This window comes from Rhizobium sp. UGM030330-04 (genome assembly GCF_003208455.1).
Taxonomy (GTDB): domain Bacteria; phylum Pseudomonadota; class Alphaproteobacteria; order Rhizobiales; family Rhizobiaceae; genus Agrobacterium; species Agrobacterium rhizogenes_A.
Map to the genome: position 1 here is coordinate 115,344 of NZ_QKML01000015.1, position 55,247 is coordinate 170,590.

Genomic DNA, 55,247 nt, shown 5'->3' on the forward strand with positions numbered 1-55,247 from the left:
AACGCGGTGGGGCTGCCGCAGCTCGGCGGCGGCATGGCCGTGAAGGCCAATGCGAAAGTGGCCGTCGATGGGCAGAAGATCGCTTTTTCCTCCGTTGGCGGGCAGGCCGGTGGCAATCCGTTCTCGGGCAATCTCGTCATTCAGCGTGCCGCGCCTTATCCTGTCAGTGGCGATCTTGCGCTCAGGACCGTCGATCTCGCCTGGCTGGGCGATGCGATCTACGGCCCGGTGATCGATCCGGAAACCGGTGCGCTCAATGCCAAGCCGCTGGCCATGGCTGCTTTCCCGCAGCTCAAGGCCGCGCTGTCGCTGAAGGCGGAGAATTTCGAAGCCGGGCCTTTCGGCACGATCACGGGTCTTGCGGCCAAGGTCACGCATGATTCGGGCAGTCTTGCGCTGGACGATGTCACGGGTGGCTTCATGGGCGGTAAATTGACCGGCCGGCTGGCCATGTCCACGGGCGAAGGGGCGGGAATTTTCCGCACCAAGATCGCGGTGGCCGATGCCAATCCGGAGCCGATCCTGTGGGCGAATGCCAATGGGCCGGTTGCGACCGGCCGGGTGGCGATCGACCTGACAGCCGAATCGACCGGCAAAAGCGTCGGCGAGATTCTGAAGTCTGCCGGCGGCTCAGGTGAAATCCGTGCCGGCGGGCTCGTGCTGAAGGGGCTCAATCCCGGTGCCCTGCCGCCGATCCTGCAGGCGGCCGATGGTTTGCAGCAGCCGATCGATGCGCCCAAGGTTCGGCCGCTGGTGGATCAGAGCCTGTGGCAGGGTGAAATCGGGCTTGGCGATGTGGGCCTGCCGTTCTCGCTGAATGGCGGTGCGCTTCATTTCCAGAATTTGCGTGCCGGTATCGATCCGGTGACGCTTGCCGGCGATGCGACCGTCGACCTTGCCGCATCGACCGTGAACGGCGATCTCGATCTTCTCTTCAATCCGGGTACGGAAGCCGTTGCCGGGGCCGAACCGTCGCTGCGTCTCAACTATAACGGCCCGCTGGCCGCGCCGGCATTGACGACTGATGTTTCGGCGCTCAGCAACTACCTGTCGCTGCGGGCTTTCGAAAAGGAGCGCCGTCGGGTGGAGGCCATGCAGGCCAGCGTTCTTGAAAAGCAGCGCCTGCGCCGCGAAGTGGCGCTCTACCGTTCTCAGGCGGCCGAGCGGCAGGCTGAAAAGCAACGGGTGGAGGCGGAAGCCAAGGCCAAGGCGGAAGAGGAAGCCCGCCAGAAGGCTGCGGCTGAAGAGCGTCTTCGTCAGGAGAAGGAACAGCAGGAGCGGTTGCAGCAACAACAGCAGCAGCAACAGCAACCCGTGCCGGAGCCGCAATCGGCACCGATGCTGGTAGTGCCGCCGACCGAAAATGCGATCCGGGAGCTGGCGCCGGAAAACGCGCCGGCCAATCGATAGGCTGTTTGAAAAGCTGGAGCACACCGGTCTAAACGAAATCGCCGGAGGTGCTCGAGCCTTTTGTTTTCCCGCGTTTTCCGGACGTAGAATCGCCAGGCACTTTTACTGGACATGCTCTGAGGCGGACCACTCGCCAGATTGCGCTATCTGGATACATCCCTGAAGCGGCGTCATCTTCCGGTTCGCACCGGGAATGCCTGCCATTGCCGCGCCAATTGCGAATCCTCAGTCCAACCCGGAGACGATTGTTTGACTAAGATTCGCGATATTGTCTGGGGACGAATCTGATGCGGTCCTCGGCCTGCCTTTTCTGCCGCCTGTGACCTGCCCGGCAGCCGGCTAGATCCAGCTTTCGCGTTCGCCAAAGGGCGTGCTGACGTCGAAGTTCTTCGTGCCGATCCTGCTGCTCTCGCCGGACAGGCTGGGTTTATCCGCACTGTCGGTCGAAGATGTGGACTTATCGGTGCTGTTTTCGAGGGCTTCGAGCTGCGCCTTGAGCGATGCGATGGCGCTCTTCAGCTCCTCCTGTGCTTTCGCTTCGGTGGTCTGGGCCAGTTCCGACTGCTTTTCGGCAATCTGGGCTTTCAGTTCGGAAACGCTTGAAGAGGAGGTGGATGAAGAAGAGAGAACGGAAACAGCGATGCTTGTTCCGGAAACGGCAGAAACCATGGTCGCCTCGTGGCGGATGTGTGGATTGGAAAGGTATGGAATAAAGACCGAAAACAAGGCTACGCAATACGGGAATGCCTTGCAGCACAAATTAGGCCGCGAATGTTTAATGAATGCTTTCACGGCGTTACGAGTTTTTGGCAGGAATATTTGTAGTTGCCCGGAGAAAGAGCGGAAGCGGCGAGCCCGTATCGCCGGACGGCCGGAAACGTTTACCGGGTCTTGAGCCAGTTCAGCACATAGACGCGCAGGGACGAGGACAGATTGCTGTCGGCGGGCCTGTTGTCATCTATTTCCGCCAGCAGGGCGGCGAAGCTGATCTTGCGCTTTTCGGCAATCATCTTCAGCTCTTCCCAGAAGGCGTCTTCAAGTGAAATGCTGGTGCGGTGGCCGTGCAATGTTGCTGAATGCTTGCGGATCATCAGATCGGCCTCCGGCTGGAAATCTGAATCATGTTTCGCCGGCAGGCCTCTGTCTTGCGGTTGGTTTCTATACTGCGGCGCGCTGGTTGCGGCAGCCCTGATACGTCAGTCCCTGTCGGTCCCGCCATCGTCCTTTTCGAGCCGGCCCTGGTCAAGGCGCTTTTCGGCTTTCTCGTTAAGGGCGGCGGTGAGGTCTTTTTCAGCCTTGGTGCGGCCGAAGGACAGGCGGTTCTGTTCCGCCTGCTTTTCCTTTTCGTTACGGGCTTTCTGCTTGCGAAACTGACGCAGATTGACGATATCGGCGGCCATGCGGATATGTCTCCCCGTGTTTCCTAATGTTGGGACAAAAGGCCGTTATTGCTTCTTGCGGAAAGCGTCGAGCGAAACGACGGAGCCTTCCTTCTTTTCTTCACCGGTTTTGGGCGTCTCGGAAGAAGCTGCCGGCTTTGCTTCGCCGGATACGGGGTAGGCGGTGATTTCGGCGTCTTCCATCTCTTCCTCGTCGGCCAGCGGCACGTCGAACTCAAGCTCGAAATTGACGGAAGGATCGTAAAAACCGCGAATGGCGTTGTAAGGGATAACCAGCTTTTCCGGCGTATCGGAGAAGGACAGGCCGATTTCGAAGCCGGTTTCCGTAACCTTCATGTCCCAGAACTGGTGCTGGATGACGATGGTCATTTGCTCGGCATATTTGGCCTTGAGGTGCTGGGAAATCCGCACGCCCGGTGCGCCGGTCAGGAATGTGATGAAGAAATGGTGGTCGCCGGGAAGGCGGCCGGTGGCGGCCACTTCACCCAGAACCTTGCGAATAACGCCGCGAAGGGCATCCTGTGCGAGAATGTCGTAACGGATATGATCCTGCCCCATGCGGTCCTGTCTTTCCCTTATTCGAACGTCTTTTAATGCGCTGCGCGCCTTGCGCGCCAAGGACGCTGTAACAGTCTGAATCTTCGCACAATCCTTAACCGGATATTGAACTCGATCCAAGCGGCTGCGCGTTGCCCAAGTATACGCAATGTCCTGAACGGCAGCAACGGAAAAGCCGATGCCGTCCGCAAGTCAGCTATCATATAACCAATTCAGGCAAAATGGAGAAGGTGGAGGTTTCTGTTGCCAGGTACCTCCGAACCCCGCCTCACGGGGCTAACCGTGAGGGCTTTAGAGCGGAATTCCCGCACCGCCATTAGGCAGCGAGAGCATATTCCTTAGCGTTGTTGTCGTTTGCAACTACACTTGTGACCCGATAACGGCGGTATCATGCCGAGCAAAAGTTCGATCTTTACGCCCTTGTCGATCCTGTTTCGCCCCCATCAAAAGCCGGCCTTCTTCCAGAGAGGGCCGCCGGTTTTTGGTGGAGGCGCCGGGTACCGCCCCCGGGTCCAATAGGTTTATTACACCGACCGTTTATCGCCATAGCCGGGTTGCCCCGGCAAGGCTCATATAGGCGTTTCGCCCGGCGGAGAAAAGGGGGGGCATGACAATTCCATGAAAAGGTTTCGTGATTGCGTCTGGCAGTTTAGACAATTCTTGACGACGAGGGATTGCTGTCACATTCTCCATGCAACCGGTCATTAGAAGCAACACCGGGCCGGGGATACACGAAGGAGTGGACATGACTGACTATCTCGCAGATGTGAAGAAATACGACGCAGCAGCCGACGAAGCCGTGGTCGGCAAGATCGTCAAACATCTCGGCATTGCCTTGCGCAACCGGGATTCCTCGCTGGTGTCCGCTTCCGATCCGGAAGAACTTGCGCGCGTCAAGGCGAGCTGGTGCGGCAAGAAGCTCGGTATCACCGACGATAGCGCCGACAAGGCGATCGACGCCGTCTGCAAGATCATGGCAGGTGACCGCTCCAAGTCGCGCGTGACCTTCTATTATCTTGTGGCCAAGGAACTGGGTAAGCTCCAGTCGCTGTGATTTGAGCCGGGGATAAGCCCGCATTAGGTGATTGGTTCTGCCGCCATGTGCTATTATATTCCCTGATATCAGGGAATCGGCGGCAGAACGTATGAAACAATATCTCGATCTTCTCCGGCATGTCATGGAAACCGGCTCCGACCGCGGAGACCGCACCGGCACGGGTACGCGCTCGGTCTTCGGTTACCAGATGCGCTTCGACCTTTCCGAAGGTTTTCCGGTTCTCACCACCAAGAAGCTGCATCTGCGCTCCATCATCCATGAATTGCTGTGGTTCCTGAAGGGCGATACCAATATCGCCTATCTCAAGGAAAACGGCGTTTCCATCTGGGACGAATGGGCCGACGAGAACGGCGATCTCGGTCCGGTCTACGGCGCGCAGTGGCGTTCCTGGCCGGCGCCGGACGGCCGCCATATCGACCAGATCGCGCTTCTGATCGAGGGTCTGAAGACCAACCCGAATTCCCGTCGCCACATCGTTTCGGCGTGGAACCCGGCGCTGGTGGACGAAATGGCGCTGCCGCCCTGTCACTGCCTGTTCCAGTTCTATGTTTCCGATGGAAAGCTGTCCTGTCAGCTCTATCAGCGCTCTGCCGATATCTTCCTCGGCGTGCCGTTCAACATCGCCTCCTATGCGCTGCTGACGCTGATGGTGGCGCAGGTCACGGGCCTGAAGCCGGGTGATTTCGTTCATACGCTGGGTGACGCGCATATCTATGCCAATCATTTCGAGCAGGCGCGGCTGCAGATGACCCGCACGCCGAAAACCCTGCCGACGATGCGCATCAACCCTGACGTAAAGGACCTTTTCGCCTTTAAGTTCGAAGACTTTACGCTTGAGAACTACGAAGCCGATTCAAGCATCAAGGCGCCGATCGCGGTATGAGCGGGCCGCGTGTCACCCTCATCGTCGCGGTTTCGGAAAACGGTGTCATCGGCCGCGACCTCGACATGCCGTGGAAGCTTTCCACCGATCTGAAGCGCTTCAAGGCGATGACGATGGGCAAGCCGCTCATCATGGGTCGCAAGACGTTCCTGTCGGTCGGTGAACGTCCTTTGCCGGGGCGGCCGCATATCATCATCAGCCGCAATGCGGATTATCGGCCTGACGGCGTGGATGTCGTTTCGTCGCTGGATGAGGCGTTCAAGCTTGCAAAGACGAAGGCTGCGGAGCTGGGTGTGGACGAGGTTTTTGTTGCCGGCGGCGGCGAAATTTACCGTCAGGCCATGCCCTTCGCCGATCAACTTTCCGTCACCCATGTCGCCGTAAAACTCGATGGCGATACTTTTTTCCCGGAAATCGATCCCGCCGTCTTTGAAAAAATCGAGGAAAGTGCCGTTCCCGCAGGGGAAAAGGACAATTATCCGGTTCTGTTCACCACTTATGTGAGAAGAGCCGCGTCAAAGTGAACTATTTACCGCGATTGGGTATTTAGTTACCACCTCTGCGTTGAAACGGACGCTTCTCCTTCCTATAACGGGTCGATATTCCCGCCGCACGCGAGCAATCGCTTTCGAACGGAACCGGGAGAGGCTTTTATAAAGAGGTATTGATGCCCTGGAGCAATCAGAATGGCGGCGGCGGCCCTTGGGGCGGCGGCGGTGGAGGAAACAACCAGGGCGGCGGTGGCGGCCCGTGGGGGCAGGGGCCTAACCGGCCTCGCGGCGGCGGTGGCGGCAATAATGGCGGCCCGCCCGATCTCGAAGAGATCATCCGCCGCAGCCAGGACCGTTTCAAGAATGTCCTGCCTGGCGGCTTCAATGGCGGCGCGGTTGCGATCCTCGTGCTTGTCGTTCTCGTTTTTCTCGGCATCCAGTCCGTCTATACCGTTCAGCCGGACGAGCGTGGCGTGGAGCTGCGTTTCGGCCGTCCCAAGGACGAAATCTCGATGCCGGGCCTGCATTTCCATCTGTGGCCGATCGAGACGGTGGAAATCGTCAAGGTCACCGAGCAGCAGCAGAATATCGGCTCGCGCGCCTCGTCTTCCTCGTCCAGCGGCGTGATGCTGACGGGCGACCAGAACATCGTCAACGTCCAGTTCTCGGTACTCTATACGGTCTCCGATCCGAAATCCTATCTCTTCAACGTCGACAGCCCGGCGGAAACCCTGCAGCAGGTTTCCGAAAGCGCCATGCGTGAAGTCGTCGGTCGTCGTCCGGCACAGGATATTTTCCGCGATAACCGTCAGGCGATCGCGGCGGATGTGCGCACCATCATCCAGTCCACCATGGACGGTTATGGCGCCGGTATCTCCATCAATGCCGTGGCCATCGAAGATGCGGCGCCGCCGCGTGAAGTGGCCGATGCCTTCGATGAGGTGCAGCGCGCCGAACAGGACGAAGACCGCTTCGTTCAGGAAGCCAACCAGTACGCCAACCAGAAGCTCGGTGCCGCACGCGGTCAGGCCGCGCAGATCCTCGAAGAGGCGAACGCGTACAAGTCGCGCGTCGTCAACGAGGCACAGGGTGAGGCACAGCGTTTCGTCTCCATCTATGACCAGTATCGCACGGCGCCTGATGTGACCCGTCAGCGCATGTTCCTGGAAACCATGGAGCAGGTGCTCAAGGGTTCCAACAAGATCATCATCGACGAGAAACAGGGCGTAGTGCCTTATCTGCCTCTGAACGAGATCATGCGCAACAATCCGGGCGCAGCACAGCAGGGAGGCAACTGATATGAGCAACCGTCTTACGGCCGTTCTCGTCGGTCTCGCCGTTCTGCTTTTTCTCGGCTATTCGTCGATCTTCGTGGTCAACGAGCGTCAGCAGGCCATCGTCGTCCGCTTCGGTCAGATCCAGGATGTGAAAACGGCGCCGGGCCTCTATTTCAAGCTGCCCTTCGCCTTCATGGATGCCGACCGGGTACAATATATCGAGAACCGGGCGCTGCGCTTCGATCACGACAACATCCGTGTTCAGGTGTCCGGCGGCAAGTTCTACGAGGTCGATGCCTTCGTGGTCTATCGCATCACGGATGCACGCCGCTTCCGGCAGACGGTCTCGGGTGACCAGATGTCGGCGGAATCGCGCCTGCGCACCCGTCTCGACGCCTCGCTGCGCCGGGTCTACGGTCTGCGCGGCTTCGAATCGGCGCTTTCGGACGCACGTGCATCGATGATGCAGGAAGTGCGTGACGATCTGCGTCCCGACGCGGAATCGCTCGGCATCAGCATCGTGGATGTCCGCATCCGCCGTACCGACCTGACGCAGGAAGTCTCGCAGCAGACCTTCGAGCGCATGAAGTCGGAACGTCTGGCCGAGGCCGAATTGATCCGCGCCCGTGGTAACGAAGAGGCGCAGCGCCGCCGCGCCATCGCCGACCGTCAGGTCGTCGAGCTGGAATCCGACGCCCGCCGTCAGTCCGAAGTGCTGCGCGGTGAAGGCGATGCGGAGCGCAACAAGGTGTTCGGCGAGGCTTTCCAGCGCGATCCGAACTTCTTCGAGTTCTATCGCTCCATGTCTGCCTATGCCAACTCGCTGAACGGCAACGGCACGACGCTGGTCCTGTCTCCGGATTCGACCTTCTTCCGCTATTTCAACAATATCGACGGCGCGGCGCCTGCTGCTCCGGCCGCACCTGCGCCAGCACCGGCGAACTGATAGCGGATCAAATGATTTTGGAGGGGCCGGTTTTTACCGGCCCTTTCTTTTTACTCCGTTTTCGTGCCAATGCTGTCGACAGGGGCAAGCATCATCCGCCTGTTCACGAAAAGGTATTTTTACACTTCATCATTCCGCCTTATGCTTTGTCGATATATGCAGGGCAGGACTATTTGAAACGCGAGGACGCTTATGGCCGTGACCCTTCTTTCGCCTTTTCGCAGCAGCATTGCCGCAGTCGCGGGCATCGCACTTGTGGCGGGTAGCCTTTCGGCGCCGGTTGCAGCGAGAGCGCAGAGCCATGGGCCGGAATCGGTGGCCGATCTTGCCGAACCGCTTCTTGATGCGGTGGTGAATATTTCGACGTCGCAGAACGTCAAGACCGAGGGCAAGGGCCCCGTTCCGCCGCGTCTGCCGGAAGGGTCGCCCTTCCAGGAATTCTTCAAGGATTATTTCGACAGCCAGAAGCCGGAAGGTGGCGAAAAGGTCAATTCGCTGGGCTCGGGTTTCGTCATCGATCCGGCCGGTTATGTCGTCACCAACAACCACGTCATCGAGGGTGCTGATGCCATCGAGGTGATTTTCCCGAACGGCTCGAAACTCAAGGCGACGCTGGTTGGCACCGATACCAAGACCGACCTTTCGGTCCTGAAGGTGGAGCCGAAAGCGCCGCTGAAGGCGGTCAAGTTCGGCGATTCGCGCAGCATGCGCATTGGTGACTGGGTGATGGCCATCGGCAATCCCTTCGGGCTTGGCGGATCGCTGACCGTCGGTGTCATTTCCGCGCGCGGCCGCAATATCAATGCCGGTCCCTATGACAATTTCATCCAGACGGATGCGGCGATCAACAAGGGCAATTCCGGCGGTCCGCTCTTCAACATGAAGGGCGAGGTGATCGGCATCAATACGGCGATCATTTCGCCGAGCGGTGGTTCGATCGGCATCGGTTTTGCCGTGCCGACGGAACTCGCCCAGAATATCGTGCAGCAGCTGATCGAATTTGGCGAGACGCGTCGCGGCTGGCTCGGTGTTCGCGTCCAGCCTGTTACTGACGATGTGGCCGCGAGCCTCGGCATGGACAGCGCCAGGGGGGCGCTGATTTCCGGCGTGGCCAAGGGCGGGCCGGTGGAAAACGGCCCGATCCAGGCCGGCGATGTCGTGCTGAAATTCGACGGCAAGGATATTCATGAAATGCGGGATCTCTTGCGGATCGTGGCGGAAAGTCCGGTCGGCAAGGAAGTCGATGTTGTGATCCTGCGCGACGGCAAGGAAGAGACCGTCAAGGTCAAGCTTGGCCAACTGCAGGATACCACCGACGAAAAAGCCGCGACCGAAGACCCGCAGGCCGAGGATGGTGATGGTGGGATGGTGGCGCCTGATGATGATGGCGGCACCGACGATCAGGCGCAGGACCAGACGCCGGAAGTGCGCGAGGCGCCGCAGAGCGTTCTCGGCATGAATCTGGTCGTGCTCAGCAATGAGTTGCGCACCGAAAAGGGCATTGCCGAAAGCGTCGAAGGTGTGCTGGTCGCAAGTGTCGATCCCGGTTCGACTGCCGAACAGAAGGGCATGAAGGCCGGCGATATCATCGTCGAGGTCGGTCAGGACTTCATGGAAGTTCCCGGCGACGTCCTGGTCCGCGTCAACGGTCTGAAATCCGAAGGCCGCAAGAATGCACATATGATGGTTGCCGATGCCCAGGGCAATCTGCGCGTTGTGGCGTTGCCGCTGGAGTAAGCCGCTTTCCGCCCGGTCCGGCAGGAATCGGGTGGTTACGATCCCGACCTCTCTCTAATCCTTGGTCGCCATCAAAGGAGACCAAGGATATGAAATTGCTCGAAAACAAGGTTGCCATCATCACCGGCGCGTCATCCGGCATCGGCCGGGCGACGGCAAAGCTGTTCGCCGCTCAAGGGGCGGCTGTCGTTATCAATGCGCGGGGTGCTGCGGCTCTGGAAGAGGTCGCCGCTGAAATTCGCGAGGCTGGCGGCCGCGTCCATACGGTGGCGGGCGATGCCGGTGTTGCCGAAACCCATTACCGGCTTACGGATGCGGCCGAGAGCGTCTTCGGCGGTCTCGATATCGCCGTCAATAATGCCGGCGCGGTCGGGGTCATGAAGCCGCTGGCGGAGATTTCGCCCGAGGAATGGGAGCATGTGTTTAACGTCAATCTCACCTCTGCCTTTCTGGGCGCGCGTTGCCAGATTCCGCCGATGTTGACGCGGGGTGGCGGGTCCATCGTCTTCACCTCGAGCTTTGTCGGTACCAGCGTCGGCATACCGGGCATGACGGCGTATGGGGCTGCGAAGGCGGCGTTGATGGGGCTCGTAAAAGGCGTTACCGCCGACTATGCCGTCAGGGGTATTCGCGCCAACGCGTTGCTGCCCGGCGGGGTCGATACACCTGCCGCCGGAGATGCGGCCCAGAAGGAATGGGCCGCCGGCCTGCATGCGATGAAGCGCATCGCCGAGCCGGAAGAAATTGCGCAAGCCGCGCTTTTCCTCGCCAGCCCGATGGCGAGCTTCGTGGCCGGTTCGGCGCTGTTTGCCGATGGCGGCAACGCGGCGGTGAAATAAACTCCGGAACTGGTGGGCGGGGCGTTACCGCGTCCGCCATTCCTCCAGCGTCAGCGCATAGGTCACGTGTGGTCGCAGATGGGGGTGCGTTTCTTCCGGTACGCGCGGATGATCGAAATCGCGGGAGGGGTCGCGCTTCAGGCCGATGCGCTCCATTACCGCCGTCGAACGCTGGTTGTTATGGACGGCGAAGGAGACGATTTCCGGCGTTTCCTTTTCATCGAAGGCCATGACGAGCAGCGATTGCGCGGCTTCCGTCACATAGCCGTGCCCCCAGAAGCGGGTGGCGAGCCGCCAGCCGATCTCCATGGTTCCGAGCGGGAAGGGCGGGTCGAGGTTCATGACGGGCGATATGCCGCAAAAACCCATAACCTCGCCGGTCTCGCGCAATTCCATGGCGTAAAAGCCATAACCGCTGCCACGGATCATGCCGTTGATGGTTTCCAGCACGGCGTCCGCTTCCGCATGGCTGCGGCGGAAGGGAAAAAACTCCATGACCTTTTCGTCGGCGTTGATTTCGCGGAACAGGTCACGATCGCTCTCCTTCCACTCGCGCAGAATGAGTCTTGGTGTCTCGCGGATGATCATGGAGTGACAAAATCCGTCTTGCGATAGCCCTGAATGTAAAGAAGCGCGGTCAGATCACCGTGGTCGATGCGCATCTGTGCTTCGGCCGCCACGGCCGGCTTGGCGTGCAGGGCAACACCCGCGCCGGCCAGATGCAGCATACCGAGATCGTTGGCGCCATCGCCGACCGCCATGGCCTCTTCCGGCGAGATGCCGAGCTTTGAGGCGATATCGTTCAGCGCATCCACCTTGGCCTGCTTGCCGAGGATCGGCTCGGCCACCGTGCCGTCAAGCTCGCCATTGGCTTCACCGAGCAGATTGGCGCGGTTCTCGTCAAAACCCAGCATGGCTGCGACGCGGCCGGTGAAGACTGTGAAGCCGCCGGAAACGAGGGCGGTGTAATAGCCTTTCGCTTTCATGGTGGCGATAAGCTCCCTGCCACCGGGGGTGAGGGTGATGCGCTTTTCGATGACATCATCAATGACCGAAACCGGGAGGCCTTTCAGCAGCGCCACACGTTCGAGCAATGCCGGTTCGAAGGCGATCTCGCCATTCATGGCGCGGGCGGTAATAGCGGAGACCTTGTCCTTCAGACCCACTTCAGCGGCCAGCTCGTCGATGCATTCCTGGCCGATCATGGTCGAATCCATATCGGCGATCAGCAGCTTCTTGCGGCGCTGGTCCTGCTCCTGGATGACGATATCGATTTTCCGGTCGATGATTGCCAGGCGCAGGAGACGATCCGCCGTCGCCATATCCGTTCCTTCGGGCAAAGCGATATCGCAGGCGATGCCATCCGCCAGCCAGTAAAGGCCTGACGCATTGACGGCCTTCGCGGCCGCTTCGCCGAGGGCCGGTGTCAGAACAGGATTTGACGGATTGGCGATAAGCGTGGCAACGAGAGCCATGATGAAAAACCTTGATGAGAATTTTGATGCGATCCTGATAACCGGCCCGACGGCAAGCGGCAAGTCCGCGCTTGCGCTTCGTCTGGCGCGGGAGCGTAACGGTGTTGTCATCAATGCCGACAGCATGCAGGTTTACGATACGCTGCGGGTGCTGACCGCCCGGCCTTCGGAAGAGGAAATGGCGGGGGTGCCGCATCTTCTCTACGGCCATGTGCCGGCGCGCAACCTCTATTCGACGGGAGAATGGCTGCGGGATATCTCCGCCCTGCTTTCCGACCTGCGCGGGCAGGGGCGTTTTCCTGTCATCGTCGGTGGCACGGGGCTTTATTTCAAGGCACTGACGGGTGGCCTCTCCGACATGCCCGCAATTCCCGATGACATCCGCGAGGGTTTTCGCGCCCGACTGGTCGCGGAAGGGGCGGCGACACTTCACGCCGCATTATCCCGCCGTGACCCGGCCACGGCGGAAATGCTCCAGCCGGGAGACGGGCAGCGCATCGTCCGGGCGCTGGAAGTGCTCGAGACGACCGGAAAATCGATCCGGGATTTCCAGCAGGCCCGAGGCCCGGTGATTGTCGATCCCGACCGCGCACAAAAATTCGTCGTCCTGCCGGAAAGGCCGGTGCTTCATGAGCGCATCAACCGGCGTTTCGAGGCCATGATGGACAGCGGCGCGGTGGAGGAGGTGGAGGCGCTTCTCGCGCTCAGGCTTGCGCCCGACGCAACGGCGATGAAGGCGATTGGCGTTGCCCAGATCGCCGATATGCTGGCCGGACGCATGGGTGAGGCCGAGGTGATCGAAAAATCGGCCACCGCAACCCGCCAATATGCCAAACGGCAGATGACCTGGTTCCGCAACCAGATGGGAGAAGACTGGACCCGCATCCAGCCCTGAAAGCCGGCGTCAATCCTTGCGGTAAAGACTGCCGAGCGGTTTTTTCAGCAGGCTTTCGCGCAGCGAAGGGCGTGTATCGGCGGGCGGGCCGCTTTGCGCCTGCATCTGGAAGCCGGCCTTGCGCAATTCGTTGACGGCTCCCGAGGCGCTGTCCGTCCTCGCCGGATTTTGCGGTGCTGGCGGCGTGCGGCCGGGCAGCATGTCGGGGCGATAGGGTTCGTATCCCCCTTCCGTCGTCGGACCCAGTTCACGCTTCCAGCTGTCGATATCGTCGGCCTTCCCGTGGGGCGGCAGCGGCTCCTGCTGATCGGAGAAGGCCGCCTCGACGCTTTGCTGGAAGCCGGTGATGACCGGCCTGGCTGCGGCACGCATGCGGGTGACGATGTTGTTCAGGTCGACGGTATCCGGCGTCTCGTGGGGGGCGTGGCTGACCGTACCGCTCGCCTTCGGCAATTTGCTCATGGGCACCCGGTCGAAGCGCATGCGCATCGGCACACCGACAGCCTCGCCGAAGGCGATGGCCTCACCATTGCCGATGGACGACAAAAAGCTGGTGGTCGAAGCCGAGGCGTTCGGAACGGCAGACAGGATGATCTTCTGGTCGATCTCGTTCGAGAGCCGCATGGCAAAAACGGTCGAGCACTGCGACAGGATGGTCTGGTCCAGTTCGCTCGGCCGCTGGCTGATGACGCCGAGCGAAATGCCGTATTTGCGGCCTTCCTTGGCAATCTGGGCGATGGATTGCCGGGTGGGGAAAAAGCCGCGTTCGGGGTCGGCGGGAACATAGCGGTGGGCTTCTTCGCAGACGACCAGCATGTGCAGCGATCCGCGTGCGAGAACGGCAAGCTCGAAGGACATACGGCAGAGGACGGAGACCACCGAATTGACGACTTCGGAGGGAATGCCCGACAGCTGGAACACTGAAATCGGCCTGCCTTCGCCGGGAATACGGAAGATATGCGCCACCGTCTCCAGAATGGTGTCACTGATCGTATTGCTGGAGAACATGAAATTATAGCGGGGGTCGTTGATGGCCGAGAGGATGCGGCCTTTCAGCGAACGCAGCGCCGGCTTTTCGCCGCGCCCTTCCAGCCGCCCGATGCGCTCGTCGATGAAGGCCAGAAGATCGGCCATGCGGTAGGGGATCGGCGTGTCCGGCGTGATCGCGCTCTTGTCGGAGGTGCGGCGGACGGCGGAGCCTTCGGTACCGCGAAATGCCTTTTTCGCCTCCGGGATGACTTCGCGCAGAACATCCATCTCTTCCGGCACGGGTTTGCGGCCACGGAAGATCACCTCCGTAAATTCCTCAAGGCGCATCAGCCAGAAAGGAAGGTCGAGCGTGTCGGTATCGATGACGACAGAATGATCCGGAAAGGCGGCGGCGAATTCGTTATGCGGATCGAGAATGAGAACGCGCAGTTTCGGGTCTGTCTCGATCGCCTTGTGCAGCAGCAGGGACACCGCGGTGGTCTTGCCCACGCCTGTCGAACCCACGACCGCGAAGTGTTTCGAAAGCATCTGGGGAATGCTGATGGAGGCACCGATCGTCTCGTCCTGCGTCAGCTTGCCGATGATGCAGCTGTCGCGCTTGCCGCTGTCGTAAATCCTGGCGAGGTCACTGGTGCGGATGCGATGCGCTACCGCACCGAGATAGGGGTAACGGGAAATGCCGGAGGAGAAGCGTTCGCTGCCGTCTTCGGTACGGTAGACTTCTCCCACCAGTTCCACGTCGATCAACAGCCTGTTCGCCCTGTCCGACGACCAGTATCTTTCATCGGTGCGCATGGCGAAGACCAGTGCCGCAACACGGCTCGTTCCCATTTCGATGGAGATCAGGCGTCCGACGGACCAGAGCTGCGCAATATCGGTGGAACCCGGTTCCGTTTCAGCGGCGATTGTCGCATGGGCACCGTCGCAGGCGATGACACGGCCAAGCATGCGGTTTGCCGGTTGCTGATCGGATCGCCGTTCGTTTTCGTCCGCGCGGGACGCTTTATGAATCTCGCTATTGTTCACATCGTATCCCGGGACATGCGGATGATCGCGGTGGTTCGGGCAGTATCTGCGTCTTCGAGAATAAAAGATTATATTTAACAACAGGTGTATCAATCGCGTTCGAAAATTTCGTGGGCCTATGCTTTTTCGCAATAAAAGAAGCGGCCGCCGATTTTTTCCGCAATATGCGTTGACGACAGGCGCTTTTCTGGCTAACACTCCGGCCCATGAAAAATCTTAACGTACTTATCGTGGTGGGACGGCGCATGGGCAGGATGGTGTAACCATCCGGCGAAAGCACCCATGCGCTGAACGAGGCTCCTCTAGGGGCCTTTTTTTATGTCTTCAAACAGGCCCTCGGGCTCCTCGATATCCAAAGCCAAAGCGGGATGGAAACAGGCAATGACGGATAAGGACAATACGGAAAACAGCAATCGCATGACAGGGGCGGAGATCGTTCTGCAGGCGCTGAAGGACAATGGCGTCGAGCACATCTTCGGTTACCCTGGTGGTGCCGTGCTTCCGATCTATGACGAGATTTTCCAGCAGGAAGACATCCAGCACATTCTCGTGCGCCACGAGCAGGGCGCTGGCCACGCCGCCGAAGGTTATGCCCGTTCCACCGGCAAGGTTGGCGTCATGCTCGTCACGTCCGGCCCCGGCGCGACAAATGCGGTTACCCCGCTGCAGGATGCGCTGATGGATTCCATTCCGCTCGTCTGCCTGTCCGGCCAGGTTCCCACCACGCTGATCGGTTCCGACGCGTTTCAGGAATGCGATACCGTCGGCATCACGCGCCCCTGCACCAAGCACAACTGGCTGGTCAAGGACGTCAATGAACTGGCGGGCATCATTCACGAGGCTTTCCGCATCGCGCAGACGGGTCGTCCCGGTCCTGTCGTCGTTGATATTCCGAAGGACATCCAGTTCGCCACCGGCACCTATACGCCGCCTTCCGCCTCCGTTCAGCAGAAGAGCTACAAGCCGAAGGTTCAGGGCGATCTGAACGCCATTCATGCGGCCATCGAGCTGATGTCGAAGGCGAAGAAGCCGGTTTTCTATACCGGCGGCGGCGTCATCAATTCCGGCCCGGAAGCCACCCGTTTGCTGCGCGAACTGGTCGAGCTGACCGGCTTCCCGATCACCTCGACGCTGATGGGTCTCGGCGCTTATCCGGCTTCCGGCAAGAACTGGCTCGGCATGCTGGGCATGCACGGTTCCTACGAAGCCAATATGACGATGCATGATTGCGACGTTCTGGTCTGCGTCGGCGCGCGTTTCGACGACCGAATTACCGGCCGCATCAATGCCTTCTCGCCGAACTCCAAGAAGATCCACATCGACATCGACCCGTCCTCGATCAACAAGACGGTTCGCGTCGATGTTCCTGTTATCGGCGATGTCGGCCATGTTCTGGAAGATATGGTTCGCCTGTGGCGCGCTCTGCCGAAGAAGCCGGAAAAGGCGCAGACCGCCGACTGGTGGGCGCAGATCGAGCGCTGGCGCGCCCGCAATTCCTTCGCCTACAAGAATTCCAAAGATGTCATCATGCCGCAATATGCCTTGCAGCGGCTTTATGAGGCTTCGAAGGGACGCGACACCTACATCACTACCGAAGTCGGCCAGCATCAGATGTGGGCGGCGCAGTTCTTCGGTTTCGAGGAGCCCAATCACTGGATGACCTCGGGCGGTCTCGGCACCATGGGCTACGGCCTGCCGGCGGCCATCGGCGTTCAGGTCGCGCATCCGGACGCACTGGTCATCGACATTGCCGGTGACGCCTCGATCCAGATGTGCATTCAGGAAATGTCCTGCGCCATCCAGTACGGCCTGCCGGTGAAGATTTTCATTCTCAACAACCAGTATATGGGCATGGTGCGCCAATGGCAGCAGCTGCTGCACGGCAACCGCCTGTCCAATTCCTATACGGAAGCCATGCCTGATTTCGTCAAGCTGGCGGAAGCCTATGGCGCGGTCGGCATGTATTGCGACGATCCGAAGGAACTGGATGACAAGATTGCCGAGATGATCGCGGTCAAGAAGCCCGTCATCTTCGACTGCCGCGTCGCCAATCTTGCCAATTGCTTCCCGATGATCCCGTCTGGTAAAGCCCATAACGAGATGCTGTTGCCGGACGAGGCGACGGATGAAGCGGTTGCCAACGCCATTGACGCCAAGGGCCGTCAGCTAGTCTGAGCCGGGAGAGGAAAAGGACATGAACGCACACCTACAACCCACCGGCTCCGCCTATTTCATCCAGAAGGAAACGGCTGCCGTCGAAAATCACACGCTGTCGGTTCTGGTCAGCAACGAGCCGGGCGTTCTCGCCCGGGTCATCGGCCTGTTCTCCGGCCGCGGCTACAACATCGAAAGCCTGACGGTTTCGGAAACGGAACATGAAGCGCATCTGTCGCGCATCACCATCGTCACGCGCGGCACACCGATCGTGCTGGAGCAGATCAAGGCGCAGCTGGAGCGCATCGTGCCGGTGCACCGGGTTCTCGACCTCACCGTTCGCGCCCGCGAGCTGGGACAGGAGCGGCCGATCGAGCGCGAAGTGGCGCTTATCAAGGTGGCTGGTACGGGCGAAGTCCGTGCCGAAGCGCTGCGCCTTGCCGATGCGTTTCAGGCCAAGGTGGTGGATGCGACTGTCGAGCATTTCATCTTCGAAATCACCGGCAAGTCGTCAAAGATCGACCAGTTCGTGGCCATCATCAAGCCGCTCGGCCTGATCGAGATCTGCCGCACGGGCATTGCCGCGATGAACCGCGGTTCGCAGGGGATGTAATCTCCCTGTTCGGCGCAGATGCCGGAATATAAGCCCGCGGTTCGCCGCGGGTTTTTTTATGCGCTTCGTCTCCGTCAATCAATATTCAACCATATGGTTGACTTTTGTGGCTGGCAGTCTATATTCAACAACATGGTTGAATTATCTGTTCCACAACTCGACACTGTCTTTCATGCTCTTGGCGACGCGACGCGGCGCACGATGCTGCGTGACCTTTCCCTTGGCGAGCGGACGGTAAGCCAGTTGGCCGAGCCGTTCGACATATCGCTGGCTGCGGCTTCCAAGCACATCAAGGCGCTGGAAAATGCCGGGCTTATCCGCCGCGAGGTGAGGGGGCGCACCCATGTTTGCCGGCTGGCGCCGGAACCGCTGGCGCAGGCGCATGAATGGCTGGGCTTCTACCGGCAGTTCTGGAACAGCCGTCTCGATATTCTTGAGCAGATGCTCCGGGAGGACGATCAGGGAAAACCCCCTGCAGATGGAGGAAATGACAATGGCTGATATTGCAATGGCTGACACCTATGGTCAGCTCGTGGAGCCCGCAACCCTGAAGATCGAGCGGCTGTTGCCGGGACCGATCGAGCGGGTGTGGGCCTATCTGACGCAAAGCGATCTTCGCCGCCGCTGGCTGGCATCAGGCGAAATGCGGCTGGCACCCGATGCGCCATTCGAATTGGTCTGGCGCAACGACGAGCTTTCAAATCCGCCCGGTCGCCGGCCGGAGGGCTTTTCCGAAGAGGAAAAGATGGCATCCCGCATCATTACCGTCGTTCCGCCGCATCGCCTTGTCTTCAGCTGGGGCGAAGGCGGCGAGGTATCGATCGAGCTTCAGGCTCTGGGCAAGGATGTGCTGCTGACGCTGGTTCACCGCCGGCTGGTTGACAGGAAGACCAGGCTCGATGTCAGCTCCGGCTGGCACGCGCATCTCGATATTCTCGCGGCCCGCCTTCAGGAGAAGGAACCGGGACCTTTCTGGGATGCCTGGCTGGCGCTGCGGAAAGAATACGAGCAGCGCATACCCTCATAAGATACGCTCGGCCCTCGGGCCTGACGGCGCGGCTTGCCGCGCCGCTACTGGCGCTTCCGGTGGCGCGGCGGTGTCGTCCCGCTTCTCACGTTCCGATTCAACCGCTTCAGCACCCGATTCCGGAATGTCTCTTAACCCCATGTTCCGTCAGAGCATTTCCAATGCTGTCTTGCGCGTCGGTGGCGGGAATGCGGTGTCGAGGGCGGCCCAGTCTTCCTCGGTTATCTCAAGATCGGTCGCGCCGCGATTTTCCTCGACACGGGAGGCGCTGGCGGATTTCGGGATGGCGATGACGCCATCTCTCTCCAGCAGAAAGGCCAGCGCCAGCTGCGCCGGTGTCGCCTGATAGGCCTTGGCGATGCGGATGAGTTCGTGGTTCTTCAGGATGCGGCCCTGCTCTATGGGAGAATAGGCCATCAGCGGCACACCATGCTGCTGGCACCAGGGCAGCAGCGAAAATTCCGGCCCGCGCCGGGACAGATTGTAAAGCACCTGATTGGCGGCGCAGTTTTTGCCATCTGGCACGGCGAAAAGCTCCTCCATGTCGTCGGTATCGAAATTGGAGACGCCCCAGTCGCCGATCTTGCCATCCCTCTTCAGCCTTTCGAAAGCCGCCACGGTTTCTTCGAGCGGGTGCTCGCCGCGCCAGTGCAGCAGATAGAGGTCGATATGGTCGGTGCCGAGCCTTGCAAGGCTGCGCTCGCAGGCCTCTGCCGTGCCTTTGGCGCTGGCGTTCCAGGGATAGACCTTGCTGACCAGAAACACGTTGTCCCGGCGGCCGGCGATTGCCGTGCCGACCACCTCTTCCGATCGGCCGTCCGCATACATTTCAGCCGTGTCGATCAGCCTCATGCCGAGATCGATCGCCTTGCGGATGCTTTCGACTTCCTGTGGTGCGGATGATCTTGTCTCTCCCATGTTCCAGGTGCCGAGGCCAAGGGCTGGAACCTCTTTTCCGGATGGAAGGCTAACGGAAGGAATGTCGTCATACATCGTTTCGCTCCAGCGTTGTCGACTGAGAATAGCCCTTTGCTCCAACTTCTCAAACCCGGCATGGCGGGGATCGATCCATCAAAAAAATTGACCCCGTCCATCTGTCTGATGGGGTGGTCTGATGGTTGTCCCATGGCTAGGGTCCCCAGCACAGGAGAGACCATGACCGTTGAAACTTTCGTTGCCCTGGTGCTGTTTGCCTTCACCACCTCCATCACGCCCGGCCCGAACAATATGATGCTTTTTGCTTCCGGCGTGAATTTCGGGTTCCGCCGCACCATTCCGCATATGCTGGGTATCGGGGCGGGGTTCCTGTCGCTGTTGATCGGGGTCGGTTTCGGTCTCGGGGCGCTGCTGCATTCGGTGCCGCTGCTCTATACCGGGCTGAAATTCGCGGGCGGGCTCTATCTCGTCTGGATCGCGTGGAAGATCGGCACTTCCCGCAGCCTGAATGAAGATACGGCCGCTACGCAGCCGATGAGCTTTCTTGCCGCCGCCGCGTTTCAGTGGGTCAATCCCAAAGCCTGGGTGATGGCGGTGACGGCGATGGCGACCTATACCAACGAGGCGCAATATTTCGTCACCGTTCTGGTCGTCGGTGTGGCCTTCGCCGCCGTCAATCTGCCCAGCGTTTCCACCTGGGCCGGTTTCGGCTCTGCGCTGCGCGACTGGCTATCCGTGCCGGTGCGGCTCAAATGGTTCAACATCACCATGGCCGTGCTGCTCGTCATCAGCCTCTGGCCAATGCTGAAATAACAGTCTTTACGTCGGGAACTGCCGGTAACATTCCTCGGCGATCGCCTGCACCTCGTCGCGTGTCAGTTCGGCCGACACGGCGTAACCCAGTTCGTTGTCGATCCAGTAGAAGGTCTCGATGCCGTCGGCGCTCGCCATGCGGAAACTGGTGGTGCGGTTTTCCTCGTTGTGGCCGATCAGCACCGTCACCCGGCGGCCGGTCTTGTCCTGATACATCAGCATCGCGCCCGGCTTGCCGCTGACGGGGATGAGGCGTCCACCGACGAGGTCATAGCCGATCTTCGAGAGATCGGGGATGGCGAAGGGATAGCCGAGCCGCTTGCCGAGCCATGTCGCGAGATGCTGCTGCTCTCCGGCGCCGACTTCGACGGGATGGCGCACCTCGCTCGCATAGATGAGATAGGCGGATTTCGCCTGTGCCGGAATATCCGTCGTCAGCGATGCCAGCGTCACGTCCTGGGGGGTGGAAAAAGACGATGGCAGAAGCCTGCCGGCTGCGGCACCCGCGACGAAGATCATGAGGGCCGCCGCCGTTTTCAGGAGAGCCGGTTTCAGCCGCCATGGTCGGCCCGGTTCTTGCGGGCCAAGCAACGATGCATCATGCGGATGTGCGGCTGCATAGGAGGCGAAGGCGTTGCGAAGACTATCGGCCTGTTGTTTCCAATCCTGCACACGGGCCTGCTCTTCAGGTCTTTCTGCGAGCCACGCCTCGACAGCCGCGCGGTCGTCGTCGGAAAGAAGCCCGTCGACATAGGCGTGCAGGTCGTCTTCGGTTATGGCGTCGGGCCGTTTCATCGTGGTCTCCGCAGGGGAATGATATTGTCCGCCGCCAGCTGCTGACGAAGGGTTTCGCGGGCGCGGGACAGTCTGGACATGACGGTGCCGAGCGGGATCGACAGCATCTCGGCCGCCTCCTGGTAGCTGTAGCCTTCCACCGTCACCAGCATCAGCACAGCCCGCATATCCGGGGCAAGAAGGGCGAGCGCGCCGTGCAGCCGGTCATTCTCCAGCGTATCGGAAAGCGTGTCGGCGACGGCGATGGTTTCATGGCCCTCGAGGCTTTCTGACGGGTGACGTTTCTCGGCGCGATAGCGGTTGCGATAAAGATTCGTCATTATCGTGTAAGCCCATGATTTCAAACCTGTTCCGCGCCATTGCCTTTTATTGGCAAGGGCCTTTTCCACGCAGTCCTGCAGAAGGTCCTCGCCGTCGGCGTCGGAGCGGGAAAGGCTGCGGGAATAACGGCGCAGCATGGGTATCAGGGCCAGCATCTCCGCCTCGAAGCTGCCGGCTGCGGGGGAGAGGCTCCCCCGCGTTTTTCCAGTCATGCCGTCAGGGTTTTGCGGCATCCCATACACCGTTCATGCCATCGCCGGTGGCGTCGCCCTTCTTGGTATCCTTGATCCAGTAATAAAGCGGCATGCCGTCCTTTGCCCACTGCATCTTGCCATCCTTGCGTGTCACGAGGGAATAGGCGCCTTCCGCTTTGTCGCCGGTGGCCGCGAAAAACGGCGGCCAGTTCGTGGCGCATTTGTCATAACAATTGGATACGCCCTTCTTGTCGTTCTTGAAAGTGTAGAGCGTCATGCCTTTTTCGCCTGCCAGCACATTGCCTTTGGCGGTCTTGACCGTTTCGACCGCAGGGGCGGCATAGGCCGTTCCGGCAAAGGCCAGAATGAGGGCGGGAACGATAAAGCGGATCTTCATGGACATATCCTCCTTGGTTCGGGCGGGCTCAAGCCGCCAGCACACCAAGAGACACCGCAGGCGGCGGCTTTATTCCACGGGATCGCGAAATTTTCGCGATTTTTAAACTTATCCATTGAGCTAAGTGTTGCGTCGTGATAGTTAGCCTTATGGAAAACTATTCAGACGCGCTCGACGATATCTTCCAGTCTCTTGCCGATCCGACCCGCAGGGCGGTGATCCTGAGGCTGGGCGGCGGGGAGGCGAGCATCGGAACGCTGGCCGAACCCTTCGACATGGCCCTGCCTTCCTTCATGAAACACATTCGCCAGCTGGAAGAGGCCGGGCTGATCGTGACGCGCAAGCAGGGCCGTGTCCGGTTCTGCTCGCTGGAGAAACAGCGGTTTTCCATGCTTGACGGCTGGCTTTCGCAACAGCGCGCCATCTGGGAAGGCCGCACGGACCGGCTCGAACAATTCGTCATGGCGCAACAGGACAGGATGTCCGGCAAAGGGGAGAATGAGCAATGACCGAGACTTTCAATCCCGATCTCGACCTGAAGATTTCACGCATCATAAGGGCGCCGCGCCGGCTTGTGTGGAATGCATGGGTGGACAAGAACAGCCTTGAACAATGGTGGGTGCCACATCCCGGCCAGTGCCGGGTGGAAAAAATGGAGCTTTATCCCGGCGGCGCCTTCGAGACCCGCTACAGCGAGGATGGTACGGCATTCGGCGACCATATCAGCGGCTGTTTTCTGGCGGTGGATGATGGAGAGCGTCTGGTTTTCACCGATGCGCTGATTGCGGGTTTCCGCCCCTCCGCCCAACCGTTCCTCACCGCCGTCATGCAGTTTCGCGATCATCCCGAGGGCATGGAATATGTGGCCTATGCCATGCACAGAAACCCTGTGGATCGCGATAAGCACGCGGAGATGGGGTTCTTCGATGGCTGGAACACGGTTGCGGAGCAGCTGGCGCAGCTTGTCGAAAAGCAGGCGGCCCATTGAACGGCATCAGCCGAACAGGGCAATATCCGGCTTGTTGAGCATCAGCCAGATGATGCCGAGGACCGCAAAGAAAGCGGGGAAACCGCAGGCGAACCAGATGCGGTAAAGACGGAACCATTGCGCCGACAGGGCCTGTCCCGTAGCGGCGCAGTCTCTGGCGATATTGCGCAGTTGGATCTGTATCCACACCACCGGCAGCCAGAAAATGCCGGTGAAGACGTAAAGGCCAAGCGAAAGGGCGATCCAGCCTTCGGTCAGCGGCCAGCCGATGATGCGCGCGAGAAAATAGCCGGTCACCGGCTGGATGATCGCCGCCGTGGCGGTGAAGATCGTATCGGCAATGACGACCGTGCCCGCCACATGCGCGATCAGCGCCGGGTTTGCCGTTCGCCGTGCCATGACCATGAAAAATGCGATGCCCGCGCCGGTGCCGAACAGCACCGTTGCGCCGATGACATGGGCAAGCCGCAGCAGTTCCTCAAGCGTCATCAGCGTTCATCCAGCGTGGCGAGGGCAACAAGTGTCAGGGCGATGGAAGGCAGGACCTTGACCAAGGGGCCGAGCGGATCGAACCACAGGCCCGGTTCCAGCAGGCTGCCGCCGGCGAGGTAAGCAGCGCTGACCAGCAGCATGCCGATGAGCGCCTTTCTGGCGAGCGGCCGCAGCAGGACGGTGACGCCGAGGGCGATATCGATGAGGCAGGTGGCGAGTGTGAGGGTGACAGCCGATGCCTGCGGCATGAAGGGCAGAAAATGCGCCGCTGCTCCATTGATGTTCAGCAGCGGCACGAGGCCGGACAGCAGCCAGAATAAAGACAGGCAGAGGATGACCAGCGGTTTGAGCAGATAGGATCTGGCAAACCAAAGGTCCTGCACGCCGGAAGGGTGGGCGGCCAGCGTCTGTTTCAGGGTCTTGAGCGACGCCATCCTCGGTCCCGTTTCATTTTCCGTCACGATGCCTTCCGACATCACCGTCATGGCGGTTGAACGAAGCGGCGAGCGCCAGCCGAGCGCGCCTGCGGCGTCCGCCACAAGGCTGACAGGGTGCATGAGCGCCGACGGAAGATTTATGACGGGGGCAGGGGGCAGGCCGAGCCATTGCCGGTGCGTGGCGACCACATCCTGCAATGTCAGTGCTTCATCCGCGGCGAGTTCGAGATCGCTGCCAGGTGGAATTTCGCCGTCGATCGCCGCGTTGACGGCTGCCGCAACATCTTCGACCGCGACCGTTTGGACCGGCATCGTGCCATTGACGAGCGGCAACGTGAGGGGAAAGCTGGCGAGCGCGCGCACAAGTGCCGTGCCGCCATGGGCATTGCGCCCGACAACCAGCGCGGGGCGAAGAATGACGCAGGGCAGGCCGCTTGCGGCCAGTGCCGCGTCGGCGCGGCGTTTTGTGGCGAGAAAGGGCAGGTCGGCTGCGGCCCCCGCCGTGCGGGCCGATATCTGGATCAGCAGCCTGCCGCCCGCCTGTGCCGCCGCCTCGTAAAGCGCCAGCATCGCTTTTTCCTGTGTCGCGGCAAGATCGTCCGACAGACCGTCCTGAAGCGCGCCGGCGCAATTGACGATGGCGTCGTGATCCCCGACCAGCGCATCCCAGTCCGACACGCGTGTCATGCGGGCAAGGTCGGCGGAAATCCAGTTCGTGAAAGGCCATTTGTCGCGGGCGCGGGTAACCGAACGCGCAAGCCCCGTCACGGGGTGGCCACGGAGATGCAGGCTTCTGAGAACCTCCGAACCGATGAAACCTGTCGCGCCGAGAATCAATATCTTCATACCCGGCATGATAGCGACCATGGCTCAAAAACCAGCCGTGTTTTATTGCCGCATTCCGGCGGGATGATTCATCTTTCGTTCTTTTTCTGTTGCGCATGACGCTCGAATCCTGCGATGAGGACGCATGTTATTTTCACCGCAACAGGACGAAGCGCTCAAGGCTGTTTCCCGCTGGCTGAAGGAAGGCCGGACACCGGTTTTCCGGCTGTTCGGTTATGCCGGAACGGGCAAGACGACGCTTGCCAAGCATTTTGCGGAAAATGTCGATGGCGAGGTGCTGTTTGCGGCCTTCACCGGCAAGGCGGCGCAGGTGCTGCGTTCGCGTGGCGCGACCAATGCCCGCACCATCCATTCGCTGATCTATCGCCCGCGCGGTGAAGAAACGGTGGAAGACGAGGAAACCGGCAAAACCTCGATTGCGCCGATGTTCTCCATCAACCGCCAGAGCCCGCTCGCCAAGGCGGCGCTCATCATCATCGATGAATGTTCGATGGTGGACGAGCAGCTCGGCAAGGATCTGATGAGCTTCGGCACGCCCATCCTCGTGCTCGGCGATCCCGGACAGCTGCCGCCGGTTTCGGGCGGCGGCTTCTTCACGGAGCAGGAGCCGGATTACCTGCTGTCGGAAATCCATCGGCAGGCCAAGGACAATCCCATCATCCATCTCGCCATGGATGTGCGCGAAGGCCGTGAGATCATGCGTGGCGATTATGGTTCCGCGCAGGTGATTTCCAAGTCCGAGGTGACGCAGTCGCTCGTTCTGGAAGCCGATCAGGTGCTTGTGGGCACCAATCGCACGCGCCGCCGCTACAACCAGCGTCTCCGCGAGCTGAAGGGCTTCACGGCGGATTATCCGCAGTCGGGCGACAAGCTGGTCTGCCTCAGGAACGATCCGGCCAAGGGCCTGCTGAACGGCTCGCTCTGGCAGGTCATGAGTTCTTCGCGCGAGACGGTGAAGCCCGGCATCAACCTGATGATCCGGCCGGAAGACGACGATATGGACCGCGGCGCGGCCAAGATCAAATTGCTGAAGGCGGCGTTCGAGGATGTGGAGACCGAAATTCCGTGGTCGACCCGCAAGCGGTACGACGAATTCGATTTTGGCTATGCGCTGACCGTGCACAAGGCGCAGGGCTCGCAGTGGAACAACGTGGTTCTCTTCGATGAGAGCTACGCTTTCCGGGATTCTCGCGAAAGATGGCTTTATACCGCCATTACGCGTGCGGCAGAGACCCTGACGATCGTTCGTTGAGACAGGCTATTGGTTCTGTCTCCTTGTCCTGCGCATCGTCCGGACGGAAAGCCGCCATGCACCTTTTCAGGACATGCTTTCAAGCGCGGATGACGCCGAGCAGGACCGCCTTGGCGACCGCCTGAAAGCGGTTGCTGGCATTGAACTTGCCGATGATCTTCGCCTCCAGCGCGTTGAGATCACTGCCCGAAAGCCCGAGTGCGCGGGCAAGCCGCACCGGCGCGTAACCTTCCGCCATCAGTTCCAGGCATTTCCGTTCGGTATCGGTGAGCGCTATGTCCCTGGCCGAGCTTCGCTCCGCCGCATCGACACCGTCTCCATCGTCTTCGGCGACAAGCAGTTCCTCGATCTGGTGGGCCTGGCGCTGGAGGGTGGAAAGCTCGGCGGTCAATTCCCTCTTCCGTTGCCTCAGCGCTGCGCGGAATATGTCGTCCGCCTCGTCCTGGGAAAGCGTGCGCACGAGTTTTTCCATGATTTCGGTGATTGCTGCGACGGAAATGCCGACTTCGCGGCAGGCATTGATGACAGCCATGCGCTGGACGTTGCGGTGGGAATAGACCCGCATCTGGCCGATGCGTTTCGAGGTCAGCAGGGCCTTTTCCTCGTAAAAATGCAAGGTCCGGTGGGTTACCCCGAAGATATTGGCCATGTCGGCGATGGGGACGGGTTCCGCGGGCAGGGAGGAGGGCAGGCTTATATCCGGTAAAAAGCTGCTGATCCTTAGATTGGGTTTGTCCTCGTCGCCGTGACTTTCGAACGGCATCCGGCCATCCTGCATTGTCTCCCCCTTCGCGCTCTCTGGCAGCGTGCCTGCCTTTTAAGGCGTCCGTTGCTTGTTCCCCCGCGACGGACATGTTTTCCGATCAAGACATTGTGCCAAACGCTACATCAGAACCGTAACGTGTATCGTGTGTTTTCGTTCCCGCCATAATAAAAAATTTATCGGCCTCCTTGCGATTGGCGTCAACCTGCGTGAAACAGGGTGTCAATTCCGAACCGGAGCCGATGTCATGCCCGCAAAACTTTCTGTCAATCTGAACGCAATTGCCATGTTACGCAACCGTCGCGATCTTCCATGGCCGGATGTCGCGCATTTCGGGCATATTGCACTGGCGGCGGGGGCAAGCGGCCTGACTGTACACCCGCGACCCGACCAGCGCCATATCCGCTTTTCCGATCTGCCGGTGCTGCGCGCCCTGATCGACGACAGCTTCCCCGGCGCGGAATTCAACATCGAGGGTTATCCGACCGAGGATTTCCTCGTTCTCTGCGAGAAGACCCAGCCGGAACAGGTGACGCTGGTGCCCGACGACCCGTCGCAGGCGACGTCCGACCATGGCTGGGATTTCCGCAAACATGCGGTTTTCCTCAAGGACGTCGTGGGACGGCTGAAGGCTGGCGGCATGCGCGTCTCGCTGTTTGCGGATGGCGATGGTGAGCGCGAGCCGGTGGAGCTGGCGGCAGAGACGGGGGCTGCGCGTATCGAACTTTACACCGGCCCCTATGGCGGCTGTTTTGACGATCCGCAAAAGGCTGACGCGCTTGTCGAGAAGCTTGGGCAAACGGCAGACCATGCCAAAGCGCTCGGACTTGCGGTTAATGCCGGCCACGATCTTACGGTGGCAAACCTGCCCAAGCTGATGAAACGTATTCCTGATCTCGCCGAGGTTTCGATCGGTCACGGGCTGACGGCGGATGCGCTGGAATATGGCATGGCTGAAACAGTCCGGCGTTTTTGTCAGGCCTGCGGTCAGCCTATTTCATAACCAAAGTCAATTTTTTCGCCTATGCTTTGGCTGCGCATGCTCCGTGCGCGAGCTTTTGAAGGCAGAGACATATGCAAGAACATCATGTTGTCGTCGTGGGTGGAGGCTTCGGCGGTTTACAACTGGTACATGGGCTGGAGGGGGCCCCTGTCCGCATTACACTGATCGACCGCCGCAATCATCACCTGTTCCAGCCATTGCTTTATCAGGTGGCGACAACGGCGCTGGCGACATCCGAAATCGCCTGGCCGATCCGCCATCTTTACCGCGACCGCAAGGAGGTAACGACCCTGCTTGCGGAGGTGACCGGCATAGACCGGGCGGCGCGGACCGTGCATTTAAGTTCCGGTCAGGTGATCGGTTTCGATACGCTGGTGCTGGCCACGGGTGCGCGCCATGCCTATTTCGGCCGTGACGAGTGGGAGCGTTCCGCCCCCGGCCTCAAGACGCTGGAAGATGCAACGACGATCCGCCGCCGCCTGCTTCTGGCTTTCGAAAGGGCCGAACTTGCCACCAGCGAAGAGGAGCGGCAGGCGCAGCTGACCTTCGTCATCATCGGGGCGGGCCCGACGGGCGTGGAAATGGCGGGCATGATCGCCGAGCTGGCCCACAAGGCGCTGCCGGTGGAATTCCGCAATGTCGACACCCGGCAGACCCGCGTGCTGCTTGTCGAGGCCGGCCCGCGCGTCCTGCCGGTTTTCACCGAGGATCTTTCTGCCTATGCCAAGGAAGCGCTCGAAAAGCTCGGTGTCGAGGTTCTGCTCGGTACGCCGGTGACAGCCTGCAGCGATGAAGGTGTGACGGTGGGCGACACTTATTATCCCTGCCGCACGGTCGTCTGGGCCGCCGGTGTGCAGGCGTCTCCCGCCGCGAAGTGGCTAGGGGCGGCGGCCGACAGGGCGGGGCGCGCCATCGTCGGACCTCATCTCAATCTGCAAGACGATGCCGATATCTTCGTCATCGGCGATACGGCCGCCGTCAATCAGGAAAACGGCAAGCCGGTGCCGGGGATTGCGCCCGCGGCGAAGCAGCAGGGCGCTTATGTTGCAAAGGTCATCAGGGCGCGGCTGGACGGCAAACCATCGCTGGCTCCCTTCCGCTACAGCCATCAGGGCAATCTCGCCACCATCGGCAAACGCGCGGCGGTGATCGATTTCGGCAGGTTCAAGCTGAAGGGCGTGCTGGCATGGTGGATCTGGGGCCTTGCCCATATCTACTTCCTGATCGGAACGCGTTCGCGGCTTGCCGTGGCGTGGAGCTGGCTGTGGATTTATCTGAGCGGCCAGCACAGTGCGCGGCTGATTACCCAGAAAGAGACGCTGAAGGATGAGGCCTGAGGGCCGGACGGGCAAAGGACAAGGGCGGGAAGCATGGCTTCCCGCCCTTATGTTATGACAGCTGCGCCAGACTACTCCTCCGTCATGCCGGACTTGATCCGGCATCCAGACGCCGCGCGTCTGCGCGGCGAGAAGAGTTTTTCAGCCCAAGGATCTGGGCTGGCTGGACCCCGGATCTAGTCCGGGGTGACGGCGCGCGGATGGGGCGGGTTTGCCCAATCCAAGACTCACGCGTCGAGCGACGCCATGTCGATGACGAAGCGATACCGCACGTCGCTCTTCAGCACGCGCTCATAGGCTTCGTTGACGTCCTGGATGTTGATCGTCTCGATTTCGGAGACGATATTGTGCTCGCCGCAGAAATCCAGCATTTCCTGGGTTTCCTTGATCGAACCGATCATCGAGCCCGACAGGTTCCTCGCGCCGACGATCAGCGCGAAAGCGTGAACCGGAATCGGGTGCTCCGGTGCGCCGACCACGACCATGCTGCCCTTGGGTTTCAGGAGGCCGAGATAGGCATTCCAGTCGATGGCGACGCCGGCCGTGCAGATGATCAGGTCGAAGGTGCCGGCCAGCTTCTCGAAGGTCGAGGCGTCGCTGGTGGCGTAATATTCCTTCGCGCCGAGCTTCAGGCCGTCTTCCTTTTTCGACAGCGTCTGCGAGAGAACGGTGATATCCGCCCCCATGGCCGCGCCGAGCTTGACGCCCATATGGCCAAGGCCGCCCATACCGACAATCGCGACCTTCTGGCCGGGACCGGCGTTCCAGCGGCGCAGTGGCGAATAAAGCGTGATGCCGGCGCAGAGAAGCGGTGCGGATGCATCGAGCGGCAGGTTGTCCGGGATCGACAGGACATAACCTTCCTTGACGACGATCGAGTCCGAATAACCGCCATGGGTTGCGGTCTTGGTGTGCGGATCGACGTCGTTATAGGTCTGGACGAGGCCCGGCATATAATGCTCGTTGTCGAGATCGCGGGTGGCGCAGCCGACGCAGGAATCGACGAAGCAGCCGACGCCGACATGGTCGCCGACCTTGAATTTCGTGACCTTGGAGCCGACAGCCTTGACGACACCGGCAATCTCATGGCCGGGAACGATCGGGAAGACGGCATTCTTCCATTCGTTGCGGACGGTGTGGATGTCCGAGTGGCAGATGCCGGCATATTTGATATCGATGACGACGTCGTCATCGTTCGGCTCGCGGCGTTCGAAGGTGAACGGGGTAAGCGGCTTCGACGCGTCGGTCGCAGCGTAACCTCTAGCAATAGCCATCTGAATATCCTTTCGGGAGTTGGGGACGACGGAATATGCGATGAAAGAGGGACGCGGCGTTAGAGCGATCCTCCGAGCTTTTTGCACGATCCTGCAAAAATATGGTGGTGCACTCTTTGCGCGGGCCGCGCGGCTTTCTAGATAAAAGGCATCAGACGCATCTCTTCCTTCAGTTAAGGGATTTCCCCTATGTCCTTGCCGTTCAATGTCTATCAGGAGATTGCCTCCATTGCCGCGCGGCATGCTACCCAGGATGGCGAGGTGCAGACGGCAATCGACTCCCTCGGCATCAGCCGGCGCACGACGCCTAGCGCCCCGTGCCACGGCAGCTATCGCCCCTGTCTCGCCATGGTGATCCAGGGGTCGAAAAGCGTTCAGCTGGGAACGGACACCATCAATTACGGCGCGGGGGATTATCTCCTGACGTCGCTTGATCTGCCGGTTGCGTGGCGGGTGGTGGAGGCGAGCAGGGAGGTGCCGCATTTCTGCATCGCGCTTGCCATCGACAGTGAAAAGCTGCTCGACCTCATGCGGCGTGTGCCGATCGATCCGCCTTCGGAGCCGGCCAATGCGCAGCGTGGCATCGTCGTCAATGCCGCCACGCCGGAACTGCTCGATGCGGCCATCCGGCTGTTGCGCTTGCTCGATCGTCCAACAGAGATTGCCGCCATGGCGCCGCTGATCGAGCAGGAAATCCTCTATCGCATCCTGACAGGACCAGCCGGCGGGCAGCTGATGAACATCATTGCGGCCGGCAGTCAGGGCAACCGCATCGCCCGCGCCATTGCCTGGCTGCGTGAGAATTTCGCGCGCCAGCTGCGCATCGAAGACCTTGCCGAGCATATCGGCATGAGCGTGTCGTCCTTCCATCACCATTTCAAGACGATCACGGCCATGACGCCGGTGCAGTACCAGAAGCAGCTGCGGCTGCATGAGGCGCGCCGGCTGATGCTTGCGGAACGGCTGGATGCGGGCACGGCCGGCCATCGTGTCGGTTACCAGAGCCCGTCGCAGTTCAGCCGCGAATATAGCCGTTTTTACGGATTGTCGCCGTCACGCGATATCGATGCTTCGCGTGAGATTATCGCGGCGGAACAGGCTGTTTCGCCTTCGACCCTTCGGGCTTGAGCAAAGGTCGCTGTTTTAAGGCCCGTTCCGTCCGGGCGCGGGATGGAACGGGCCGGCATTTCAGCCGAGCAGTGCGGATTTATGCGCGCTGAAGAAATCCGCTGCGGATTGCGGCGTCGCACCTGTCAGCGTTTCGAAGTCTCGGGTCACGATGTCGAAGTTTCCGGCGGCGATATTGGCGTCGGCGGAAGCGATCATGCCGGCAATGATCTCAGGCAATCCCGTCGCTGTTATGGCCTGCTTGAGCTGCTCGGGTGTGACCTGCGCCACGGCAAGCGGCTTGCCCGTCACCTCGCTTATCAGGGAAGCCAGACCGTCGGCCGTCGATGTTTCCGCCCCGGTCAGCGTATAGGTCCGGTTTTCCGCCGGTTTCAGCAGTGCGGCTGCGGCGGCATGGGCGCAGTCTTCCCGGGAAATATCGGCGACCCTGCCGTTGCCCCGGGCCGTGAACCACTGGCCGTTTTTCAGATTTTGCGGCATGCCGTGCAGGTGGTTGTCGAAATACCAGGCATTGCGAAGAATGGTGTAGGGCAGGCCGCTTGCCTTGATCGCTGTTTCCGTTCCCAGATGATCGGGTGCGAAGCTGACGAGCGATTTGTCGGGGCTTGGCATCGACGTATAGGCGATATGCCGGATACCGGCTCTTGTGGCTGCCTCCACCGCCGTTTGGTGCTGTCTGAGGCGAAGGCCGGGGACCATGAGCGCATCGGTGGAGATGACCAGCAGCGTGTCGATGCCGGAAAAGGCCGCGTCAAGCGATGCGGGATCGTCGAAATCCGCGCGTCGCACTTCGACGCCTTTTGCTGCAAGCGCGGAGAGCCGGGATACGTCGCGGGTGGCGGCGACGATGTTGGCGGCCGGGACATGGTAGGTCTCCAGGAGGTGGCGGATGACGGCCTGTCCAAGCTGTCCGGCGGCGCCGGTCACCAGAATTCTGCTCATGATTTTTATCCTTTCGGTGGTCTCAAAAAGAGAGCAGCACTAAAATAGGAATTGCCTATAGGCTGTAAAGAAGGCAGGTTCTGCGCGGATCGTTACCAAAAGGGAACCATGCTTATGGATGTTGTCGGGCCCGCGAGGCAGGAAAACAGGCTGGACGAGGCCTTCGGGCTGGTGTTTTCCGCCACCAGTGTTGCCGATTGCCCCGTGCGGGACGTCATGAGCCAGATCGGCGGCAAATGGTCCACTTTGCTGCTGGGCGCGATAGCATCGAAGCCCTACCGTTTCGGCGAGCTGCGGCGCATGGTGCCGGATATTTCCCAGCGCATGCTGACCCAGACGCTGCGGGATTTGCAGCGCGAAGGCTATATTCACCGGCAGGTCTTTCCGACGAAGCCGCCAAGCGTGGAATACAGCATCACCCCGCTCGGCGCATCGCTCTACGCGCCGCTTAAAGTCGTCATTCAATGGGCGCTCGACAATCACGATGCGATACGCAAGGCAAGAAGCCGGTTCGACATCGAGAACTGAATGCCGGCGCCTGCCACGCTTCATGCTGCGGCGCGTGGCCATGCCGCAGCGCGTCAATTCTCGTCCTCCTCTGAAGAATCCGCTTGACCGGGAAGCAGCCTCCGCTTAAATGGCGCTCGAACCGTACCGTACGGTACATTAATCGAGCCCCTGGAGTGGAAAAGACTTGGCTTCCGACCCGATCACAGCGCAGGAATTTTCGCCGCGCCAGAACGCCGTTCTGGATCAGGCATTGCGTCTATTGGTCGAGGGCGGCGAAAAAGCGCTCACCACATCCGGGCTGGCGCGTGCCGCCAACTGTTCCAAGGAAAGCCTCTACAAGTGGTTCGGCGACCGGGACGGCCTGCTGGCGGCGATGATCACCTTTCAGCAGAGCAAGGTCCGCACCTTCGAGAAGGCGGGCGACCGTGTCTCCGCACCGCAGCTTGCCGATCACCTTGAGGTTTTCGCGCATGATCTGCTGGATGTACTGGCGGGTGACGTGTCGCTGGCGCTCAACCGTCTGGCCATCGGGCAGGCGAGCCGCGACGGTTCGAAGCTTGGCGATCTGCTGCTGGAACGCGGCCGTCGCCAGATCGACCGCCGCGCCCGTGGACTGATCGAAGCGGGTCGCCGATCCGGCTACCTGCGCTTCGATGACGCCGAAGAGGCGTATCGCGGTTTTTACGGTCTCATCGTTTCGGATCTGCATGTGCGCATGCTGCTGGGTGAGGCGCCGGACAAGGATTTTTCCGCCCGGGCGAAGAAGGCGGTCGTCGCCTTTCTGACGCTTTACGGGACGGAAAAGGTACATTCGGAACTGGGCGGCAAGGTCGCCTGAGATTCCGGTTCAGACAACTGAGAGACAAGCATTAGGGAAGGACCATAAAATGCGCGTTTATTATGATCGTGATGCCGATCTCAATCTCATCAAGTCCAAGAATGTCGTCATCGTCGGTTACGGCTCCCAGGGCCGCGCCCATGCGCTGAACCTCAAGGATTCCGGCGCCAAGAACGTCGTCATTGCGCTCAAGGCCGGTTCGCCGACCGTCAAGAAGGCAGAAGCCGACGGCTTCAAGGTCATGACCGTTGCCGAAGCCGCCAAGTGGGGCGACCTTCTGATGATGGCGACGCCTGACGAACTGCAGGCCGACATCTACAAGGCCGACATTGCCGGCAACATCCGTGATGGCGCGGCGATTGCCTTCGCACACGGCCTCAACGTTCACTTCGGCCTCATCGAGCCGAAGGCATCGCTCGACGTCGTCATGATCGCACCGAAGGGCCCCGGCCACACGGTTCGCGGCGAATACCAGAAGGGCGGCGGCGTTCCCTGCCTCGTTGCCGTTCACCAGAACGCTTCGGGCAACGCGCTTGAACTCGCTCTCTCCTACGCCTGCGGCGTTGGCGGCGGCCGTTCGGGCATCATCGAAACCAACTTCAAGGAAGAGTGCGAAACCGACCTCTTCGGCGAACAGGTCGTTCTGTGCGGTGGTCTCGTCGAACTCATCCGCGCCGGTTTCGAAACGCTGGTCGAAGCCGGTTACGCACCGGAAATGGCCTATTTCGAGTGCCTGCACGAAGTGAAGCTGATCGTGGACCTGATCTATGAAGGCGGCATCGCCAACATGAACTACTCGATCTCCAACACGGCCGAGTGGGGCGAATACGTCACCGGTCCGCGCATCATCACCGCCGACACCAAGGCTGAAATGAAGCGCGTTCTGCACGACATCCAGACCGGCAAGTTCACCTCCGAGTGGATGCAGGAATGGAAGGCCGGCGCTGCCCGCTTCAAGGGTATCCGTCGCAACAACGACGCCCACCAGATCGAAGAAGTCGGCGCCAAGCTGCGCGGCATGATGCCCTGGATCGGCAAGAACAAGCTGGTCGACAAGGCTGTCAACTAAGCTTCATTGTTTGGTAGAGAATTGGAAGGCCGGAGCGAAAGCTCCGGCCTTTTTGTTTTCGATGCGCCGTTACACGATGGCGTCGTCTTCCTCGACGATGACGGAAACGGGGAAGTGATCGGAAAAACCGCCGAGATTGACGTTTTTGACCGCATCGCCTTTCGACAGGCCGAAGCGGATCGGCCCCTCATTCTTGCTGTGGCTGACCATGGCGGCAATCGCTTCGACCTTTGCGGTTTCTTCCCGCACCTTGAAGCCGCTGTTGCCGGTCAGAAGCGATCGGGAAACGAGAATCTGATCGAAGATATTGGCGTCGCCGTTGAAATAGAGCGTGCCGTAGATCGTTCTGGCCGAGCCGACGGAGTCCACCACCGGCTGGCGCAGATAGTTCCAGGCGAGATTGTAGAACATGGCCGATTGCGAATTCTCGACATCGTCGCGCTCGCGGGTGGAATTGGCATGGTAGCGCAGCGAGGCATCGGAAGGATCGTCGTTGAAGTCGCCGAAGGCGAGGACGGCGATGTCGTTGCCTTTTTCTTCCCTGATACGCTGGTGCCAGTAGCCCAGCGTTTCACCGGCTGTCATGCGAAAACCGGCGCTTTCCACCGCGCCGCCCGAGCGTGACGGCCAGTGATTGGAGAGCGCGATAAGCTGGCGGCCGCCTTTGGTAATGAAAGTGCATTGGGTAATGTCGCGCGTGCCGGTGCGGCGCATCACGAAATGGCTGAAAATCTCGTTTTCGTTGATCAGCAGCTTCTTGCTGTCGTAGATGAAGGCGGTGTCGATGCCGCGCTGGTCCTTACTGGAATCGGCGTGCACGACGCGATAGGCGCGCGCCGGCAGGAGGTCGTTCAGATGGTCCGCCAGCGTCTCCAGGACGAAACGGTTTTCGACTTCGCAGACACCGAGCAGGTCCGGACCCGCGCCGCCGATCTGGCTTATGATCGAACCGAGCTGTTTGACCTTGGTTTTGAACAGGTCCTCGGTCCAGCCTTTCAGATCGTTCTTCAGCCGTTCGGCAATCCACGGCTCGCGCGCCGGATAACCCTCCGGCGCAAACAGGTTTTCGACATTCCAGAACGCCAGGACATATTGGGTCATGATCCGCACACCTCCGGTTGGTTTTTGAAGCCTAGTGGAAGTTTTTGCCACAACAACTTGAAATTGTCATGAAGGCGGGCGGCTGGCACAATTTCCGTGTGCGGCCTTATGCGGCCGGCGGGATGACACCCTTTGTCAGGAGGAAGCAGCCATAAAACCGGGTTTCGCCCGTGGTGATGACGCAGTAGGCCTGTTTGGCTTTTTCGTAGAAGGCGAAGCGTTCGATGCCATACATGGGGGCCGGTTTTCCTTCCGCCACATCGATTTCCTTCTGCACTTCGGCCTGCACCGGTTCCAGCTGATCGGGCGCGCCCATCACTTCCATGCGGCCGACGGATGGCTGCAACGGCGTATCGAGCGGCAGGACGGACAGGATGGCCTTCATGGCGCGGGCTGCCGAGACATTGTCGATATGCAGCACCTTGCCGACGGCCGTGTGGCGGGCAACCGAATCGGAAGGGAAGTTGGTGTCGGAGATCACCAGCGTATCGCCGTGACCCATTGCGCGCAGCGCGTGCAGAACATCGGCGTTCAGCGCCGGGTCGATGTTTTTCAGCATGTCGTCAAACTCCCATGATACTTCCGCCGTGTTGCGGCGCGCGCAATGCAGCCGGAAAACCATGCCGCGTCAATCGCAAAGGTGTGATTGTGAAGCTTTGCGCAAGGGTGTATTTGGCTTTGTCCGCAAAATCCGGCCCCAAGGCGGGTGGGTTGCGGGCAATGTGCTGGGAGGCAGAAATAATTCGAAAAACTGATAAGTCAGTATTGCTGACGTATCGACATTTCTGTAAAGATGCACGCATAAAAACGACACAAGAGGAAACGTACCCATGCTTGATTGGGAACAAATTTTCGCCACGCGCTCTTCGCGCATGAAAGCGTCTGAAATCCGCGAGCTGCTGAAGCTGCTCGAGCAGCCCGACATCATCTCCTTTGCCGGCGGTATTCCGGACCCGGCTCTTTTCCCCGCAGAGGAGTTCCAGCAGGCTTATGCGGAAATTTTTTCGGGTTCGCAGGTCAACGCGGCGCTGCAATATTCGGTGAGCGAAGGTTACAAGCCGCTGCGCGAATGGCTGGCGGGCGAAATGGCCGATATCGGCATCGACTGCACCGCCGATAACGTCTTCATCGTTTCCGGTTCGCAGCAGGGCCTCGATTATCTCGGCAAGCTGTTCCTGTCGCCGAAGGATACGGCGCTCGTCACCTGGCCGACCTATCTCGGCGCGCTTTCCGCCTTCAACGCCTATGAGCCGAATTACGATCAGCTCAATCCCGGCGGCAATCGCACGCCGGAGGCTTACCGCGAAACGGCAGCCAAGCTCGGTGGTGCGGTGAAGTTCGCTTATCTCTCGGCTGATTTCTCCAATCCGACCGGCGAAACCGTCGATCTGGCCGGCCGCGAAAAGGTTCTGGCGCTGGCCGATGAGCTTGACATCGCCGTCATCGAAGACGCTGCCTACCAGTCGCTGCGTTACGATGGCGAGGCTATCCCGCCGATCATGGCACTCGACATCGCCCGCTCGGGCGGTATCGAGAACACCCGCACCATCTATTGCGGCAGCTTTTCGAAGACGCTGGCACCCGGCCTTCGCGTCGGTTACATCGTCGCTTCCGCGCCGGTTATCCGCAAGCTGGTGCTGATGAAGCAGGCCGCCGACCTGCATTCCTCCACCATCAACCAGATCGCCATCGAACGGGTCGCCTCGCGTGGCTTCGACAAACAGGTCGCCAAGATCAAGGCAGCCTATAGTGCCCGCCGTGACGCGATGCTGGCCGCGCTCGACAGATACATGCCGAAGGGCACGCACTGGACGAAGCCGGAAGGTGGCATGTTCATCTGGGTGACGTTGCCGGAAGGTATGGACGGTGCGGCGCTGCTGGCCAAATCCATCGCCACGGAAAAGGTCGCCTTCGTTCCCGGCCGCGCCTTCTTCGCGGATGGCTCCGGCACGAACACGCTGCGCATCAGCTTCTCCTGCGCCAACGAGGCGATGATCGAGGAAGGCATGAAGCGGCTTGGCCGGTTGATTGCAACGGCGCAGGCGGAAACGGGCGAGGCGCTGCCGGCGATTTGAGGGCGGCTGGCGATGAGGCCTTGAAAGGTGGAGGGTGCGGCTTACCCCTCTCTGCCCTGCCGGGCATCTCCCCCTCAAGGGGGGAGATCAGCAAGACGCTCTACCGTTACTCCACTCTCAAGCTTCGAGATGGGCGAGGCCTAGCCACAGATCGATCTCCCCCCTTGAGGGGGAGATGCCCGGCAGGGCAGAGGGGGGTAAACCGCGAGTGCCGAGGGGCAACGTTACTCTCAACCCCGCCGCCCCAAGATATCCCATCCCAAAAATCCTGCCTGTCACATACATGTTATGCAATCATGTTTAAGCGGTCCCACCAAACAACAGGGACTGGACCCATGAAAACGCTGCTCTCCGCTTTCACCGCCATCGTATCGCTCGGCTTCATCGCCACTGCCGCCAATGCCGCCGATCTGGTGCTTTACACCAGCCAGCCGAACGAGGACGCACAGGCGACCGTCGATGGTTTCAAGGCCGCCAATCCCGGTCTCGAGGTTGAATGGGTACGTGACGGAACGCCGAAGATCATGGCCAAGCTGATGGCCGAGATCAATGCCGGCAATCCGGTTGCCGACGTGCTTCTGATCGCAGATACGGTCACGCTGGAGCGCATGAAGCAGGCCGACCAGCTTCTTGCCTACAAGTCTGCGGAAGCCAGGAACATCGACGCTTCGCTTTATGATGCGGACGGCTATTATTACTCCACCAAGCTCATCACCACTGGCATCATGTACAACACCGCTGCCGCAATGAAGCCGACGAGCTGGAAGGATCTGGCCAAGGCTGAAGCCAAGGGTCTCGTGACCATGCCAAGCCCGCTGACCTCGGGTGCGGCGCTGATCCACGCACAGACGCTTGCCGCTGCCGATGGCCTCGGCTGGGACTATTACAAGCAGCTGAAGGCCAATGAAGCCATTGCCGGCGGCGGCAACGGCGCGGTTCTGAAGTCCGTCGCATCGGGTGAAAAGGCCTATGGCGTGGTCGTCGATTACATGCCGATCCGCGAAAAGGCCAAGGGCGCGCCGGTCGAGTTCGTTTTCCCGGAAGAGGGCGTTTCGGCCGTCACCGAGCCGGTTGCGATCATCAAGGGCACCAAGCATGAGGAAGCGGCCAAGAAGTTCGTCGATTACGTGCTTTCTGAAAAGGGCCAGCAGGGCTTCGTCAAGCTCGGTTACATTCCTGTTCGTGCCGATGCCGGTATGCCGGAAGGTTTCCCGTCCCGCGACAAGATCAAGGTTCTGCCGCTCAACGCCGCCGATGCGCTGAAGAATTCCGAACAGGACCTGAAGACCTTCTCCGACACTTTCGGCTCCAAGGGCTGATAGTACGGCATGTCCCGTTCAAGTGCCTATGGAAACAGCCAGCCGCGCTGGCTGTTTCCTTTTGTGGTCGGCGTTGTTTTTGCGCTCAGCGCCCTGCCGCTCGGGCGGCTCGCCTATACCGGTATCGTTTCGTCACTGAATGGTGACATATGGCGTCTTCTCGCCGATCCGGCCCTGTGGGATGCGGCGCTGAACACGCTCTCCACCTCGTTTTTCGGCATGTTGATTTCGCTCGGCATCGGCGGGGCTTTCGCGCTGTCGCTGACGCTCTGCGACATACGCGGCAAGTCGATCCTAAGCTTCCTGTTCATGCTGCCGATGATGATCCCGCCGCAGGTGACGGCGCTGTCATGGATCGGCATGACCGGCCCGTCGAGCACGCTTTTGAAGGCCATCGGCCTTGCGCCGGCGATGGGCTCGCCGCAGCCGCTTTATTCGATTGCGGGCATCGCGCTTCTGCTCGGTGTGCAGCACGCGCCGCTCGTCTATCTGTCGCTGCGAGCCGGTCTGCTTGCCTTGCCGCAGGACGGTATCGAGGCTGCAAAACTCTCCGGCGCTTCACCGCGCCGCGTGCTGTTCGATATCATCCTGCCGCTTTCGACGCCGGGATTGATCGCCGGGGCGGCGATCTCCTTCGTCTCCAGTGTCGGCAATTTCGGCATTCCGGCGATCCTCGGCATTCCTGCCTCGATCTTCACTTTGCCGACGCTGATCTACAGCCGTTTTGCCAGTTTCGGCACCAGCACATTCGGCGATATCGCCATTCTTTCCACCATGATCGCGATCATCTCGGTCGCCGGGCTTGCGCTTCAGGAACGGGCGATGAAGGGCAGGGACTATCGCATCATCGGCCTTTCCGGCAAGGCGGCGACCTTCCGGCTTGGGCTGTGGCGGGTGGCGGCGGAGCTTGCCCTGTGGCTCGTGCTGTTCTTCATGCTGGTGGCGCCGCTTGCGGCACTGGTGGCAAGCTCGCTCGCGCCTGCCTATGGCGTGCCGCTCAGCCTCAAGACCGCGACGCTGCATGCCTATGAGGAGTTGCTCTACCGTCAGAGCGTGACCCGCACGGCGTTCCGTAATTCGCTGTTTCTGGCGACGGCGACCTCGCTTTGCCTGCTGGCGGTGACGGTGCTGACGGCCTATTTCATGGTGCGAGGCAAGAGCCGTTTCATGTTCCTGCTGTCGGCCTTGGTGGATATTCCCTATGCATTGCCGGGCGTGGTTATCTCGGTGTCCTTCGTGCTGCTTTTTGCAGCCCCCATTCCGTTGTTGGGCATCACGCTTTACGGCACGATCTGGATCATCCTGCTCGCCTATTTCTCCTCCTTCTTCGCTGTCAGCCTCAAACCCATGGTCAGCGCCTTCCTGCAATTCGATCCGTCGCTGGAAGAGGCGGCAAGGCTCTCCGGCGCCGGTTTCTGGCGGCGGCTGAAAGATATCATCCTGCCGCTGGTCGGGCCTGCGGCGGGGGCGTCGGTCATTCTCGTTTTCCTCATCGCCTGCAATGAGCTGACGGTCTCGGCACTGCTGTGGTCAGCCGGCACGCAGACGCTCGGCGTACTCATCTACAATCTCGATGACAGCGGCAGCTTCGATCTTGCCTCCGCACTTTCGGTGCTCGTCGTCATCATGGTGATTATCCTTATGCTGCTGCTCGAAATTCTGGGGCGCTATCTGCCAAAAGGAGTTGTCCCGTGGCGAAACTGATCCTCAACCGCCTGTCGAAGAGTTTCGGTGCCGGTTCGAAGCCCGCCGTCGATGACGTGTCGCTGACGGTGCGCGACGGCGGTTTTCTGGCGCTGCTCGGCCCCTCCGGCTGTGGCAAGACGACGATTCTGCGGATGATCGCCGGTTTCGAACAGCCGACCGACGGTTCCATCCTGCTCGGCGAGCGGGTGCTGGCCGATGCCGGCAGCATGGTGCCGCCGGAGCGGCGTAACATGGCGATGGTGTTCCAGTCCTATGCGCTGTGGCCGCACATGTCGGTCGCCGACAATGCCGGTTATCCCTTGAAGGTGCGCGGCATTTCGGGGGAGAAATATCGCGAAAAGGTGCGTCAGGCGCTTGCCGCCGTCCGCCTCGAGAGCTTTGCCGATCGCCGCCCCGCCGAATTGTCCGGCGGCCAGCGGCAGCGTGTGGCGCTTGCCCGCTGCCTCGTTACCGAGCCCGACGTGGTGCTGCTCGACGAGCCGCTGGCCAATCTCGACCGGCACCTCAGGCAGGAGATGGAGGAGACGTTCCGTGAGTTCCACATCCGCTCCGGCGCGACGATGATCTACGTCACCCACGATCAGGCGGAAGCCATGGCGTTGGCGACGGATGTTGCCGTCATGTCGCATGGCAAGCTCCTGCAGGTGGCGCCGCCGGCGGAGCTTTATGCGCGGCCCGAAGGCAGGCTGGTCGGTTCGCTGGTGGGGCAGGGGGCGATCGTGACCTTGCCCGTGCCGGAAGGGACTTCGCGCGATCTCGACTGGACGGGGCTTCGGGCGGCGATGGAGAGCGGCAGGCAATTGTCGCAGGCGGATATTCTCGTGCGGCCGCAGGATGTGGTGCGGGATGCGGAGGGCATCGCCTGCACCGTCACCTCGGTTCTTTATGAGGGTGAGCGTTATACTCTCCGTCTCGACCTGCCGGATGGGCAGGCGCTCAGGGCCTATTCGCGCGAAGCGGTTGCTGTCGGTGATCGTCTGTCGGTTGCCATTCGGGCGGCGTGGCGGCTTTAAAGGTAAAAAGGTTTCCTCCCTTATCCCTGTGCCTGCCACAGGGATCCGGCCGACACGCCTCTGCGCGGCGAGAGGCGTCCTTTTCAGTCCAGGGATTTGGGCTGGCTGGATTTCTGTGACAGGCACGGGAAAGAGGGCGGGGTGAACATCGCGCCTCAGCCTACTGGCGATGCCGAACGGGAGCGGTTAAGCTTTCCCCGCAGCAATAGGATTGATTCATGTCGCTTCGGCTTGCCACCTTCAATATCGAAAATCTTCTCACCCGTTTCGATTTCACCGGCTTTCGCAACCAGACGCGGCGCGACAGGGCGATCCAGCTTTTCGATATCAGGGACGAGGCGACCTATCAGGCGCTGGAAAGTGCGCGGATGGTCTCTTCCACTGACGATACGCGCCAGCTTTCGGCGCTTGCCATCGCCGATGCGGATGCCGATATTCTCTGCCTGCAGGAAGTCGACAACATGGCCGCGCTGCAGGCCTTCGAATATGGCTATCTCTACCGCATGGTCGGCAATGGCTATCTGCAGAAATATCTGGTCGAGGGCAATGATGGCCGCGGCATCGATGTCGCCGTCGTCATGCGCGAGGAGACGCGGGATGGCGACAGGATCGAGGTCGTCGACATCAAGAGCCATGCGGCACTGACCTATCGCAATCTCGATCTCTTCAATCCGGAGCTGGCCGCGACCAACCAGATCGACGACAAGATTTTCAAACGGGATTGTCTGGAAATCGATTTGAGGATCGGCGGCAAGCCGCTGACGCTTTACGTCACGCATTTCAAGTCCATGACCAATGCCCGCGATGCGGTGGATGCCCGGATTGGCACCATGCCGATCCGCGAGGCGGAAGCCAGGGCTGTGCGCCGCATCATCGAGAACCGCTGGGGCGTGGGCAATACGCGCAACAAGAATTTCGCCATCTGCGGCGATATGAACGATTATCAGGAACGTGTCGTGATTGCGGGTGATCGGCGCAATGGCTACAGCTTCACACCCGTGGAGGAGGAGAGAAGTGCGCTCGATATCTTCACGGCCGATGATTTCGTCACCAATCCGATGCTGCGCCGTGAGGTCATGGACCGCTGGACACTTTACCATTCCCGCGGGCCGCAGGAGCAGCACCTGTGCCAGCTGGATTATATCTGGCTTTCGCCGCGTCTGACCGAGATCAATGCCACAAGGGCTCCGGAAATCATCCGCGCCGGTCAGCCATATCGCACCATCTTTCCGCCGGGGCAGGAGGTGGAGCGTTATCCGCGCACGGGCTGGGATCGCCCCAAGGCTTCGGATCATTGCCCCGTGGTGATGACGCTGGATCTGATCTAGGCATTTCCCCTTTTAGCGGAAGGCGCCAGCGTTCCGGCAGGATTGCCGGATTGTCTCCTTATCCGTTGGCGACCTTGGGAAAATAGGTGGCCCAGACGCGGTTGCGGCCGGCGCGCTTCGCTTCGTAAAGCCGGTCGTCGGCGATCGCGATCAATTCGTCCCAGCTGTTGATTGCCCGGGCTTCCTGCCACACCACGCCGAAGCTTGCCGTCAGCGACAATCCGCTCTGTTCGTCAATGGTCTGGGCTTCGATCAGGCGGCGAAGCCGGTCGGCGGTGGCGGTTGCCGTGGCGTGGCTGACATCCTGCAGCACGATGACAAATTCCTCACCGCCGTAACGGGCCAGAATATCGTTCTTGCGCAACGCACCGCGCAAAAGTCTCGCCGTCTTCTGAAGCGCCAGGTCGCCCATGGCATGGCCATAACGGTCGTTGATCGATTTGAAGTGGTCGATGTCGACAATCATCACCCCGAGCGACTGACACTGGTCCTCGCCCATCAATATGGCCCGGACAGCCCTTTCCAGCGCACGGCGATTGAATACACCCGTCAGGGCGTCAGTTTCGGAAAGTGTACGCAGCTGTTCGGCCAAAGCGCGTTGCTGGTCCTCCATTTCGCCCTTCTGACGAAGCTGCTCGCGCAGGAAATCCAGTTCCTCGAACATTTTCTTCACCTCCGGCGCGACCCTGTCTTGGTAACGGGTCTCGGAAAGATCGCCGGCGGCGATGGCGGCGATCTGTGCGCGGACCGATTGCATGGGCTGGAACAGCGTCGTCCTGTAGACGGACGTGAGCCGCAGCAGGACCATGACCGCGATGCCGGCGAGAAAAAGAGATGCGCCGCCATAGATCAACGCCTCGTTCTTCTTCGCTTCGAGCCTTGCCCGCGTTTCGGAGAGAATGAGATCGCGCAGCGTATCGGACGAACGCATGCCGGCAATATAATTCCTGGAAAACTCAAGCACGCTCGGCTGGGCGGAGGGGATGGCGATTACGATCGTGTTCTGTGCATAACGCAGCGCCTGACCGAAATAATAGGTCTCGAGATCGCGAAGTGCGTCGTCGAGCCGCGGCGTCGACAGATAGGCGGCGGTGTAGTTGGTGAGGGACGCCTTCAGCGACAGCAGGCTTTGCATCTCAGTGTCGAATTTGGCGCGATAACCCAGCTTTTCCTGCCTGTTCGCCCGCAGGCTCATGATCACATAGGAGCCGAGCCGGCCGATCCTGTCACGCATAACGCCAGCGGTACCGGTCATCGCGATGTCGATCGCCACGTCGGGCGTGACCTTGATGATGGCACGTGCCGCCTTGCCGCGCAGCATGTTGACGCTGTCCGCCGCCTTGAACATCGATGAAATCGCGTTCGACATGGCGCTGTGGCCGCGCGCGGAAGGGGGAAGCGCGGCAACCTGGTCCACGGCTTCGCGGGATTGGGCAAGCTTCTGGCGGGTTTCGGCAAGTGACTTTGCCAGTTCGGGCTGAGTACTGATCTCTTCGTTAAAGGAAGCTTCCAGTTCCGACAGCTTGTCGTCCGTCGCCTTGCGCGCGGCAGCAAGGCCTTCGACCAGCTTCGGTTCGGGGGTGGATGCCCCCATCAGATTGTTGGCAGGGCCGCGCTCGGCCGAAACCAGCCAGGCGGACTGGAGGGCGGTTTCAAAGCGTGTCAGCTGGGCGACATTGGTACGATATCGCAGATAATTGGTGACGCTTGGCAGCGCGGCAAGAGTGGCCAGCAGGATGGAACTCGCGGCAATGACGATCGTGCCTGTCAGCTGTATTTTCTGGATACTCGCGCGCATGTGATGCGTTGTTCTCACTGCAATGGTTATGTTCATTGCCATCTTACCTGCGCCGCGTAAATACTTCGCTTATTTTACGGGCCTTTCGCCACGGCCGCGCCCTTGCCGGCCTTTCCGCGGACGCGATGTGGAAAAGCGGTTTGCGGATGGCGTGCAATCCAGTTTTTACTTTACACAAAGTCAGAATCTGATAGTTGGCAAGGCACTGGCTTGCCCTTGTAGCTCAGTTGGTAGAGCACCTGATTTGTAATCAGGGGGTCGCGGGTTCGAACCCTGCCGGGGGCACCAGTATTTTCAATGACTTGATCTCCCCGACATGGTCTTTCTACCCACCGCCTGTCTAGGGTTTGATGTGGTAGAGCTTGTGCACGATCGACCAGTTGCCTTCGTGTTCCAGCAGGGACAGGTATTCGTAAAAATCCATGCTGTCGAAACGGGTCGTCAGTTTCACCGAGGCGCTGTCGCCTTCCTTGTCGATGCCGAGGATTTCAAACGTGGGGTCGTGATCGGGAAGGCCGCGTTCGGTTTTTCGCATCTGGTCGACGAAGTCCTCCAGGGACAGCCATTCGGTCTCGCCCTCGAACGTGCCAACGATGCTGGCGCGTGGATCGAAAACGTCGCGCATCAGGCCCTCATCCGCATAGGCCATGGCATGCACATAGTCCGTGACGGTCTGGGTAATGGTTTGCGGCATCGGATCGTCCCTCCCTTCAAATCCAAAAGCCAAGCTTACACCCGTTGGCGGATTTCCACCATAACCCCCTGAAAACGCGCCTCTTACGCCTTCACAATGCCGTCTTGCGGCAGCCTGCGGCAGCAATGGTGTGCAGGGCTGCGGCATGTTTTGCCGGCGCTTTCCACAATTTTGTCCCGCCTGTCATTATAGTCGCCTTGGGTCCGACAAATTTCGGCATCAATGGCTTTTCCGCCGGTCGCTCCGCGGGCTTTTGTGTGGGCTTTGCCGGTTTAACCGACGGTGCGGGGTGCCGCGCGGGGCGGATTTGGCCTATGATCCATCCGCAGGTCCTGTGGCGATGGTATCAGGCATGCGGGTAACAGTTTGCGTTTGAAGGTGTTTTTGTGATCGATCCCTATGTTTTGCTTGGCGTGGAGCGCGATGCCGACGAGGCGGCGGTCAAGTCGGCTTATCGCAAGGTTGCCAAGGCGGCCCATCCCGACAGTGGTGGCGACGCCGATCAATTCGCCCGTCTGCAAACCGCCTATGAGCTCCTGAAGGATCCGGTGCGGCGCAAGGTGTTCGACGATACCGGCTATGACCCCCAGCTTGCCGACGCCAAGGACCTGAAGGGCCTGCTGATGCTGGAAACACTGGTCAACGAGTTCATTCTGGATGAGCGTGAGCCCGGAAGTTTCGATCCCGTGGCCGCCATGCGCCGCAAGCTGACCGACGACATTCTCAAAAGCCGCTTCCATATTCTCGAACTCGAACGCCACCGAACCCGGGTTCGCAAACATATGGATCGTCTTGGCCGCAAGCCGGAGACGGATGTGCTGAGTTCCATGCTGCGCGCCCGCAGCCAGTCGATCGCCGAAGCCATTCGTAATGCGGAGGCGCAGATCGAGGCGATCGAGCAGGCCTATACCATGCTCGAGGGTTATTCCTACGAGCTGGAAACCATGGTGCTTTCCGAACCGCTGCTGAAAGGCGAGGCGGCGGAGTAGTCGTCTCTTCAGGGGCCGTTGACCAGAGCCAGAATGAGCTGATGCACCCGCCCGCCCGGCGACAGTTCGTCCCGGTCGAAATCGCGGCCGCGCTGGCGCTGCTCGTTGGAAAGCTCGCCCAGCCGCTGTTGCAGAACAACGCGCACCTTCTGGCATTTCGGATCGTTTTCCGCCCTCAAGCCGGTGCTGAAGGCTTCGATCTTCCGGACCATGTCGAGGATATGGTCGCCATGGACGCGCTCATGGGTTTCCACGCCGGAAATGAAGGTTTTCCAGCTGGCGGCAACGGCCGGCGGCAATTTTGCCGGCGCTTTCGGCCAGGTGTAGATGATGGTCAGATTGGGTCTTGCCGTGGCCAGCACACAGGCGCCGTCCGGCTGCGGGCGATAGTCCCGCCGCCATGTCAGCTTGAAGGTGGTGTGGGCGATCGCCTGAACGCCGGCGGTTGGACCGCGTTCGCCGATCGACTGATAGAGCGCGCCGCCCGTATCGCCGCTGATGGCATAGGTTTTTATCTGTTCGGCAGGTTTCCAGCCGGCCGATTGCGCTGACAGCGGAACGGCGCTCAGCATGATCATGGCGGCACTGACGGCGAGAGAGGAGAGACTGTTGGCGGGCACGCATCGATCCTTGGTGGGTTGCGCGCCGAAGATAGGCTGGAGGCGGGCGGTCAGGCAAGGGTCTGTGCGGCCGGAATAGACGGGTATGGTGCCGTAATCTCACCCATGAGAACCCCCGCGCCAAAGCGCGGGGGGACAAGCGTTCGACTGCAGGGGTAATCAGTCGTCCAGCTTGTCGTAATCGAGCTTGGGCGCGTTCTGCAGTGCATCCTTGGTCGTGTCGACATAGGCCTTCCAAGTGCCGTTGTCGTTGTGAACCGCGACGGAGGCCGGGTCGAGCACCACATAGCTCTTGTCGATGCCGAGGAAGCCGCCGACGCTGGCGACCAGGCCGATCACCGACTTGCCGTCGCCGATGACCACATCTTCGATCTCGCCGATGTTTTCGTTCTGGGCGTTATAGATGTCCATGCCGTCAAGCTGGGAGGCGGTGAGGTCGGTCTTCTGGACATTGACGAACTTCAGCGGGCCGCTGGCCTTGGTGCCCATGGTGATGCCGGGGCCGGACAAGGTCGCATCCGCGCCGGCAGCAGGGGCCGTGCCTGCCGTCTGGGCAAAGGCCACGGAAGAGGAGAGCGCTGCTGCGGCAGCGAGAGCGATGACATTGATTTTCATGATGTTTCTTCCCTTTGTATGCTGAACGTTGCGTTCGGGGAGGAAACGGTGGGGAGCAGATTTGGTTCCGCTTGGGAAGACAGGAAAATTTGGTCTATGCTGAGAGACGGGACGGGGACATGACGGACCGTGAGCGGCGGTTTGGCGAAATCGGGAGGCCAGCATGGCGAAGAGCACAGTGGAGAACGATGCGGGGGAAATCCAGGCGTCGGAGTTTATCGACCGGAAGATCGCGGAGTTCGGCGACTGGCGGGGCGCCATGCTCGCGCATATTCGTGCACTGACCAAAAGGGCCGATCCGGAGGTGGTCGAAGAGGTGAAATGGCGCGGTGTTCCGGTCTGGTCGCATGACGGCATCCTGTTTACTGGCGAGACCTACAAGAATGCCGTGAAGATGACATTTGCGAAGGGTGCTTCGCTCGCCGATCCGGCAGGCCTGTTCAATGCCAGCCTTGACGGCAATATGCGGCGGGCGATCGATTTCCACGAAGGGAATGTGGTGGACGAGGAGGCGCTGGTGGCGCTGATCAGGTCTGCGGTGGCGTTGAACGTTGCGGCGAAGAGCGGGAAAAAGCGGCCCGGCAAGTGACCGGGATCATCCGGTGATACGAAAACTGGCGAATATCTCAATCCTGTGCGACATCCGCCGCCTTGTCCCATTCGCCATCAATGAACTTCAGCGCATCGATGATCGAAACCTTCCACACTGACCAGACGTGATCGCCATCGGTTACCCGCAGCTCGGATTTGCGCTTGTCGGCCTGCAGTGTTTCATGCAGGGCGATGGCGCCGCGCCAGAGGAAGAAGCCGTCATCGTCGCCGACGGTCAGATAGGTCGCGGGCAGATCCTGGCTTTCGGCGACGTGCTGGGCGACGAGGGTGAAGACGTTCTTTTCGTTAAAGAGCCTTGCGTCGAAAGGTGTGCCGAAGGCGCCGGAGAAATGGTCGCCGGTTGAAGGCAGCACGATGCCGCTGGTGATGGTGGTGCGGTCGAGCTGATGGAAAAAGGCGCTGTCCTGAATGAGCTTGAGTTCGGCTGGCGTCTTGTCGAGGTCGGAGGCAGGTACATTCTGCCAGATCGCGCCTGACAGGCTGGCGACGGCGCCATAGAGGTCCTCGTGGCCATAGGCCAGATGCAGGGCGCCGAAACCGCCCATGGAAAGGCCGGCAATGGCGCGGCCTTCGCGATCCTTGCGCACCGGCAGCGTTTTTTCGATCTGATGGCGCAGATCGCCGGTCAGTGCCGTTTCGTAATCACCGGGGCCACCGACGGCGGCGGAGTCGACATACCAGCTGTTCTTGACACCGGGCATGACGACCACCAGCGGACGGATGGTGCCGGCCTCGATGAGCGTGTCGAGTGTCTTTTCGATATTACCGAGATCACGCCAGCTGTTCTGGTCGCCGTCATGGCCATGCAGGAGATAGAGCACTGGCCAGCCGTTTTCCGGCGGCGTGCCATCGGGGCGGTAGATATTGACGGGAAGCGGCGCGTTGAGGGCGGCGCTGTGGAAGGTGGCGTCCTCGATCTGCCCGGAGAAGGCCGGTCCGCAGGAAAGGAAAAGGCAGAAGGCTGCGAGATTTTTTCGATGCATGCTGTCTCTCCAAATGGCCATTCCACCAGGACACTCAACGTTGGTGGGAACCCTCGGGTTCCGCAACACAATGTTGCGGTAATGCCGTTCGTGCAAGGTTGCGGGCCGGCGTGGCGGATTCATTTTTAAGAGGGCTGTTTGCCCGATCCCGTCGCGCATCACACCGCAACCTTCAGGTTCGACAGATGCTCACATTGATATTATCGCGTTTCATACGATTGCTTGTTTTGCCTTTGTTTCTCTCCGGCTGCATGACGACGCCGGTTTCCAGTATTCCCAAGCTCATGCGGCTCGATTTCCTCACGATGAATTTCGAGCATGTGCGGGTGGGGTTGCAGCTTCCGACCTTCCTTTCATTACGCGCCGGTGATGCGGTGATGATCATCCGTAGTGGCATTGAGGGCGTGAAAGACAGGACTGTCGAAAAATTCGAACTGATCGAAGAAGATATGTCTGAGGCTGACCGCGCCCGGTTCAGCGTAAAAAACCGGGCCGGATGGGGCACAACCGTGTGGAGAATAAAGCCCGAGGATGTTGCACGGCTCACCGTATTGCAGGAGAAGGTGCGCCGTTCGCGCATTGAGGGACCGCGCATCCGTGGCAGCACGGAGATAGAGATATTGCGGGTTTGCGCCGCCGGCACCCTGCCGAGTGGGCCGATTTATTTCTCGACCTATATCAAGCCCGCGGAAAATGAGGACTACATCCCGATGTCCATCGATGCGGATCTGGTGAAGGTGTTTGGAGCAGCGCAGATTGCAACGCGGGTCAGCCGCTGCGAAGGTTAGAATGCATCCGGTTAAACGGGGTCGCTGGAGGTGCTTCGTCTTTTTGTCTGCGTGTTTCCAGGCGTAAGGCGACCGCGCAGCTCCATTGGAAATGCTCCGGCAGCGGTTGCCGGAGCATGCAGGCACTCTGGCTATGATCGGAAGCTGTTCTGCCACGCACAACGCTGAAGCGGGGGCAAATCTATCGCCACCCGCCTGATCGATCGTTGCGCATCAGCGGCCGGGACGGCCGGTCTTGCCCTTGGTCCGGCTTTTGCGCTTCTGCTCGCCGGCATCCTCATAGGAGCCAGCGCCGATCTTGCCGCGCACCAGAGGTCCTGGATCGTCGGTCACACGCTCCGGCTGACCTTCCAGCAGCGGCGAGAACCGTTTGCCGGGTTCGGTTTCCGGCTTGTCGGGCAGGGCACCGCGCACGGGTTTTTCGGTTCTGCCCACGGTCATTTCGTCCAGCGTGTTTTTGCGGAACAGCGGTTTTCCTGCGTCCGAGCCGGGACCCATCTCGTCCAGTGCGGGTTTGGCGAAGAGGGATTTTCCGCTTTCGTTCGTGGCGGAATCTCCCTCAGGGGAGGAGATCGGCAGGCGGCTGCGTCGGTTGTTTTTTCCGCCGCCTTCGACCGCGCGGGCCTCTTCCTTGGCCATGGGATCGTCCATGGTGGCGAGTTCGGCGGCCTTGAGGCGTTTGATTTCGTCGCGCAGGCGGGCGGCTTTTTCGAAGTCGAGATCGGCTGCGGCATCGCGCATGGATTTTTCCAGCGCGTTGAGGTGGGCCTGCAGATTGTTGCCGACCAGGTGGCCGCCATCGGCGAAGCCTTTGCCGGAAACGCCTGAAATATCAGCCCTTACGTGATCGCGCTCATAAACAGAATCAAGAATGTCGGAGATTTTCGCCTTCACCGATTCCGGCGTGATGCCGTGTTCGGCATTATAGGCCATCTGCTTTTCGCGGCGGCGGGAGGTTTCCTCCATCGCCCGCTTCATCGAGCCGGTGATGTTGTCGGCATAAAGGATGACCTTGCCGTCGACGTTACGGGCGGCGCGGCCGATGGTCTGGATCAGCGAGGTTTCCGAGCGTAGGAAACCTTCCTTGTCGGCATCGAGGATGGCGACAAAACCGCATTCGGGAATATCGAGGCCCTCGCGCAAAAGGTTGATGCCGACAAGCACGTCGAAAGCGCCGAGGCGCAGGTCGCGGATGATCTCGATGCGTTCCAGCGTGTCGATGTCAGAGTGCATGTAACGGACGCGGATGCCCTGTTCGTGCAGATATTCGGTCAGGTCCTCGGCCATGCGTTTGGTCAGCACGGTGCAGAGCGTGCGGTAACCCCTGGCGGCTGTCTCGCGGATTTCGCCGAGAACGTCGTCCACCTGGCTGCGGGCGGAGCGCACTTCCACCGGCGGATCGATGAGGCCGGTCGGGCGGATGACCTGTTCGGCGAAGACGCCGCCGGACTGCTCCATTTCCCATGAGCCGGGGGTGGCCGAAACCGCGACGGTGAGCGGGCGCATCGCGTCCCATTCCTCGAAGCGCAGCGGCCGGTTGTCCATGCAGGAGGGCAGGCGGAAGCCATATTCGGCCAGCGTCGCCTTGCGCCTGAAGTCGCCGCGATACATGCCGCCGATCTGGCTGACGGAGACGTGGCTTTCGTCGATGAACAGCAGTGCGTTATCGGGGATATATTCGAACAAAGTCGGCGGCGGTTCGCCGGGGTTGCGGCCGGTGAGATAACGCGAATAGTTCTCGATGCCGGCGCAGGAGCCGGTCGCTTCCAGCATCTCGATGTCGTAACGGGTGCGCTGTTCCAGCCGCTGGGCTTCCAGCAGGCGTCCGGCCTTTTCCAGCTCGGCGAGGCGGCCCTTCAGTTCTTCCTTGATCGACTTGATCGCGCCGTTCAGCGTCGGGCGCGGGGTGACATAGTGCGAATTGGCGTAAATCTTGACGGATTGCAGGTCACCGGTCTTCTGGCCGGTCAGCGGGTCGAATTCGGTGATGGAATCGATCTCGTCGCCGAACATCGAGATACGCCAGGCAGCATCCTCAAGGTGGGCGGGGAAGATTTCGATGGTATCACCGCGCACGCGGAACGAACCGCGCTGGAAATCCATGTCGCGGCGTTTGTATTGCTGGGCCACGAGGTCGGCCAGAAGCTGGCGCTGGTCCAGCCGGTCGCCCACCTGCATCTGGAAGGTCATGGCCGTATAGGTTTCCACCGAACCGATACCGTAGATACAGGAAACCGAAGCGACGATGATGCAGTCGTCGCGTTCCAGCAGCGAGCGGGTGGCGGAGTGACGCATCCGGTCGATCTGTTCGTTGATCGAGGATTCCTTCTCGATGAAGGTGTCGGAGCGCGGCACATAGGCTTCCGGCTGGTAATAATCGTAGTAGGAGACGAAATATTCCACCGCATTTTCGGGGAAGAAGTTCTTGAACTCGGAATAGAGCTGTGCCGCCAGCGTCTTGTTGGGGGCGAGAATGACGGCGGGCCGTTGCGTCGCCTCGATGACCTTGGCCATGGTGAAGGTCTTGCCGGAACCGGTGACGCCGAGCAGAACCTGGCTGCGTTCGCCGGAATTGATGCCCTCGACGAGATCGGCAATGGCGGTCGGCTGGTCGCCGGCGGGCTGGTAGTCCGAGGCCATGCGGATGGCGACGCCGCCTTCCGATTTCGGCGGCCGGGCCGGGCGGTGCGGCGTCCAGAGCTTGCCGTCCTTGAACAGGGGATTACCGCTTTCGATCAGCGCGGAAAGCGCCTCGACCGTGGCAGTCACGGAACTGGGTGCAAGGTTGGCGGCATCCTCCAGCGAGACATCAAGACCCGCCACGGGATTAAGACCGGCGGCGGCGCGGGTTTTCGGATCGCTCGACGCGCCGATGGAAACACCGCGCGCGGTCTTGGATGCGGTGGTTTTCCTGGCCGTCTTCGAGGCTGCCTTTTCGGCCTCCTTGCGGGCCTCGATCTCGATCTTCTTGCGGTGCTTGCCCGCTTTCGAGGCGATTTCGCGCTGGGTTTCCACCGAGCCCGCCTCGGCTTCCGCCTCCAGCTGTTTCACCCAGTCGGCGACGCTGCCGCTCAGCGGCGCGCCTTCGAATGACGATTGCGGAGCTTCCTCGAAGCCCGGGGGCGAGGAGGTGGGGTTTTTCGGTGATCTGGCCATGGGCGAAATATGGAGGGAGTCACGCGCAAAGGGAAGGGGAGGTGATGAAAAAATGAGTACAAAAAGGAAACAAGCCACGCGGAACAAAATTCGGCCGGCTGCGTTGCGTAGCGGCTGGATGCAGCTTTATCAAACCATGTCGAAAATCGATTCCGGTTTTCGGTGTGATGCGCTAGAGCAAATCCCTGTCGGCAGAATGATGGTTGCGTTTTCAAACTGCCTCTCATGACATCCTCCCCTATTTTCAGGAATCATCATGCCGTTTTCGATCAGTCCCGCTCACATCTGGCCTGTCCTGATGCTTATCGCTTCCAATGTTTTCATGACTTTCGCCTGGTATGGCCATCTCAAGCACAAGGGCAGCGCGCTCTTTCTGGCGATTGTCGCCAGCTGGGGCATCGCGTTTTTCGAATATATGCTCGCCGTCCCCGCGAACCGCATCGGGTCGGAGGTCTATTCCACCGCGCAGCTCAAGACCATTCAGGAGGTCATCACGCTCGCGGTTTTCGCACTGTTCTCGATCTTCTGGCTGAAGGAGAGCATCACCATCAATCACGTGATCGGTTTCGCGCTGATCGCTTTTGGTGCTTCCTTCATTTTCCGGTCCTGATCCCGCATGGTGAGGCTCCGGCCCTGGACCATATGCCAGCAGTCGCAACACCTATGAGGTTGATACATCGATGAAGATACGGCCTGCGAGAGACGATGATGCGGCTGGCATGGCGGCGGTCCAGAACGAGATATTCTCGGCAGGCCTCCGAAAGGCGCCGACTGATATCGGTGTGGTGCTGGAAAATTACATCCGGCATGCCGACCGTATCGAGTGTTCGGTCGCCGAGGACGAGGACGGGCGTATTCTGGGCTTCCAGTCGCTGCGTTACGCGCGGGCGGACAATCCCTACGGCGTGGCGGAAGGCTGGGGTATCATCGGCACCCATGTCAGCCCGCATGCGGCGCGAAGGGGTGTGGGGTCCGCGCTCTTTATGGCTACCCGAAAGGCGGCGGAGGCTCGCGGCCTGAAAAATATCGATGCCAGCATCGGCGCGGATAACAGGCTCGGGCAGAATTATTACGAGGCGATGGGCTTCACAACCTACCGTCAGCCGGAAGGGCTGGTCTGCAAGGTCTATCGTCTGGCCTAGGCACGGTTTGCGATCCTGTCCGTGCCGGCAACCCGATCAGCCGCGATTGTCGTTTTCGGAATATTGCAGGCGCGCCTTGCAGATGCGGATATGGTTCTCGTCGGCCCATTGCACCAGCAATTGCATCGGCACCAGAAACGAGCGGCCGAGATTGGTCAGCTCATACTCCACGCGCGGCGGCACTTCGGCATAAA

General features: G+C 60.4%; 58 protein-coding genes, 1 tRNA gene and 1 other RNA gene (2 of these 60 cut by a window edge). 34 read left to right on the forward strand and 26 right to left on the reverse strand.

The genetic code is table 11. From position 1 onward, the window contains the following. Positions 1-1,410, forward strand: partial view of an AsmA family protein gene (locus N434_RS21290; RefSeq protein ID WP_110760202.1) — the 3' portion only. 2,298 nt of this gene lie to the left of the window's left edge; only the last 1,410 of its 3,708 coding nucleotides appear in the window; its start codon lies off the left edge, out of view; its stop codon occupies positions 1,408-1,410. A 339-nt stretch (positions 1,411-1,749) separates the two neighbouring features. On the opposite strand, the gene N434_RS21295 is transcribed toward N434_RS21290, so the two are convergent. The 5 genes from N434_RS21295 to ssrA all read right to left on the reverse strand — a co-directional run bounded on the left by N434_RS21295 (position 1,750) and on the right by ssrA (position 3,971). Continuing rightward, a complete protein-coding gene (locus N434_RS21295) occupies positions 1,750-2,079 on the reverse strand; it encodes a hypothetical protein (RefSeq protein ID WP_110760252.1) in 330 nt (109 codons plus the stop codon). A 212-nt stretch (positions 2,080-2,291) separates the two neighbouring features. Further along, complete coding sequence (locus tag N434_RS21300) at positions 2,292-2,501, reverse strand: ribbon-helix-helix domain-containing protein (RefSeq protein WP_110760203.1); 210 nt, start codon at positions 2,499-2,501, stop codon at positions 2,292-2,294. A 105-nt stretch (positions 2,502-2,606) separates the two neighbouring features. Beyond that, complete coding sequence (locus tag N434_RS21305) at positions 2,607-2,810, reverse strand: DUF4169 family protein (protein ID WP_110760204.1); 204 nt, start codon at positions 2,808-2,810, stop codon at positions 2,607-2,609. A gap of 45 nt (positions 2,811-2,855) precedes the next feature. After that, positions 2,856-3,368 carry an SspB family protein gene (locus tag N434_RS21310; RefSeq protein WP_110760205.1) on the reverse strand — a complete coding sequence of 171 codons (513 nt, stop codon included), beginning with the start codon at positions 3,366-3,368 and terminating at the stop codon, positions 2,856-2,858. Between the two features lie 229 nt (positions 3,369-3,597). Further along, positions 3,598-3,971: a transfer-messenger RNA gene (ssrA, locus tag N434_RS21315) on the reverse strand. A 142-nt stretch (positions 3,972-4,113) separates the two neighbouring features. Here ssrA and N434_RS21320 point away from each other — a divergent pair. The 7 genes from N434_RS21320 (at position 4,114) to N434_RS21350 (ending at position 10,598) form a co-directional block, all read left to right on the forward strand. Continuing rightward, the gene (locus N434_RS21320) at positions 4,114-4,422 is read left to right on the forward strand and encodes a DUF2853 family protein (RefSeq protein WP_065113728.1); all 309 of its coding nucleotides are present in this window, start codon (positions 4,114-4,116) and stop codon (positions 4,420-4,422) included. 91 nt (positions 4,423-4,513) lie between these two features. Further along, on the forward strand, positions 4,514-5,308 hold the full coding sequence (locus N434_RS21325) for a thymidylate synthase (protein WP_110760206.1): 795 nt from the start codon (positions 4,514-4,516) through the stop codon (positions 5,306-5,308). Beyond that, the gene (locus tag N434_RS21330; RefSeq protein WP_110760207.1) at positions 5,305-5,832 is read left to right on the forward strand and encodes a dihydrofolate reductase; all 528 of its coding nucleotides are present in this window, start codon (positions 5,305-5,307) and stop codon (positions 5,830-5,832) included. The genes N434_RS21325 and N434_RS21330 overlap by 4 nt, the downstream gene beginning before the upstream one ends. Positions 5,833-5,975: 143 nt before the next feature. Then, entirely contained in the window at positions 5,976-7,097 is a 1,122-nt protein-coding gene (hflK, locus tag N434_RS21335; protein ID WP_065113725.1) for an FtsH protease activity modulator HflK, read from the forward strand. Between the two features lies 1 nt (position 7,098). Continuing rightward, on the forward strand, positions 7,099-8,022 hold the full coding sequence (gene hflC, locus N434_RS21340) for a protease modulator HflC (protein WP_065113724.1): 924 nt from the start codon (positions 7,099-7,101) through the stop codon (positions 8,020-8,022). Between the two features lie 192 nt (positions 8,023-8,214). Then, positions 8,215-9,759, forward strand: a complete 1,545-nt coding sequence (locus N434_RS21345) for a Do family serine endopeptidase (protein WP_065113723.1) — start codon at positions 8,215-8,217, stop codon at positions 9,757-9,759. A gap of 89 nt (positions 9,760-9,848) precedes the next feature. Further along, positions 9,849-10,598, forward strand: a complete 750-nt coding sequence (locus N434_RS21350; protein WP_110760208.1) for an SDR family oxidoreductase — start codon at positions 9,849-9,851, stop codon at positions 10,596-10,598. A 24-nt stretch (positions 10,599-10,622) separates the two neighbouring features. Here N434_RS21350 and N434_RS21355 read toward each other — a convergent pair whose 3' ends face one another. Then, positions 10,623-11,186 (reverse strand): GNAT family N-acetyltransferase, encoded by a 564-nt coding sequence (locus N434_RS21355; protein ID WP_065113721.1) that lies wholly within the window; start codon positions 11,184-11,186, stop codon positions 10,623-10,625. Then, a complete protein-coding gene (gene serB / locus N434_RS21360) occupies positions 11,183-12,073 on the reverse strand; it encodes a phosphoserine phosphatase SerB (protein WP_110760209.1) in 891 nt (296 codons plus the stop codon). Before serB ends, N434_RS21355 begins: the two co-directional genes overlap by 4 nt. On the opposite strand from serB, the gene miaA reads away from it, so the two are divergent. Continuing rightward, on the forward strand, positions 12,072-12,968 hold the full coding sequence (gene miaA, locus N434_RS21365; protein WP_110760210.1) for a tRNA (adenosine(37)-N6)-dimethylallyltransferase MiaA: 897 nt from the start codon (positions 12,072-12,074) through the stop codon (positions 12,966-12,968). The genes serB and miaA overlap by 2 nt on opposite strands. A 9-nt stretch (positions 12,969-12,977) precedes the next feature. Here the strand turns inward: miaA and N434_RS21370 are convergent, their stop codons facing one another. Further along, positions 12,978-14,984: an ATP-binding protein gene (locus N434_RS21370; protein WP_065113718.1), complete on the reverse strand. Its 2,007-nt coding sequence runs from the start codon at positions 14,982-14,984 to the stop codon at positions 12,978-12,980. Between the two features lie 381 nt (positions 14,985-15,365). On the opposite strand from N434_RS21370, the gene N434_RS21375 reads away from it, so the two are divergent. From N434_RS21375 to N434_RS21390, 4 genes are all read left to right on the forward strand, one after another. After that, positions 15,366-17,159 (forward strand): acetolactate synthase 3 large subunit, encoded by a 1,794-nt coding sequence (locus N434_RS21375; protein WP_065113717.1) that lies wholly within the window; start codon positions 15,366-15,368, stop codon positions 17,157-17,159. Between the two features lie 19 nt (positions 17,160-17,178). Beyond that, on the forward strand, positions 17,179-17,751 hold the full coding sequence (gene ilvN, locus N434_RS21380; RefSeq protein WP_003507555.1) for an acetolactate synthase small subunit: 573 nt from the start codon (positions 17,179-17,181) through the stop codon (positions 17,749-17,751). A gap of 132 nt (positions 17,752-17,883) precedes the next feature. Further along, positions 17,884-18,252: an ArsR/SmtB family transcription factor gene (locus N434_RS21385; protein WP_110760253.1), complete on the forward strand. Its 369-nt coding sequence runs from the start codon at positions 17,884-17,886 to the stop codon at positions 18,250-18,252. Continuing rightward, positions 18,245-18,778 carry an SRPBCC family protein gene (locus N434_RS21390; protein WP_110760211.1) on the forward strand — a complete coding sequence of 178 codons (534 nt, stop codon included), beginning with the start codon at positions 18,245-18,247 and terminating at the stop codon, positions 18,776-18,778. Before N434_RS21385 ends, N434_RS21390 begins: the two co-directional genes overlap by 8 nt. Before the next feature lie 147 nt (positions 18,779-18,925). Here N434_RS21390 and N434_RS21395 read toward each other — a convergent pair whose 3' ends face one another. Further along, complete coding sequence (locus tag N434_RS21395) at positions 18,926-19,771, reverse strand: aldo/keto reductase (RefSeq protein WP_110760212.1); 846 nt, start codon at positions 19,769-19,771, stop codon at positions 18,926-18,928. Positions 19,772-19,933: 162 nt separating this feature from the next. Between N434_RS21395 and N434_RS21400 the strand changes: the two genes are divergently transcribed. Beyond that, positions 19,934-20,527: a LysE family translocator gene (locus N434_RS21400; RefSeq protein ID WP_065113714.1), complete on the forward strand. Its 594-nt coding sequence runs from the start codon at positions 19,934-19,936 to the stop codon at positions 20,525-20,527. A gap of 6 nt (positions 20,528-20,533) precedes the next feature. Here N434_RS21400 and N434_RS21405 read toward each other — a convergent pair whose 3' ends face one another. From N434_RS21405 to N434_RS21415, 3 genes are read right to left on the reverse strand one after another with little or no spacing between them, the layout of a single operon-like run. After that, the gene (locus N434_RS21405; RefSeq protein WP_110760213.1) at positions 20,534-21,322 is read right to left on the reverse strand and encodes an anti-sigma factor family protein; all 789 of its coding nucleotides are present in this window, start codon (positions 21,320-21,322) and stop codon (positions 20,534-20,536) included. After that, on the reverse strand, positions 21,319-21,876 hold the full coding sequence (locus N434_RS21410; RefSeq protein ID WP_174034381.1) for a sigma-70 family RNA polymerase sigma factor: 558 nt from the start codon (positions 21,874-21,876) through the stop codon (positions 21,319-21,321). Before N434_RS21410 ends, N434_RS21405 begins: the two co-directional genes overlap by 4 nt. Continuing rightward, positions 21,860-22,240 (reverse strand): COG4315 family predicted lipoprotein, encoded by a 381-nt coding sequence (locus tag N434_RS21415; protein WP_065113711.1) that lies wholly within the window; start codon positions 22,238-22,240, stop codon positions 21,860-21,862. Before N434_RS21415 ends, N434_RS21410 begins: the two co-directional genes overlap by 17 nt. A gap of 143 nt (positions 22,241-22,383) precedes the next feature. On the opposite strand from N434_RS21415, the gene N434_RS21420 reads away from it, so the two are divergent. Then, positions 22,384-22,743, forward strand: a complete 360-nt coding sequence (locus N434_RS21420; RefSeq protein ID WP_181424039.1) for an ArsR/SmtB family transcription factor — start codon at positions 22,384-22,386, stop codon at positions 22,741-22,743. Beyond that, a complete protein-coding gene (locus N434_RS21425; RefSeq protein ID WP_110760215.1) occupies positions 22,740-23,222 on the forward strand; it encodes an SRPBCC family protein in 483 nt (160 codons plus the stop codon). The genes N434_RS21420 and N434_RS21425 overlap by 4 nt, the downstream gene beginning before the upstream one ends. A 6-nt stretch (positions 23,223-23,228) precedes the next feature. Here the strand turns inward: N434_RS21425 and N434_RS21430 are convergent, their stop codons facing one another. Together N434_RS21430 and N434_RS21435 are read right to left on the reverse strand one after the other, a co-directional pair. Then, positions 23,229-23,711: a DUF2269 family protein gene (locus tag N434_RS21430; RefSeq protein WP_110760216.1), complete on the reverse strand. Its 483-nt coding sequence runs from the start codon at positions 23,709-23,711 to the stop codon at positions 23,229-23,231. Then, positions 23,711-24,997, reverse strand: a complete 1,287-nt coding sequence (locus tag N434_RS21435; RefSeq protein ID WP_110760255.1) for an SDR family oxidoreductase — start codon at positions 24,995-24,997, stop codon at positions 23,711-23,713. The genes N434_RS21430 and N434_RS21435 overlap by 1 nt, the downstream gene beginning before the upstream one ends. Positions 24,998-25,121: 124 nt before the next feature. Between N434_RS21435 and N434_RS21440 the strand changes: the two genes are divergently transcribed. Beyond that, positions 25,122-26,249 carry an ATP-dependent DNA helicase gene (locus tag N434_RS21440; protein ID WP_065113707.1) on the forward strand — a complete coding sequence of 376 codons (1,128 nt, stop codon included), beginning with the start codon at positions 25,122-25,124 and terminating at the stop codon, positions 26,247-26,249. Positions 26,250-26,328: 79 nt separating this feature from the next. Here N434_RS21440 and N434_RS21445 read toward each other — a convergent pair whose 3' ends face one another. Continuing rightward, on the reverse strand, positions 26,329-27,027 hold the full coding sequence (locus N434_RS21445) for a MerR family transcriptional regulator (protein WP_110760217.1): 699 nt from the start codon (positions 27,025-27,027) through the stop codon (positions 26,329-26,331). 232 nt (positions 27,028-27,259) lie between these two features. Here N434_RS21445 and N434_RS21450 point away from each other — a divergent pair, with 232 nt between their 5' ends. Both N434_RS21450 and N434_RS21455 read left to right on the forward strand, forming a co-directional pair. After that, the gene (locus N434_RS21450) at positions 27,260-28,015 is read left to right on the forward strand and encodes a pyridoxine 5'-phosphate synthase (RefSeq protein ID WP_065113705.1); all 756 of its coding nucleotides are present in this window, start codon (positions 27,260-27,262) and stop codon (positions 28,013-28,015) included. A 71-nt stretch (positions 28,016-28,086) separates the two neighbouring features. Continuing rightward, positions 28,087-29,352 (forward strand): NAD(P)/FAD-dependent oxidoreductase, encoded by a 1,266-nt coding sequence (locus N434_RS21455; protein ID WP_110760218.1) that lies wholly within the window; start codon positions 28,087-28,089, stop codon positions 29,350-29,352. 227 nt (positions 29,353-29,579) lie between these two features. Here the strand turns inward: N434_RS21455 and N434_RS21460 are convergent, their stop codons facing one another. Beyond that, the gene (locus tag N434_RS21460) at positions 29,580-30,626 is read right to left on the reverse strand and encodes an NAD(P)-dependent alcohol dehydrogenase (protein ID WP_065113703.1); all 1,047 of its coding nucleotides are present in this window, start codon (positions 30,624-30,626) and stop codon (positions 29,580-29,582) included. A 189-nt stretch (positions 30,627-30,815) separates the two neighbouring features. Between N434_RS21460 and N434_RS21465 the strand changes: the two genes are divergently transcribed. Further along, the gene (locus N434_RS21465) at positions 30,816-31,754 is read left to right on the forward strand and encodes an AraC family transcriptional regulator (RefSeq protein WP_110760219.1); all 939 of its coding nucleotides are present in this window, start codon (positions 30,816-30,818) and stop codon (positions 31,752-31,754) included. Positions 31,755-31,814: 60 nt separating this feature from the next. Here the strand turns inward: N434_RS21465 and N434_RS21470 are convergent, their stop codons facing one another. Next, positions 31,815-32,699, reverse strand: coding sequence for an SDR family oxidoreductase (locus tag N434_RS21470; protein ID WP_110760220.1), 885 nt, complete (start codon positions 32,697-32,699; stop codon positions 31,815-31,817). A 111-nt stretch (positions 32,700-32,810) separates the two neighbouring features. Between N434_RS21470 and N434_RS21475 the strand changes: the two genes are divergently transcribed. From N434_RS21475 to ilvC, 3 genes are all read left to right on the forward strand, one after another. After that, entirely contained in the window at positions 32,811-33,224 is a 414-nt protein-coding gene (locus N434_RS21475; RefSeq protein WP_110760221.1) for a winged helix-turn-helix transcriptional regulator, read from the forward strand. A 166-nt stretch (positions 33,225-33,390) separates the two neighbouring features. Further along, positions 33,391-34,044, forward strand: a complete 654-nt coding sequence (locus N434_RS21480; RefSeq protein WP_110760222.1) for a TetR/AcrR family transcriptional regulator — start codon at positions 33,391-33,393, stop codon at positions 34,042-34,044. A 49-nt stretch (positions 34,045-34,093) separates the two neighbouring features. Beyond that, positions 34,094-35,113: a ketol-acid reductoisomerase gene (ilvC, locus tag N434_RS21485; RefSeq protein ID WP_035260000.1), complete on the forward strand. Its 1,020-nt coding sequence runs from the start codon at positions 34,094-34,096 to the stop codon at positions 35,111-35,113. A 69-nt stretch (positions 35,114-35,182) separates the two neighbouring features. Here ilvC and N434_RS21490 read toward each other — a convergent pair whose 3' ends face one another. Together N434_RS21490 and N434_RS21495 are read right to left on the reverse strand one after the other, a co-directional pair. After that, the gene (locus tag N434_RS21490) at positions 35,183-36,214 is read right to left on the reverse strand and encodes an endonuclease/exonuclease/phosphatase family protein (protein ID WP_110760223.1); all 1,032 of its coding nucleotides are present in this window, start codon (positions 36,212-36,214) and stop codon (positions 35,183-35,185) included. A gap of 106 nt (positions 36,215-36,320) precedes the next feature. Continuing rightward, positions 36,321-36,773, reverse strand: a complete 453-nt coding sequence (locus tag N434_RS21495) for an RbsD/FucU family protein (protein ID WP_110760256.1) — start codon at positions 36,771-36,773, stop codon at positions 36,321-36,323. Between the two features lie 271 nt (positions 36,774-37,044). On the opposite strand from N434_RS21495, the gene N434_RS21500 reads away from it, so the two are divergent. The 5 genes from N434_RS21500 to N434_RS21525 all read left to right on the forward strand — a co-directional run bounded on the left by N434_RS21500 (position 37,045) and on the right by N434_RS21525 (position 43,656). After that, on the forward strand, positions 37,045-38,289 hold the full coding sequence (locus tag N434_RS21500) for an aminotransferase-like domain-containing protein (protein WP_065113697.1): 1,245 nt from the start codon (positions 37,045-37,047) through the stop codon (positions 38,287-38,289). A gap of 335 nt (positions 38,290-38,624) precedes the next feature. Further along, positions 38,625-39,608 (forward strand): ABC transporter substrate-binding protein, encoded by a 984-nt coding sequence (locus N434_RS21510; RefSeq protein ID WP_065113696.1) that lies wholly within the window; start codon positions 38,625-38,627, stop codon positions 39,606-39,608. 9 nt (positions 39,609-39,617) lie between these two features. Further along, on the forward strand, positions 39,618-41,312 hold the full coding sequence (locus N434_RS21515; protein ID WP_110760224.1) for an ABC transporter permease: 1,695 nt from the start codon (positions 39,618-39,620) through the stop codon (positions 41,310-41,312). Then, positions 41,300-42,328 (forward strand): ABC transporter ATP-binding protein, encoded by a 1,029-nt coding sequence (locus N434_RS21520; RefSeq protein ID WP_110760225.1) that lies wholly within the window; start codon positions 41,300-41,302, stop codon positions 42,326-42,328. The genes N434_RS21515 and N434_RS21520 overlap by 13 nt, the downstream gene beginning before the upstream one ends. Positions 42,329-42,546: 218 nt before the next feature. Next, complete coding sequence (locus tag N434_RS21525; RefSeq protein ID WP_110760226.1) at positions 42,547-43,656, forward strand: endonuclease/exonuclease/phosphatase family protein; 1,110 nt, start codon at positions 42,547-42,549, stop codon at positions 43,654-43,656. Positions 43,657-43,714: 58 nt separating this feature from the next. On the opposite strand, the gene N434_RS21530 is transcribed toward N434_RS21525, so the two are convergent. After that, a complete protein-coding gene (locus N434_RS21530) occupies positions 43,715-45,454 on the reverse strand; it encodes a GGDEF domain-containing protein (RefSeq protein ID WP_110760227.1) in 1,740 nt (579 codons plus the stop codon). A gap of 212 nt (positions 45,455-45,666) precedes the next feature. Between N434_RS21530 and N434_RS21535 the strand changes: the two genes are divergently transcribed. Beyond that, positions 45,667-45,742, forward strand: a tRNA-Thr gene (locus tag N434_RS21535). A gap of 52 nt (positions 45,743-45,794) precedes the next feature. Here the strand turns inward: N434_RS21535 and N434_RS21540 are convergent. Then, on the reverse strand, positions 45,795-46,148 hold the full coding sequence (locus N434_RS21540) for a nuclear transport factor 2 family protein (RefSeq protein ID WP_110760228.1): 354 nt from the start codon (positions 46,146-46,148) through the stop codon (positions 45,795-45,797). Positions 46,149-46,534: 386 nt separating this feature from the next. On the opposite strand from N434_RS21540, the gene N434_RS21545 reads away from it, so the two are divergent. Further along, entirely contained in the window at positions 46,535-47,137 is a 603-nt protein-coding gene (locus N434_RS21545; RefSeq protein ID WP_046798137.1) for a J domain-containing protein, read from the forward strand. Between the two features lie 8 nt (positions 47,138-47,145). Here the strand turns inward: N434_RS21545 and N434_RS21550 are convergent, their stop codons facing one another. Both N434_RS21550 and N434_RS21555 read right to left on the reverse strand, forming a co-directional pair. After that, complete coding sequence (locus N434_RS21550; RefSeq protein ID WP_065113690.1) at positions 47,146-47,757, reverse strand: DUF922 domain-containing Zn-dependent protease; 612 nt, start codon at positions 47,755-47,757, stop codon at positions 47,146-47,148. Positions 47,758-47,916: 159 nt separating this feature from the next. Then, positions 47,917-48,372, reverse strand: coding sequence for a PRC-barrel domain-containing protein (locus N434_RS21555; RefSeq protein ID WP_065113689.1), 456 nt, complete (start codon positions 48,370-48,372; stop codon positions 47,917-47,919). A gap of 163 nt (positions 48,373-48,535) precedes the next feature. On the opposite strand from N434_RS21555, the gene N434_RS21560 reads away from it, so the two are divergent. Further along, complete coding sequence (locus tag N434_RS21560) at positions 48,536-48,961, forward strand: DUF1801 domain-containing protein (RefSeq protein ID WP_065113688.1); 426 nt, start codon at positions 48,536-48,538, stop codon at positions 48,959-48,961. A 37-nt stretch (positions 48,962-48,998) separates the two neighbouring features. Here N434_RS21560 and N434_RS21565 read toward each other — a convergent pair whose 3' ends face one another. Further along, positions 48,999-49,967 (reverse strand): alpha/beta hydrolase, encoded by a 969-nt coding sequence (locus N434_RS21565; RefSeq protein ID WP_065113687.1) that lies wholly within the window; start codon positions 49,965-49,967, stop codon positions 48,999-49,001. A 110-nt stretch (positions 49,968-50,077) separates the two neighbouring features. Between N434_RS21565 and N434_RS21570 the strand changes: the two genes are divergently transcribed. Next, on the forward strand, positions 50,078-50,755 hold the full coding sequence (locus tag N434_RS21570; protein WP_286172371.1) for a hypothetical protein: 678 nt from the start codon (positions 50,078-50,080) through the stop codon (positions 50,753-50,755). 213 nt (positions 50,756-50,968) lie between these two features. Here the strand turns inward: N434_RS21570 and uvrB are convergent, their stop codons facing one another. Then, complete coding sequence (uvrB, locus tag N434_RS21575; protein WP_110760229.1) at positions 50,969-53,911, reverse strand: excinuclease ABC subunit UvrB; 2,943 nt, start codon at positions 53,909-53,911, stop codon at positions 50,969-50,971. Between the two features lie 256 nt (positions 53,912-54,167). Between uvrB and N434_RS21580 the strand changes: the two genes are divergently transcribed. Together N434_RS21580 and N434_RS21585 are read left to right on the forward strand one after the other, a co-directional pair. After that, positions 54,168-54,521: a DMT family protein gene (locus tag N434_RS21580; RefSeq protein WP_035223996.1), complete on the forward strand. Its 354-nt coding sequence runs from the start codon at positions 54,168-54,170 to the stop codon at positions 54,519-54,521. Positions 54,522-54,630: 109 nt separating this feature from the next. After that, entirely contained in the window at positions 54,631-55,053 is a 423-nt protein-coding gene (locus N434_RS21585) for a GNAT family N-acetyltransferase (protein ID WP_110760257.1), read from the forward strand. A 36-nt stretch (positions 55,054-55,089) separates the two neighbouring features. Here the strand turns inward: N434_RS21585 and N434_RS21590 are convergent, their stop codons facing one another. After that, positions 55,090-55,247: the 3' portion of a winged helix-turn-helix transcriptional regulator gene (locus N434_RS21590; protein WP_110760230.1), read on the reverse strand. 226 nt of this gene lie beyond the right edge of the window; 158 of the gene's 384 nt are visible here — the last part of the coding sequence; its start codon lies beyond the right edge, outside the window; the stop codon is at positions 55,090-55,092.

Coding starts and splice junctions, on each gene's coding strand:
- N434_RS21410 (WP_174034381.1), bottom strand. CDS start 21,876: ATGCCGCAAAACCCTGACGGCATGACTGGAAAAACGCGGGGGAGCCTC.
- N434_RS21310 (WP_110760205.1), bottom strand. CDS start 3,368: ATGGGGCAGGATCATATCCGTTACGACATTCTCGCACAGGATGCCCTT.
- N434_RS21500 (WP_065113697.1), top strand. CDS start 37,045: ATGCTTGATTGGGAACAAATTTTCGCCACGCGCTCTTCGCGCATGAAA.
- N434_RS21460 (WP_065113703.1), bottom strand. CDS start 30,626: ATGGCTATTGCTAGAGGTTACGCTGCGACCGACGCGTCGAAGCCGCTT.
- N434_RS21555 (WP_065113689.1), bottom strand. CDS start 48,372: ATGAAAATCAATGTCATCGCTCTCGCTGCCGCAGCAGCGCTCTCCTCT.
- serB (WP_110760209.1), bottom strand. CDS start 12,073: ATGGCTCTCGTTGCCACGCTTATCGCCAATCCGTCAAATCCTGTTCTG.
- N434_RS21510 (WP_065113696.1), top strand. CDS start 38,625: ATGAAAACGCTGCTCTCCGCTTTCACCGCCATCGTATCGCTCGGCTTC.
- N434_RS21525 (WP_110760226.1), top strand. CDS start 42,547: ATGTCGCTTCGGCTTGCCACCTTCAATATCGAAAATCTTCTCACCCGT.
- N434_RS21435 (WP_110760255.1), bottom strand. CDS start 24,997: ATGAAGATATTGATTCTCGGCGCGACAGGTTTCATCGGTTCGGAGGTT.
- uvrB (WP_110760229.1), bottom strand. CDS start 53,911: ATGGCCAGATCACCGAAAAACCCCACCTCCTCGCCCCCGGGCTTCGAG.
- N434_RS21515 (WP_110760224.1), top strand. CDS start 39,618: ATGTCCCGTTCAAGTGCCTATGGAAACAGCCAGCCGCGCTGGCTGTTT.
- N434_RS21355 (WP_065113721.1), bottom strand. CDS start 11,186: ATGATCATCCGCGAGACACCAAGACTCATTCTGCGCGAGTGGAAGGAG.
- ilvC (WP_035260000.1), top strand. CDS start 34,094: ATGCGCGTTTATTATGATCGTGATGCCGATCTCAATCTCATCAAGTCC.
- N434_RS21415 (WP_065113711.1), bottom strand. CDS start 22,240: ATGTCCATGAAGATCCGCTTTATCGTTCCCGCCCTCATTCTGGCCTTT.
- N434_RS21490 (WP_110760223.1), bottom strand. CDS start 36,214: ATGACCCAATATGTCCTGGCGTTCTGGAATGTCGAAAACCTGTTTGCG.
- N434_RS21400 (WP_065113714.1), top strand. CDS start 19,934: ATGACCGTTGAAACTTTCGTTGCCCTGGTGCTGTTTGCCTTCACCACC.
- ilvN (WP_003507555.1), top strand. CDS start 17,179: ATGAACGCACACCTACAACCCACCGGCTCCGCCTATTTCATCCAGAAG.
- N434_RS21305 (WP_110760204.1), bottom strand. CDS start 2,810: ATGGCCGCCGATATCGTCAATCTGCGTCAGTTTCGCAAGCAGAAAGCC.
- N434_RS21350 (WP_110760208.1), top strand. CDS start 9,849: ATGAAATTGCTCGAAAACAAGGTTGCCATCATCACCGGCGCGTCATCC.
- N434_RS21465 (WP_110760219.1), top strand. CDS start 30,816: ATGTCCTTGCCGTTCAATGTCTATCAGGAGATTGCCTCCATTGCCGCG.
- N434_RS21440 (WP_065113707.1), top strand. CDS start 25,122: ATGTTATTTTCACCGCAACAGGACGAAGCGCTCAAGGCTGTTTCCCGC.
- N434_RS21405 (WP_110760213.1), bottom strand. CDS start 21,322: ATGAAACGGCCCGACGCCATAACCGAAGACGACCTGCACGCCTATGTC.
- N434_RS21420 (WP_181424039.1), top strand. CDS start 22,384: ATGGAAAACTATTCAGACGCGCTCGACGATATCTTCCAGTCTCTTGCC.
- N434_RS21530 (WP_110760227.1), bottom strand. CDS start 45,454: ATGCGCGCGAGTATCCAGAAAATACAGCTGACAGGCACGATCGTCATT.
- N434_RS21320 (WP_065113728.1), top strand. CDS start 4,114: ATGACTGACTATCTCGCAGATGTGAAGAAATACGACGCAGCAGCCGAC.
- N434_RS21385 (WP_110760253.1), top strand. CDS start 17,884: ATGGTTGAATTATCTGTTCCACAACTCGACACTGTCTTTCATGCTCTT.
- N434_RS21585 (WP_110760257.1), top strand. CDS start 54,631: ATGGCGGCGGTCCAGAACGAGATATTCTCGGCAGGCCTCCGAAAGGCG.
- hflC (WP_065113724.1), top strand. CDS start 7,099: ATGAGCAACCGTCTTACGGCCGTTCTCGTCGGTCTCGCCGTTCTGCTT.
- miaA (WP_110760210.1), top strand. CDS start 12,072: ATGATGAAAAACCTTGATGAGAATTTTGATGCGATCCTGATAACCGGC.
- N434_RS21425 (WP_110760215.1), top strand. CDS start 22,740: ATGACCGAGACTTTCAATCCCGATCTCGACCTGAAGATTTCACGCATC.
- hflK (WP_065113725.1), top strand. CDS start 5,976: ATGCCCTGGAGCAATCAGAATGGCGGCGGCGGCCCTTGGGGCGGCGGC.
- N434_RS21475 (WP_110760221.1), top strand. CDS start 32,811: ATGGATGTTGTCGGGCCCGCGAGGCAGGAAAACAGGCTGGACGAGGCC.
- N434_RS21395 (WP_110760212.1), bottom strand. CDS start 19,771: ATGTATGACGACATTCCTTCCGTTAGCCTTCCATCCGGAAAAGAGGTT.
- N434_RS21445 (WP_110760217.1), bottom strand. CDS start 27,027: ATGCAGGATGGCCGGATGCCGTTCGAAAGTCACGGCGACGAGGACAAA.
- N434_RS21495 (WP_110760256.1), bottom strand. CDS start 36,773: ATGCTGAAAAACATCGACCCGGCGCTGAACGCCGATGTTCTGCACGCG.
- N434_RS21300 (WP_110760203.1), bottom strand. CDS start 2,501: ATGATCCGCAAGCATTCAGCAACATTGCACGGCCACCGCACCAGCATT.
- N434_RS21375 (WP_065113717.1), top strand. CDS start 15,366: ATGACGGATAAGGACAATACGGAAAACAGCAATCGCATGACAGGGGCG.
- N434_RS21540 (WP_110760228.1), bottom strand. CDS start 46,148: ATGCCGCAAACCATTACCCAGACCGTCACGGACTATGTGCATGCCATG.
- N434_RS21345 (WP_065113723.1), top strand. CDS start 8,215: ATGGCCGTGACCCTTCTTTCGCCTTTTCGCAGCAGCATTGCCGCAGTC.
- N434_RS21455 (WP_110760218.1), top strand. CDS start 28,087: ATGCAAGAACATCATGTTGTCGTCGTGGGTGGAGGCTTCGGCGGTTTA.
- N434_RS21325 (WP_110760206.1), top strand. CDS start 4,514: ATGAAACAATATCTCGATCTTCTCCGGCATGTCATGGAAACCGGCTCC.
- N434_RS21330 (WP_110760207.1), top strand. CDS start 5,305: ATGAGCGGGCCGCGTGTCACCCTCATCGTCGCGGTTTCGGAAAACGGT.
- N434_RS21295 (WP_110760252.1), bottom strand. CDS start 2,079: ATGGTTTCTGCCGTTTCCGGAACAAGCATCGCTGTTTCCGTTCTCTCT.
- N434_RS21390 (WP_110760211.1), top strand. CDS start 18,245: ATGGCTGATATTGCAATGGCTGACACCTATGGTCAGCTCGTGGAGCCC.
- N434_RS21560 (WP_065113688.1), top strand. CDS start 48,536: ATGGCGAAGAGCACAGTGGAGAACGATGCGGGGGAAATCCAGGCGTCG.
- N434_RS21450 (WP_065113705.1), top strand. CDS start 27,260: ATGCCCGCAAAACTTTCTGTCAATCTGAACGCAATTGCCATGTTACGC.
- N434_RS21430 (WP_110760216.1), bottom strand. CDS start 23,711: ATGACGCTTGAGGAACTGCTGCGGCTTGCCCATGTCATCGGCGCAACG.
- N434_RS21565 (WP_065113687.1), bottom strand. CDS start 49,967: ATGCATCGAAAAAATCTCGCAGCCTTCTGCCTTTTCCTTTCCTGCGGA.
- N434_RS21580 (WP_035223996.1), top strand. CDS start 54,168: ATGCCGTTTTCGATCAGTCCCGCTCACATCTGGCCTGTCCTGATGCTT.